The sequence below is a fragment of the Providencia alcalifaciens genome (assembly GCF_020271745.1).
GTDB lineage: Bacteria > Pseudomonadota > Gammaproteobacteria > Enterobacterales > Enterobacteriaceae > Providencia > Providencia alcalifaciens_B.
In genome coordinates, this window is record NZ_CP084296.1 from 2,709,020 (window position 1) to 2,766,690 (window position 57,671).

53 protein-coding genes, 1 pseudogene and 1 other annotated feature (1 of these 55 cut by a window edge) are annotated in these 57,671 nt (G+C 41.4%); of the genes and pseudogenes, 22 read left to right on the plus strand and 32 right to left on the minus strand.

The window, feature by feature from the left end; genetic code table 11:
* Window positions 1-113 precede the first annotated feature (113 nt).
* The gene (rhtA, locus tag LDO51_RS12470) at window positions 114-1,001 is read right to left on the minus strand and encodes a threonine/homoserine exporter RhtA (RefSeq protein WP_225574808.1); all 888 of its coding nucleotides are present in this window, start codon (window positions 999-1,001) and stop codon (window positions 114-116) included.
* 302 nt (window positions 1,002-1,303) lie between these two features.
* Here rhtA and LDO51_RS12475 point away from each other — a divergent pair, with 302 nt between their 5' ends.
* Both LDO51_RS12475 and LDO51_RS12480 read left to right on the plus strand, forming a co-directional pair.
* Window positions 1,304-1,882 (plus strand): TIGR00730 family Rossman fold protein, encoded by a 579-nt coding sequence (locus LDO51_RS12475; protein WP_225574809.1) that lies wholly within the window; start codon window positions 1,304-1,306, stop codon window positions 1,880-1,882.
* 204 nt (window positions 1,883-2,086) lie between these two features.
* Window positions 2,087-3,661 (plus strand): ABC-F family ATPase, encoded by a 1,575-nt coding sequence (locus LDO51_RS12480; protein WP_423810980.1) that lies wholly within the window; start codon window positions 2,087-2,089, stop codon window positions 3,659-3,661.
* Between the two features lie 90 nt (window positions 3,662-3,751).
* Here LDO51_RS12480 and LDO51_RS12485 read toward each other — a convergent pair whose 3' ends face one another.
* The 3 genes from LDO51_RS12485 to moeA form a co-directional block, all read right to left on the minus strand.
* Window positions 3,752-4,087 (minus strand): zinc ribbon domain-containing protein YjdM, encoded by a 336-nt coding sequence (locus tag LDO51_RS12485; RefSeq protein ID WP_006662278.1) that lies wholly within the window; start codon window positions 4,085-4,087, stop codon window positions 3,752-3,754.
* A gap of 186 nt (window positions 4,088-4,273) precedes the next feature.
* Entirely contained in the window at window positions 4,274-4,996 is a 723-nt protein-coding gene (gene moeB, locus LDO51_RS12490) for a molybdopterin-synthase adenylyltransferase MoeB (RefSeq protein WP_263869903.1), read from the minus strand.
* A gap of 28 nt (window positions 4,997-5,024) precedes the next feature.
* Entirely contained in the window at window positions 5,025-6,266 is a 1,242-nt protein-coding gene (gene moeA / locus LDO51_RS12495; RefSeq protein ID WP_225574812.1) for a molybdopterin molybdotransferase MoeA, read from the minus strand.
* A gap of 426 nt (window positions 6,267-6,692) precedes the next feature.
* Here moeA and folE point away from each other — a divergent pair, with 426 nt between their 5' ends.
* Window positions 6,693-7,352: a GTP cyclohydrolase I FolE gene (folE, locus tag LDO51_RS12500; RefSeq protein WP_036949713.1), complete on the plus strand. Its 660-nt coding sequence runs from the start codon at window positions 6,693-6,695 to the stop codon at window positions 7,350-7,352.
* Between the two features lie 3 nt (window positions 7,353-7,355).
* The gene (gene yeiB / locus LDO51_RS12505; protein ID WP_225574813.1) at window positions 7,356-8,537 is read left to right on the plus strand and encodes a DUF418 domain-containing protein YeiB; all 1,182 of its coding nucleotides are present in this window, start codon (window positions 7,356-7,358) and stop codon (window positions 8,535-8,537) included.
* On the opposite strand, the gene sanA is transcribed toward yeiB, so the two are convergent.
* The 4 genes and pseudogenes from sanA to LDO51_RS12520 form a co-directional block, all read right to left on the minus strand.
* Entirely contained in the window at window positions 8,534-9,238 is a 705-nt protein-coding gene (gene sanA / locus LDO51_RS12510) for an outer membrane permeability protein SanA (protein ID WP_225574814.1), read from the minus strand. The two genes, yeiB and sanA, sit on opposite strands and share 4 nt — an antisense overlap.
* 202 nt (window positions 9,239-9,440) lie before the next feature.
* Window positions 9,441-10,559 carry a hypothetical protein gene (locus LDO51_RS19915; RefSeq protein WP_423810981.1) on the minus strand — a complete coding sequence of 373 codons (1,119 nt, stop codon included), beginning with the start codon at window positions 10,557-10,559 and terminating at the stop codon, window positions 9,441-9,443.
* A gap of 18 nt (window positions 10,560-10,577) precedes the next feature.
* Window positions 10,578-11,459, minus strand: a pseudogene (locus LDO51_RS19740) (rhomboid family intramembrane serine protease); the annotation flags it as partial.
* Between the two features lie 183 nt (window positions 11,460-11,642).
* On the minus strand, window positions 11,643-13,340 hold the full coding sequence (locus LDO51_RS12520; RefSeq protein ID WP_224060517.1) for an NAD-dependent malic enzyme: 1,698 nt from the start codon (window positions 13,338-13,340) through the stop codon (window positions 11,643-11,645).
* Between the two features lie 430 nt (window positions 13,341-13,770).
* Here LDO51_RS12520 and LDO51_RS12525 point away from each other — a divergent pair, with 430 nt between their 5' ends.
* Genes LDO51_RS12525 through LDO51_RS12540 form a run of 4 tightly spaced genes read left to right on the plus strand, consistent with a single transcriptional unit; the run spans window position 13,771 to window position 17,000 of the window.
* Entirely contained in the window at window positions 13,771-14,409 is a 639-nt protein-coding gene (locus tag LDO51_RS12525; RefSeq protein WP_225574816.1) for a hypothetical protein, read from the plus strand.
* Window positions 14,409-15,020, plus strand: coding sequence for a hypothetical protein (locus LDO51_RS12530; protein WP_225574817.1), 612 nt, complete (start codon window positions 14,409-14,411; stop codon window positions 15,018-15,020). The genes LDO51_RS12525 and LDO51_RS12530 overlap by 1 nt, the downstream gene beginning before the upstream one ends.
* 26 nt (window positions 15,021-15,046) lie before the next feature.
* Window positions 15,047-15,739 carry a hypothetical protein gene (locus LDO51_RS12535; RefSeq protein WP_225574818.1) on the plus strand — a complete coding sequence of 231 codons (693 nt, stop codon included), beginning with the start codon at window positions 15,047-15,049 and terminating at the stop codon, window positions 15,737-15,739.
* 10 nt (window positions 15,740-15,749) lie between these two features.
* Window positions 15,750-17,000, plus strand: coding sequence for a serine protease (locus LDO51_RS12540; RefSeq protein ID WP_225574819.1), 1,251 nt, complete (start codon window positions 15,750-15,752; stop codon window positions 16,998-17,000).
* Window positions 17,001-17,136: 136 nt separating this feature from the next.
* Here LDO51_RS12540 and cdd read toward each other — a convergent pair whose 3' ends face one another.
* The 4 genes from cdd to metG form a co-directional block, all read right to left on the minus strand.
* Window positions 17,137-18,033, minus strand: a complete 897-nt coding sequence (gene cdd / locus LDO51_RS12545) for a cytidine deaminase (RefSeq protein ID WP_225574820.1) — start codon at window positions 18,031-18,033, stop codon at window positions 17,137-17,139.
* Between the two features lie 179 nt (window positions 18,034-18,212).
* Window positions 18,213-18,908, minus strand: a complete 696-nt coding sequence (locus tag LDO51_RS12550) for a CidB/LrgB family autolysis modulator (protein WP_225574821.1) — start codon at window positions 18,906-18,908, stop codon at window positions 18,213-18,215.
* A complete protein-coding gene (locus LDO51_RS12555) occupies window positions 18,908-19,375 on the minus strand; it encodes a CidA/LrgA family protein (RefSeq protein ID WP_225574822.1) in 468 nt (155 codons plus the stop codon). Before LDO51_RS12555 ends, LDO51_RS12550 begins: the two co-directional genes overlap by 1 nt.
* Window positions 19,376-19,543: 168 nt before the next feature.
* Complete coding sequence (gene metG, locus LDO51_RS12560) at window positions 19,544-21,571, minus strand: methionine--tRNA ligase (RefSeq protein WP_225574823.1); 2,028 nt, start codon at window positions 21,569-21,571, stop codon at window positions 19,544-19,546.
* Window positions 21,572-21,809: 238 nt separating this feature from the next.
* On the opposite strand from metG, the gene apbC reads away from it, so the two are divergent.
* The 6 genes from apbC (at window position 21,810) to asmA (ending at window position 28,122) form a co-directional block, all read left to right on the plus strand.
* Window positions 21,810-22,922, plus strand: coding sequence for an iron-sulfur cluster carrier protein ApbC (gene apbC / locus LDO51_RS12565; protein ID WP_006662269.1), 1,113 nt, complete (start codon window positions 21,810-21,812; stop codon window positions 22,920-22,922).
* A 218-nt stretch (window positions 22,923-23,140) separates the two neighbouring features.
* Entirely contained in the window at window positions 23,141-23,701 is a 561-nt protein-coding gene (locus tag LDO51_RS12570) for a LemA family protein (protein ID WP_225574824.1), read from the plus strand.
* Window positions 23,702-23,730: 29 nt separating this feature from the next.
* The gene (gene htpX / locus LDO51_RS12575) at window positions 23,731-24,687 is read left to right on the plus strand and encodes a zinc metalloprotease HtpX (RefSeq protein ID WP_225574825.1); all 957 of its coding nucleotides are present in this window, start codon (window positions 23,731-23,733) and stop codon (window positions 24,685-24,687) included.
* Between the two features lie 171 nt (window positions 24,688-24,858).
* Entirely contained in the window at window positions 24,859-25,503 is a 645-nt protein-coding gene (gene udk, locus LDO51_RS12580) for a uridine kinase (RefSeq protein ID WP_225574826.1), read from the plus strand.
* 65 nt (window positions 25,504-25,568) lie between these two features.
* Window positions 25,569-26,150, plus strand: a complete 582-nt coding sequence (gene dcd / locus LDO51_RS12585; protein ID WP_036949679.1) for a dCTP deaminase — start codon at window positions 25,569-25,571, stop codon at window positions 26,148-26,150.
* 112 nt (window positions 26,151-26,262) lie between these two features.
* Window positions 26,263-28,122 carry an outer membrane assembly protein AsmA gene (gene asmA, locus LDO51_RS12590; RefSeq protein WP_225574827.1) on the plus strand — a complete coding sequence of 620 codons (1,860 nt, stop codon included), beginning with the start codon at window positions 26,263-26,265 and terminating at the stop codon, window positions 28,120-28,122.
* A 70-nt stretch (window positions 28,123-28,192) separates the two neighbouring features.
* Here the strand turns inward: asmA and LDO51_RS12595 are convergent, their stop codons facing one another.
* Both LDO51_RS12595 and LDO51_RS12600 read right to left on the minus strand, forming a co-directional pair.
* Window positions 28,193-28,819, minus strand: a complete 627-nt coding sequence (locus LDO51_RS12595) for a hypothetical protein (RefSeq protein WP_225574828.1) — start codon at window positions 28,817-28,819, stop codon at window positions 28,193-28,195.
* Between the two features lie 231 nt (window positions 28,820-29,050).
* Window positions 29,051-30,634: a TerC family protein gene (locus tag LDO51_RS12600; RefSeq protein ID WP_225574829.1), complete on the minus strand. Its 1,584-nt coding sequence runs from the start codon at window positions 30,632-30,634 to the stop codon at window positions 29,051-29,053.
* 242 nt (window positions 30,635-30,876) lie between these two features.
* On the opposite strand from LDO51_RS12600, the gene gndA reads away from it, so the two are divergent.
* Window positions 30,877-32,283: an NADP-dependent phosphogluconate dehydrogenase gene (gene gndA / locus LDO51_RS12605; RefSeq protein ID WP_108478980.1), complete on the plus strand. Its 1,407-nt coding sequence runs from the start codon at window positions 30,877-30,879 to the stop codon at window positions 32,281-32,283.
* 458 nt (window positions 32,284-32,741) lie between these two features.
* On the plus strand, window positions 32,742-33,935 hold the full coding sequence (locus LDO51_RS12610) for a multidrug effflux MFS transporter (protein ID WP_225574830.1): 1,194 nt from the start codon (window positions 32,742-32,744) through the stop codon (window positions 33,933-33,935).
* Between the two features lie 89 nt (window positions 33,936-34,024).
* Here LDO51_RS12610 and LDO51_RS12615 read toward each other — a convergent pair whose 3' ends face one another.
* The 9 genes from LDO51_RS12615 to hisG all read right to left on the minus strand — a co-directional run bounded on the left by LDO51_RS12615 (window position 34,025) and on the right by hisG (window position 41,718).
* The gene (locus LDO51_RS12615; RefSeq protein WP_225577271.1) at window positions 34,025-34,453 is read right to left on the minus strand and encodes a YbaK/EbsC family protein; all 429 of its coding nucleotides are present in this window, start codon (window positions 34,451-34,453) and stop codon (window positions 34,025-34,027) included.
* A gap of 188 nt (window positions 34,454-34,641) precedes the next feature.
* Window positions 34,642-35,253 carry a bifunctional phosphoribosyl-AMP cyclohydrolase/phosphoribosyl-ATP diphosphatase HisIE gene (gene hisIE, locus LDO51_RS12620; RefSeq protein WP_225574831.1) on the minus strand — a complete coding sequence of 204 codons (612 nt, stop codon included), beginning with the start codon at window positions 35,251-35,253 and terminating at the stop codon, window positions 34,642-34,644.
* The gene (hisF, locus tag LDO51_RS12625) at window positions 35,247-36,023 is read right to left on the minus strand and encodes an imidazole glycerol phosphate synthase subunit HisF (protein WP_225574832.1); all 777 of its coding nucleotides are present in this window, start codon (window positions 36,021-36,023) and stop codon (window positions 35,247-35,249) included. Before hisF ends, hisIE begins: the two co-directional genes overlap by 7 nt.
* Window positions 36,005-36,742 carry a 1-(5-phosphoribosyl)-5-[(5-phosphoribosylamino)methylideneamino]imidazole-4-carboxamide isomerase gene (hisA, locus tag LDO51_RS12630; protein WP_225574833.1) on the minus strand — a complete coding sequence of 246 codons (738 nt, stop codon included), beginning with the start codon at window positions 36,740-36,742 and terminating at the stop codon, window positions 36,005-36,007. Before hisA ends, hisF begins: the two co-directional genes overlap by 19 nt.
* 5 nt (window positions 36,743-36,747) lie before the next feature.
* Window positions 36,748-37,341, minus strand: coding sequence for an imidazole glycerol phosphate synthase subunit HisH (gene hisH, locus LDO51_RS12635; protein ID WP_225574834.1), 594 nt, complete (start codon window positions 37,339-37,341; stop codon window positions 36,748-36,750).
* Window positions 37,341-38,408 (minus strand): bifunctional histidinol-phosphatase/imidazoleglycerol-phosphate dehydratase HisB, encoded by a 1,068-nt coding sequence (gene hisB, locus LDO51_RS12640; protein ID WP_225574835.1) that lies wholly within the window; start codon window positions 38,406-38,408, stop codon window positions 37,341-37,343. The genes hisH and hisB overlap by 1 nt, the downstream gene beginning before the upstream one ends.
* A 13-nt stretch (window positions 38,409-38,421) precedes the next feature.
* Window positions 38,422-39,492, minus strand: a complete 1,071-nt coding sequence (gene hisC, locus LDO51_RS12645; protein WP_225574836.1) for a histidinol-phosphate transaminase — start codon at window positions 39,490-39,492, stop codon at window positions 38,422-38,424.
* Window positions 39,493-39,495: 3 nt separating this feature from the next.
* Window positions 39,496-40,812 carry a histidinol dehydrogenase gene (gene hisD / locus LDO51_RS12650; protein WP_225574837.1) on the minus strand — a complete coding sequence of 439 codons (1,317 nt, stop codon included), beginning with the start codon at window positions 40,810-40,812 and terminating at the stop codon, window positions 39,496-39,498.
* 6 nt (window positions 40,813-40,818) lie between these two features.
* Complete coding sequence (gene hisG, locus LDO51_RS12655; protein ID WP_225574838.1) at window positions 40,819-41,718, minus strand: ATP phosphoribosyltransferase; 900 nt, start codon at window positions 41,716-41,718, stop codon at window positions 40,819-40,821.
* Between the two features lie 40 nt (window positions 41,719-41,758).
* Window positions 41,759-41,886 (minus strand) — a sequence feature (His leader region).
* 252 nt (window positions 41,887-42,138) lie between these two features.
* Between hisG and LDO51_RS12660 the strand changes: the two genes are divergently transcribed.
* The gene (locus LDO51_RS12660; RefSeq protein WP_225574839.1) at window positions 42,139-42,963 is read left to right on the plus strand and encodes an SDR family oxidoreductase; all 825 of its coding nucleotides are present in this window, start codon (window positions 42,139-42,141) and stop codon (window positions 42,961-42,963) included.
* Window positions 42,964-43,002: 39 nt separating this feature from the next.
* Here the strand turns inward: LDO51_RS12660 and LDO51_RS12665 are convergent, their stop codons facing one another.
* On the minus strand, window positions 43,003-43,626 hold the full coding sequence (locus tag LDO51_RS12665) for a glutathione S-transferase family protein (protein WP_225574840.1): 624 nt from the start codon (window positions 43,624-43,626) through the stop codon (window positions 43,003-43,005).
* A gap of 283 nt (window positions 43,627-43,909) precedes the next feature.
* Here LDO51_RS12665 and LDO51_RS12670 point away from each other — a divergent pair, with 283 nt between their 5' ends.
* Complete coding sequence (locus tag LDO51_RS12670; RefSeq protein WP_225574841.1) at window positions 43,910-45,115, plus strand: serine hydrolase; 1,206 nt, start codon at window positions 43,910-43,912, stop codon at window positions 45,113-45,115.
* A 258-nt stretch (window positions 45,116-45,373) separates the two neighbouring features.
* Window positions 45,374-46,948 (plus strand): hypothetical protein, encoded by a 1,575-nt coding sequence (locus LDO51_RS12675; RefSeq protein WP_225574842.1) that lies wholly within the window; start codon window positions 45,374-45,376, stop codon window positions 46,946-46,948.
* A 106-nt stretch (window positions 46,949-47,054) separates the two neighbouring features.
* Here the strand turns inward: LDO51_RS12675 and LDO51_RS12680 are convergent, their stop codons facing one another.
* The 4 genes from LDO51_RS12680 to LDO51_RS12695 form a co-directional block, all read right to left on the minus strand.
* Window positions 47,055-48,422: an L-serine ammonia-lyase gene (locus tag LDO51_RS12680; RefSeq protein WP_225574843.1), complete on the minus strand. Its 1,368-nt coding sequence runs from the start codon at window positions 48,420-48,422 to the stop codon at window positions 47,055-47,057.
* A gap of 154 nt (window positions 48,423-48,576) precedes the next feature.
* Window positions 48,577-49,893, minus strand: a complete 1,317-nt coding sequence (locus LDO51_RS12685; RefSeq protein ID WP_225574844.1) for a serine/threonine transporter — start codon at window positions 49,891-49,893, stop codon at window positions 48,577-48,579.
* A gap of 931 nt (window positions 49,894-50,824) precedes the next feature.
* Window positions 50,825-51,433, minus strand: a complete 609-nt coding sequence (gene ybjG, locus LDO51_RS12690; RefSeq protein WP_225574845.1) for an undecaprenyl-diphosphate phosphatase — start codon at window positions 51,431-51,433, stop codon at window positions 50,825-50,827.
* Window positions 51,434-51,850: 417 nt separating this feature from the next.
* Window positions 51,851-52,114, minus strand: coding sequence for a GrxA family glutaredoxin (locus LDO51_RS12695; protein ID WP_006812644.1), 264 nt, complete (start codon window positions 52,112-52,114; stop codon window positions 51,851-51,853).
* A 192-nt stretch (window positions 52,115-52,306) separates the two neighbouring features.
* On the opposite strand from LDO51_RS12695, the gene LDO51_RS12700 reads away from it, so the two are divergent.
* The 3 genes from LDO51_RS12700 to rlmC all read left to right on the plus strand — a co-directional run bounded on the left by LDO51_RS12700 (window position 52,307) and on the right by rlmC (window position 54,476).
* On the plus strand, window positions 52,307-52,663 hold the full coding sequence (locus LDO51_RS12700; RefSeq protein WP_225574846.1) for a YbjC family protein: 357 nt from the start codon (window positions 52,307-52,309) through the stop codon (window positions 52,661-52,663).
* A gap of 159 nt (window positions 52,664-52,822) precedes the next feature.
* Window positions 52,823-53,341, plus strand: a complete 519-nt coding sequence (locus LDO51_RS12705; RefSeq protein WP_225574847.1) for a YbjN domain-containing protein — start codon at window positions 52,823-52,825, stop codon at window positions 53,339-53,341.
* 7 nt (window positions 53,342-53,348) lie between these two features.
* The gene (rlmC, locus tag LDO51_RS12710; protein ID WP_225574848.1) at window positions 53,349-54,476 is read left to right on the plus strand and encodes a 23S rRNA (uracil(747)-C(5))-methyltransferase RlmC; all 1,128 of its coding nucleotides are present in this window, start codon (window positions 53,349-53,351) and stop codon (window positions 54,474-54,476) included.
* Window positions 54,477-54,548: 72 nt separating this feature from the next.
* Here the strand turns inward: rlmC and LDO51_RS12715 are convergent, their stop codons facing one another.
* The 4 genes from LDO51_RS12715 to artJ all read right to left on the minus strand — a co-directional run.
* A complete protein-coding gene (locus LDO51_RS12715) occupies window positions 54,549-55,952 on the minus strand; it encodes a hypothetical protein (RefSeq protein WP_225574849.1) in 1,404 nt (467 codons plus the stop codon).
* A gap of 195 nt (window positions 55,953-56,147) precedes the next feature.
* Window positions 56,148-56,816, minus strand: coding sequence for an arginine ABC transporter permease ArtM (gene artM, locus LDO51_RS12720; protein ID WP_225574850.1), 669 nt, complete (start codon window positions 56,814-56,816; stop codon window positions 56,148-56,150).
* Window positions 56,813-57,553, minus strand: coding sequence for an arginine ABC transporter permease ArtQ (artQ, locus tag LDO51_RS12725; RefSeq protein WP_132494433.1), 741 nt, complete (start codon window positions 57,551-57,553; stop codon window positions 56,813-56,815). Before artQ ends, artM begins: the two co-directional genes overlap by 4 nt.
* Window positions 57,554-57,565: 12 nt before the next feature.
* Window positions 57,566-57,671, minus strand: partial view of an arginine ABC transporter substrate-binding protein gene (gene artJ / locus LDO51_RS12730; RefSeq protein ID WP_036951873.1) — the 3' portion only. It continues 638 nt past the right edge of the window; the window shows 106 of its 744 coding nt (coding positions 639-744); its start codon lies off the right edge, out of view — the gene reads right to left on this strand; it ends in the stop codon at window positions 57,566-57,568.

The window sequence follows — 57,671 nt, forward strand, 5'->3', positions numbered from 1 at the left end:
AAATAAATGAAGGTTACCTTACAAGATAATGAAATAAATAAATGAAGAAAAAAATAAAAAGGCTAATAGCAATGTCTATTAGCCTTTGATAAAAGTGAATGTAGCGTAATTATTTACGATACTTTTTCAATCTTTGATTTGGGTATTGAAGTTGATGTTGAACCAATAGATGCGCATACAATGCACAGGAGTGCTAACCATTGTGTCATTGTTAAATGTTCTTGTAGGAATACAATACCTAAAAATGCACCCATACAAGGCTCTAGACTCATTAGGGTGCCGAAGGTTTTTGCGGGTAGCTTGGTTAACGCTATCATCTCCAATGTATACGGAAATGCGGTAGACAAAATAGCAACCCCTAAAGCCAAAGGTAGAATAGCTGGGTCAAACATCGCTTCAACTCCGGTCTGCATCAACCCAATGGGGAAGAAAATGAGTGCCGAAATCAATGAGCCCACTGCAACGGTTGCGGCACCGTAACCCGCGCCAGCGCGTTGTCCAAAGATAATATAAATCGCCCAGCAGACACCGGCACCTAAAGCATAAGCGGCACCAACCAGGTCAAGCGAGTCAATGTTATTGCCAATAGGCAGTAAGAACAGCAACCCCGCAATGACAAGCCCAATCCATAAAAAGTCGATAGGGCGGCGAGAAGAAAACATTGCAACCGCTAATGGACCCGTAAACTCAAGTGCGACCGCAATTCCTAAAGGGATACGCTCAAGAGCTAAATAAAACAGGTAGTTCATGGTTCCGAGAGATAAACCATAAGCAAGCAGTGGCCCTAGTGAGCTTTTTCTGAAATTTAAACGCCATGGTTTAAAGATCACGCACAAAATAATCGTGGCAAGCAACAAACGTAAACCGGTAACACCTGGTGCGCCGATAAGTGGGAATAATGTTTTAGCTAAAGAGGCGCCGCTTTGGATTGACATCATTGCCAGTAATAGCAAGCCTATCGGCAATAGCGGAAAAGCACTCTTTTTAGTATCGGCAGACATGAATAAAAAACCTCAAAAAAACGTTGGTAACGTCGATAAAACCCATACTGTATATACAGATGAAATGGGTAAATATAAATGATAATGGTGGTTTGTTAGGATATTTACCCTAAGCCAGCAAATTGATGTGAATTATCTCACAGAATTCATGCAGATTATATTGCTTTGTTTAGCGTGAAGAATTCATCATATTATTTAATATCGGATAACGACTAAATAATAAAATATTGTGAGTTGAGCTTCTTTGTAGGTACCGTATAATTTTGCGGTTACAAGAATGATAATAGGAATGAAAATAGAACATGAAAAAAATTAAAAGCGTCGCGGTTTATTGCGGTTCAAGCATGGGTACGAATGAAATTTATCAAAAACAAGCCATTGAGTTTGCAAAAGAGCTGGTAAAACGTGATATCGCTTTAGTCTATGGTGGTGCGAGTGTTGGGTTGATGGGAATTGTTGCAGATACGGTATTATCTTTAGGCGGCAAGGCTATTGGTGTGATCCCATCTCTTCTTGAAGAGCGTGAGATTTCGCATAAAAATCTGACCGAATTGTACAAAGTCGACACCATGCATCAGCGCAAAAGTAAAATGATTGAACTTGCGGATGGTTTTGTCGCGATGCCGGGCGGTTATGGCACCTTAGAAGAATACAGCGAAGTGTTCACTTGGAGCCAAATTGGTTTACATACAAAGCCTTGCGGGTTGTTTAATATTAATAATTATTGGCAGTCTCTGATTGATATGACTAATAAAATGGCGGATGAGGGCTTTTTACATGAAAAGTATCGCCATATGGCGATTGTGGAATCATCCCCAGCCAGTTTATTAGATCAGTTTGAAACCTATGTAGCACCGCCTGTAAAAACCTACGAAAAATAAATAATCATCCATTGACCTCTTTTTCCTAAATAGCTGCGTGCCAAAATCAGAGCAAGATCTAAACGCTGGATTATGGCATAATGCGCGGCTATTTATTCTTATCAGAATTCAAGTCGGCGAGATAAGGGCAATTACGCTAATCTCGGGGCGACTCTACAAAGATCAATTTAAGGCATCGCAGTGTTAACAACCAACAATATCACTATGCAGTTTGGCAGTAAGCCGCTGTTTGAAAACATCTCAGTTAAGTTCGGTACCGGTAACCGCTATGGTCTGATCGGTGCAAATGGTGCGGGTAAATCCACATTTATGAAAATTCTGGGGGGGGACTTAGCACCAACCGCAGGAAATGTGAGTACCACGGATCCTAACGAACGCTTAGGTAAATTACGCCAAGACCAATTTGCATTCGAAGAGTTTACCGTTCTCGATACCGTTATTATGGGACATGCTGAGCTTTGGGATGTCAAGCAAGAGCGTGACAGAATTTATGCGATGCCAGAAATGAGCGAAGAAGATGGTTATCGTGTTGCGGACCTCGAAGTAGCTTATGGTGAAATGGATGGCTATAGTGCGGAAGCGCGTGCGGGTGAGCTGCTATTAGGCGTCGGTATTCCAGTTGAGCAGCATTATGGACCAATGAGTGAAGTAGCCCCTGGTTGGAAACTTCGCGTGCTATTGGCTCAGGCATTATTTGCCGACCCAGATATTCTGTTACTTGATGAACCGACGAACAACTTGGATATCGATACCATCCGTTGGTTAGAGCAAGTGCTGAATGACCGTAACTGCACCATGGTCATCATTTCCCATGATAGACACTTCTTAAACACCGTTTGTACGCACATGGCGGACTTAGATTACGGTGAGCTGCGTTTATTCCCGGGTAATTATGATGAGTATATGATTGCAGCAACTCAAGCGAGAGAGCGTCTATTATCTGATAACGCAAAGAAAAAAGCGCAAATTGCAGAATTACAATCGTTCGTCAGCCGCTTCAGTGCTAACGCGTCAAAATCTAAACAAGCAACTTCTCGAGCTCGTCAAATTGATAAAATTCAATTGGATGAAGTTAAAGCTTCTAGTCGTCAAAACCCATTCATTCGTTTTGAACAAGAGAAAAAACTGTTCCGTAACGCTCTGGAATTAGAAGCGGTCACCAACGGTTATGACCAAGGCCCTCTGTTTAAGAATGTGAACCTATTACTGGAAGTGGGTGAGAAAATGGCGGTTATTGGTGCTAACGGTATCGGTAAAACCACATTCTTAAAAACCTTAGTGGGTGAGCAACCTGCGACAAATGGAACGGTCAAATGGTCTGAAAACCATAATATTGGTTATTATGCACAAGATCATGCAGAAGACTTCGATACTGACCTGAACGTGTTTGACTGGATGAGCCAGTGGAAAAGTGAAGGGGATGACGAGCAAGCGGTTCGTAGTATTTTAGGTCGTTTACTGTTCTCTCAAGACGATATTAAGAAGAAAGTGTCGGTCTTATCAGGTGGTGAGCAAGGTCGTATGTTATTTGGTAAGTTAATGATGCAACAGCCAAATATCTTGATTATGGATGAACCAACTAACCACTTAGATATGGAATCCATTGAATCGTTGAACTTAGCGTTAGAAATGTATCAAGGAACGCTGATTTTCGTTTCTCATGACCGTGAGTTTGTGAGTTCACTGGCAACCCGTATTCTTGAGATTAAAGAAGATAAAGTGATTGATTTTAAAGGTACTTATGACGAGTACCTGAAAAGCCAAGGCGTTGTTATCTAATCTTGTTTGAATCAAAAAATAGCCCCGCTGGTGTGATACCCGCGGGGCTATTTTTATTTAGCTGTTCAAAATGGCAGAACAGCCTCAAAATTAGTTTTTCTTCACAAACTCAGATTTCAGTTTCATTTGACCGAAACCATCGATTTTACAATCGATATTGTGGTCGCCTTCCACTAAACGAATACCTTTAACGCGGGTACCGATTTTCAGCATTGAAGAACTCCCTTTCACTTTAAGATCTTTGATTACGGTAACAGTATCGCCATCAGCTAATAAGTTGCCATTAGCATCTTTTACGATGAGTTCATCAATGTCAGCAACTGGCTCAGCATCATTCCATTCGTGCGCACACTCAGGGCAGATGTACATATCATTGTCAGTATAGGTATATTCAGACTGACATTTTGGGCAAGGAGGTAATGACATATTTATATTCTCAGTAATGACTGACACAGTCATAGTTCAAACTAGTAGGGATAACGAGGTTCCCCGAAAGGGGGATAGTATAAGACCAAAGACAAGATAAATGAATTTTTAGGATTATTCTTAATTTTATATCTTAAAGAATGGTGAAATAGAATAATGGCGAGATTTAGCTCGCCATGAATAATCTTAAGAGCAGACCTCACAATGAGGGTCTTTATTGAGCTTAAATTGACGAAAATCCAGCGTCATCGCATCAAATAACAGCACGTTCCCAACATTGACTTTGCCGTACTGCGCTAGCAATTTGATGGTTTCCATCGCTTCTAATGTGCCAATTGTACCTACCAGCGGCGCCATCACGCCAGCCTCTACACATGTCAGGCTATTTTCGCCAAACAGTCTGCTTAGGCAGTGATAGCAGGGCATTCCTTCTTCGTAGGTAAATACGGAAAGTTGCCCTTCCATACGAATTGCGGCACCCGAAACAAAAGGGATTTTGTGCTTAAAGCAAAGGCGGTTAAGCTGCTCGCGGATGGCAACATTATCCGTGCAATCTAAGATCACATGATGCTGTAGAACTAATTGCTCCAGCTCAGGATCCTCCAATTGCGCGTTAACCGTATCAATCTGGATATGAGGATTGATGGCCGTTAGCTGTGCTTTGGCTGAATCTACTTTAGGCTCACCGATGGTGGCGTCGCGGTGCAGGGTTTGGCGCTGTAAGTTTGATAGGGAAACTGTATCAAAATCTACGAGGGTTAAATGTCCAACACCCGCCGCAGCAAGGTATTGCGTCGCAGCGCAGCCAAGCCCACCAAGTCCAACGACCAAGACTTTACCTGCCTTTAGCTTTTCCTGCCCGTCAAAATCGAAGCCGCGTAAGATAATTTGGCGGTTATAACGCAGCATTTCCTGATCAGTCAGCTCTTGCACAGTCTTACTCACTTTTTAATAAGTAATTGAACATTTCCACATCAACCATTTCGCCTGCCGCCACTTTTCCACGCTCGCGTTCTAATACAATAAAGCAGTTTGCTTGGCTAAAAGAACTGAAAACGTGTGAACCTTGGTGTCCTGTGGTTGCTACTTGTAGCTGACCTTGTTCATCGACGCTTAAAATTCCCCGTTGGAAATCAAGGCGTCCCGGTGATTTTTTCAGCGGTGTGGTGACTGGCACTTTGAAACGTACAGGGGCTTTCCATTGGCTATGACCGGAAAGGCGGGCAATTAATGGCTGAACTAATTGATAGAAAGTCAGTGCGGCAGAGACGGGGTTGCCTGGTAAGCCGCAGAACCACGCTGAACTTAGCTTGCCGAATGCGAAAGGTTTACCTGGTTTGATGGCTAATTTCCAAAAACCAATCTCACCCAGTTCATCCAGAATCTGTTTGGTGTAATCCGCTTCGCCGACAGAGACACCACCGCTGCTGATGACTAAATCAGCACATTGGTTAGCGTCAATAAAGGTTTGTTTGAGTTTTTCGGGTGAATCGGGGATCACGCCTAAATCGAACACTTCGCAATTGAGTTTTTCTAACATTAAGCGAACGGCAAAACGGTTAGTGTCATAAATTTGTCCCTCAGCCAGAGGCTCGCCTACCGCTTGAAGTTCATCACCAGTTGAGAAGACTGCAACTTTTAAACGGCGCTGGACAGTGACATTCGCAATTCCTAGAGACGCTATTAATGGAAGCTGTGCGGTAGACAATAAGGTTCCTGCAGGGAATACAGCGCTACCTTGGGCAATATCTTCGCCAGCTTTACGGATATTGTTACCTTGCTTGACGCTTTCCGTAAAAATAATCCCTTGGTCAGTTTGTTCTGCTGCTTCTTGCATGACAACGGTATCAACGCCTTCAGGGATTGGTGCTCCCGTCATGATCCGCACACAGCTACCTGCGGGTAATTTTCCTTCCATTGGGTTGCCAGCAAAGGACTTTCCAGCGACAGGCATCGGTTTTTTTCCATCCCAATCGGCAAAGCGAAAACCATAACCATCCATCGCGGAGTTATCGAATGGCGGGACATTTATAGGAGAAATGAGGTCTTCGGCAATAATACGTTGGGCAGACTCAGTTAATGGAATGATTTCAGTGCTGGTGACCGTTGTGGTGTTTGAAAGTAATTTTTCTAATGCAAGCTCTAGTGAAATCAAACCGTTAGTATGACACTGGTCCATAAATCGTTACCCCTTTATCTTGTTATTGGCCTTCGAGGCTTAAAATAAAACTGTTGTCGGTATTATGTCAGATATAGTGCATTGGGTGAATGAATAGAAATTGATTACTGATAGCTTTTGAGTGGATAGTTTGTGGCATTTGAGTATGCATTGCGTTGTTGTCATAAACCCACTATTAAATAACACGATTTTTGCTAAAACAGACCCATCAAAAAAGCTAAAATAAAGCGTATTATTAATTTCATTTAAATAATGAAATAGTTATTTAAATTGCAAAGAGTATTCTGGATCTGAGCGCACGATAACCTGCAAATATTTCATGCTGTTGATGGATGTATTACTGGATTATCTGTACTTGCTGCTTTAGAGTACCGCGCACACCTGCATTTTTATAAAAATAGTGTTATACCATCTGTGGAGGATCCTATGTCATCTCTGAGTAAAGAGGCCGAATTAGTTCATGCTGCTTTGGAAGCTAGAGGGCTTGAAACCCCGTTACGTATCCAACCAAAATCCGGTGAAGATCGTAAGCAACTGATTGAAGGGCATATGACCGAAATTATGAAGTTGCTGAATTTAGATTTAACCGATGATAGCTTAGCGGATACTCCGCGCCGTATTGCAAAAATGTATGTGGATGAGATTTTTTCAGGTCTTGACTACGCGAACTTCCCAAAAATCACATTAATTGAAAATAAAATGAATGTGGATGAAATGGTTACTGTACGTGATATTACTCTGACCAGTACTTGTGAGCACCACTTTGTGACAATCGACGGTAAAGCGATTGTGGCATACATCCCTAAAGACAAAGTGATTGGATTATCGAAGATCAACCGTATTGTGCAGTTTTTCTCACAGCGCCCACAAGTTCAAGAACGTTTAACGCAGCAAATTTTAGTGGCTCTGCAAACTTTGCTAGGCACCATGAATGTCGCAGTTTCTATTGATGCCGTTCACTACTGTGTGAAAGCACGTGGTATACGTGATGCGACCAGCGCTACCACCACTACGTCATTAGGTGGGCTGTTCAAATCTAGCCAAAATACACGCCAAGAGTTCTTACGTGCGGTTCGCCACCTCTAATTTATGACCTCCACCGTTTCAGTTGCCCCTAAAAGCCGTATCGGGCAACTTGATACAGTACGTGGCATTGCTATCCTTGGTATTTTATTGCTGAATATCTTTGGATTTGCTTTGCCACAAGCGGCCTATCTTAATCCCTATTACACCCCTGAAGTATCATCCTCTGATGCGGCAGTTTGGGTGTTTTTTAATCTGTTGTTTCAAGGGAAGTTTCTGGGTATTTTTTCCTTACTTTTCGGTGCTACATTAGGCTTACTAAGCTATCGCTCAATATTATGGCAACGTAGCCGACTGATTGTTTTAGCGATTATTGGATTGATTCATGGGATTGGTTTTTGGGATGGGGATATTCTTCTCGCTTATTCCTTGACGGGGCTGATTGCGATAATGGTGCTTCCACACTATGCAGCTTCCACATTATTCAAAATTTCTATTTCTATCTATTTGATTGGTTTAGCTATTCTATTTACTATCGGCAGTAGTGTGGTGGATACCAGTTTTTGGCAGATCACCGCAGACCAAGCATTTCTTGATGCTTGGCAACATCGCATTGGCGGAATGACGGGGATTGCATATCGCGCGGGTGAAGTGGCGATGATGGTTGAGTTGCTGGTGATCCAGTATGGTTGGCAACTGGTTGCAATGATGCTCCTAGGTGCGCTGTTACTGAAAAATGGTTGGTTAAAAGGGCAGTTTACCGAGCAGCATTATCGTCGAATGGGCATTGTATTAATCCTCCCAACCGTGATGATTCAGTCAGTGGCTCTTTATGTTCAAAGCCTTTTGGGTTGGCGCTATTTTGATACCTCGATTGTTGGCTATATCATTAATGAGCTAGCGGTGCCGTTTCAGTCTTTGGGCTATATTGCGCTAATTTATGGCTTTTGGGGGATATTTAGTCGAAGTGTGCTCGCGAAAGCCTTGCAAAATGTTGGGCGGATGGCGCTGAGTAATTACTTACTTCAAACGCTGATTTGTACCACTATTTTTTACCATTTAGGCTATTTTTATCAGTTTACCCGAGTAGAGTTGTTAGCGTTCATTCCACCCATTTGGTGTGCCAATTTACTGTTTTCTTACTGCTGGTTGCGCTTCTTTAACCAAGGGCCAGTGGAATGGTGTTGGCGACAATTGACAGACAAGCTGTTTTATCTTTTAAATCGCTATTCATCATCAGAGTATTAATTGAGTTTATTTAGCTCATCGGGGGTCACTGCAGGGTAGCCCTTTGTGCCATCAGGCATTTTTATTGGAGCAGGAATGGATTCTTGTTCCCCTAAAAATTTTGGTTCGCGCTGGAGAATATAGAGATCAGCAAGTGCACCTAAACGAGCAAACACTTCACGTATCCGCACTTTAAACATGCCTTCCGGGGTAGGTACCGCTAAACATTGAGCATCAATCCCTTTGTGCTTAGCAATAAACAGCGCTCTTTCACAATGAAAACGCTGGGTGATAATGGTGAAGTTATCGGTATCGAACACTTTTTTCGTGCGAACTACGGAGTCTAAGGTTCTAAAACCTGCAAAATCGAGCACAATTTTTGAGGCGGGAACCCCCGCTTTGATGAGGTCTTTACGCATGGCGATAGGCTCATTGTAATTGTGTGCGCCGTTGTCACCGCTCAGGAGTAAATACTTTACTTTGCCACTATGATAGGCATCCGCAGCGCCTTTAATTCGATATGTGTAATAGAGGTTAGTGGCACCGGAGGCATAATATCTAGATGTGCCGAGAACCATCCCAACATCGCGGGCAGGCAGTTGCTCTACATCTTCATAGATATAGGGTGCGGTTTCCCAACTGATCCAGCGGTCGAGTAAAATAACAGTGGCGAAAGCTATCCCTGCCAGTATTAATAGACCATAAAGCAGACGTTTCCTCATGTCCTCGCCTTGAATAATTAATGCCTATAATAATTAGTGGTAACAATTAATAGGCTACTTGACTTAATTTCGTGACGCAAGTCGCGCAACGTAAAATCGTGTCAATATGGCTCATAATGTTTCGGTTGACGATATCCTCTAAGACAATATCGTGTAGGGTAATGGCATCGAATTGAAAAACAATAAGATGCCGTATGTTTGTTTATTCGTTCGGTGTTCCACCAAAACAGAGTAGTGGGCTGATAGTGTTTCTATCGACAGATTTTTGTTTATCAACTACATAAAATGATTTTGGATAAGTCACCACCCAAGCATTATCAGTTTCAGCGACCCCTTGGATATATTCACCGTTTGTTGGGATCGGTAGAACATTCTGAATATTCAATGTGTTGAGGCTGGTGGTGACGAGTGGAACTTGAGCTTCACTAGGGTATTGTGGCAAATAGTAAGCTTGGGTTAACGCCGTATTGATACCATATCGACCATACTGTATATCACTATTATTTCCACACCAATGATATTCCGTGATAGGTGAGGTTGGTGCATTGACATGAGCGAAAACAAAGCGAGTATCTGTCACCATCCAGATGGATTGGCTATCTGGTGTGAAATAAAACTCTCTAACAGAATCATAATAATTCTCTACCGTAAACCAAGGTTTTTCACTAAACGTAAGTGTTTGAGTATCCAACAGATAGGCAGCGTGGGTGACATTATCATACAGCGCTAGATGTTTTTCATCGGGGGAAAGTGCAGCGGGCATCTGAACACCAAAAGCACCTTGATATTCTTGGCTATCAGGGAAGGTAAGCTTTTTCTCGACGGTATTATTTGAAAGGTTAATCACCGCGATACTGTTTTCTACGCCGCTTGTGACAAATGCACGCGGGCTATTTTTCATTACATAAATTTGGCGAGGGAAAAAGCTGGTTTCAATATTGGCTTCTACTTTTTGCGTGTCGATATCAATTACACTCACGCTGTTTGGTTGAAGCGAAGCAACATACAGTTTCTTTCCATCGCTACTAAGCGCCGCACCATAGGCACCCATCCCACGGCAGCGATTAGAGCTACAGCCCGTTTCATTTTTAGGTAATGGAAGCTGAATAGTAAACAGCAGTTTCCAATCATCATTGGCAGAAGAGTAAGCACTAACGAGGTTGGCTTCTTCGTCTGTGATAAAGATTCGCTGGTGGGCATCATCACTGAGAATAAAGCTAGGTTCAATTAATTCAGGGGCTTGAACTCGAATACCAGCAACTTGTTTTTCAGATTGCGCGGCAGGGAGTGAAGCAAGCTCCTTTTCAGCAGCGTGTTCCATCACTCGCTTAGCTTGTTCTGCTTTGGCTGAATTAAGCTCTTTATCCAGTTCTAGGTAGATAAATTTCCGCTCAGCAACAAGATCTTCATCGGTAGAGAATGATTGTTGGTGGATAACGAACGCTAAAATACCCCCCATGATTAACACGACGAGTAAATCTAATACGTATTTTTTGGCAGGAATGAGAACGAAAGCAAAGCCGATTACGGCACCTGCAAGCGCGCCACCAATATGAGCAGCATTATCCACCCCCGATTGCATCCCATTAATTAAGGTCAATGCAATCATGGCAATAATATTATAGAGCGGGCGCTTAAGGGTATCGCGAGCGTCTTTAGTGAGATCAGGATTATTAAGCTGTTTTAAGAGTTCAATCACCGATGCAGCGGCGAGACCCATAATCGCCCCAGACGCGCCCAAACTGACGGTGATATAGACGGTATTATCATTTTGCAGCAGGCTACTCCATGACATCATGTCAAAGCGGCGCATTGCACTGTTTAAGGCTTCTTGATATTGCCAAGCTGCACTGACAAACGACCCGACAATCCCTGCAAATAGGTAGATTGCAAGGTAACGGAATTTACCAAAAGCGCGTTCACATTCAATACCAATAACCAGTAAGGCAAGGGTATTTAGCCCTAAATGTATCCATCCAGAATGTAGCACCATGCTAATCGGATAACGCCACCAATCACCAGTGAGAGAGAGTTGATAGACGCTTGCTCCGAAGAGCAACAAATTGTATTCCTGAGATTCAAGTGGGGCAGCAAAGTTAAGCTGATAAAAATAGACGCCAATGTTAAGAATCGCAATAAACAGCGTGAGTGCTATCGCCCATAGGGAAAACTGACGAGTGTTTTTTTTCGGCGCAGATTCAGGTGGCGTTGATTCAGATATGGTTGGCTCTGACATGAGCGAGTCCTATGTAAACAGGTTATGTTTGCATCTTAGATAACTCTGGCGGCTATCTCAATCGCAAGTTATAGAAACCCGAGACTTTCAGACAATGTTGAAATACAGAAAACAGAGGAAATAAAAAAAGAGCACCGAAGTGCTCTTTAATTAAATAAAAACAATCAATTAGAATGATGTGCGTTTATAGATACGATATTCTGGTTTCCAGAAATTGTGCTCAATCGCTTCATCTAATGCGCTATCTGACGTCATGGTCGCCACGCCTTGAACTTGCGCTTCTTTAGCCACTTGTTTGGCTATCACACGGGAAACATCTTGGATCTCGGATAGCAGTGGTAACAGTGGACCTTCACCCTTTTGTGCCAGTGGTGAGCAGCTTGCTAATGCACGGCTTGCCGCCATCAACATGCCATCGGTCACACGTTTTGCACCGGATGCAATCACGCCTAAACCAATACCAGGGAAGATATAGGAGTTGTTGCATTGTGCGATAGCAAAGACTTTGTCTTTATAAGCCACTGGTGGGAATGGGCTACCTGTGGCCACTAATGCCTGACCTTCTGTCCAGTTGATAATATCTTCTGGGCGCGCTTCAACACGGGATGTCGGGTTAGATAATGGCATCACGATTGGGCGAGGGCAGTGCTTGTGCATCTCTTTGATGATTTCTTCGGTGAATAGACCTGCTTGACCAGAAACACCAATAAGCACTGTTGGCTTCGCATTGCGCACAACATCTAACAGTGAAATAGCGTCACTGTTGACATCCCAATCTTGTAAGTTAGCGCTGTTTTGCGTCAATTTGCTTTGGAAATCCAGCAAGTTAGGTAATTTATCGGTTAGTAATCCGAAACGGTCAACCATGTAGATACGCGCACGCGCTTCTTCATCGCTCAAACCTTCTGATTTCATCTGGGCAATAATTTGCTCTGCAATACCACAGCCCGCTGAACCTGCGCCCAAGAATGTGACGCGTTGGTCGCTCAGTTTGCTACCAGCCGCATGGCTAGCGGCAATTAAGCTACCCAGAGTAACGGAAGCGGTGCCTTGGATATCATCGTTAAAGCAGCAAAGTTCATCGCGATAGCGGTTCAATAATGGCATCGCATTTTTCTGGGCAAAGTCTTCAAATTGCAGCAGCACATTTGGCCAGCGGCGTTTTACGGCTTGGATAAATTCTTCAAGGAACTCATCATATTCTTCGCCAGTAATGCGCGGGTGACGCCAGCCCATATACAGCGGATCATTCAGGCGTTGTGGGTTGTTGGTTCCCACATCAATAACGACTGGCAAGGTATACGCAGGGCTAATACCACCACAGGCTGTATACAGGGATAATTTACCGATTGGAATACCCATACCACCGATACCTTGGTCACCTAAACCAAGAATACGTTCGCCATCTGTCACAACGATAACTTTTACGTTTTGTTTAGTGGCGTTTTGCAGCATGTCATCGATGTATTCACGGTTCGGATAAGAGATAAACAAACCACGTGCACGGCGATAGATATCAGAGAAATGTTCGCAAGCTTCACCCACAGTCGGGGTATAAATGAGCGGCATCACTTCGGTTAAATGTGCATCAATTAGGCGATAAAATAGGGTTTCGTTGGTGTCTTGAATATTACGCAGGTAGATATGCTTATCAATATCTGTTTTAAAATCAATTAATTGGCGATAAGCACGTTCAACTTGTTCTTCAATAGTTTCAACTTGTTCAGGTAGTAAGCCATACAGGTTAAAATTAGCGCGTTCTTCTTCTGTAAAGGCGCTTCCTTTATTCAGTAAAGGAAATTCGAGTAAGATTGGACCAGCATAAGGAATGTATAGGGGACGTTTTGTTTCGTGTTCATGTTCCATGAAATATCACTCTTCGGACGATTAGTAAGCAACAGTCAGGTTAGATCCTAAGCTAAACAAAAAATATGTACAGTAAATAATGCTACAAAACAGTTAAATTTTTTACTGAATATTATGGTTTATATGATAAGGAAATTATCTATAGAAGGGAATTTTAGACGAGGTTTGTTTTACTATTACAACGAGTGGATCACGCTTATTTAAGTTCGCCGATGCTTTTATCACGATATCAATCTTTTCAAGGTAATACGCCTTTTGCTATAGATTAAATTAATTTAATTGTTTAGTGGGAAATCAGTGCTTATGGTGCGATAAGTCAGTAGATGCTGATCCTGCTAAATATATTTTTATATATCATATATTGCTACATGTTTTTAATTCATTTAGGTTTTAAGTTTCTTTTTATAACACTATAAAATTGGCGGTTTTTATGATAAGGAATTTCATATTAATTATTTCTATGCTCTTTCTATGTGCTTGTCATGGTTCAAATGATGCAAATAAAAACCATGTTATTGAACATGGTAATTCCTATGGCGAATATCAAAATAAAGAGCCCTCTAGGTTTCTTATTGCATTACAATTTATGTATCTTGCTGAATTTAAAAAAAGTTCAAGTTTAATGAAAAATTATGATTACAATAAACAGGCTTATGGAAAGATTGTTTATGATTTTCTTAGTTTAAATAAGAAGTGTTTTGATGAAGGCATTGGTTATAAAGAAGCAAGTAAACTTTACTATAATTTACTGGATAGGTCTAACATACCTCATAACGCATGGTTTTTTAGTCATATTTTTAATGCGTTGGATGAGAAAGATAGTGAGATAATATGGAAAGGATATCTATATGCAATAAATAAAGGCGGGAGAAATGAAGAAACAGCAGTATTAATGAAAATATGGTATTCAATGATTAGAGAAGCGACAAATTCATCATCAGAGAAACAAAAGGAAAGTATAGCGTGGTTATCGATAGTGAGAAAAATGTCAGTGATGAATAGTATAGAAAATACAATTAGTGAGATATGGACTAATGCTGTTATTGCTAACATTATGGAGGGAGAGTAATGGGAGTAATATGGTGTCAAAATAAAAAATTATTTTTATGTTTTATTTTGTTATTTTTCTCATTTCAATCTATAGGTGTAGAGCCTAAAAAAGTTAATGTATCTATTTTTAACATAATTATCCTTGAATATATAAGAGTGACGATGGATGAATATAAACAACCATTGTCAAAAGAAAAAATTGATGAAGTCCATTATGAATCAGCATTGGCATATGTGAATTATTTAAAATCTTGGTTTAAATTAAATAAAGGTGTAGAGGTTAGAACGGAAAGAATTAATTTTAACGAGGCTAAAATTATCAATGAAAATGGATTTAAAGCAGCGAAGTTACCCTACGATGCCTGGTTTTTTGCTGATATTTATGATGTTTTTGATGAAAACGAACGAAATAAATTTTGGAGGGAAATGAACTCTAATTCCGAAAGGGAATCCGAGGAGAAAATATTTGTTGATTTGTGGTTTAAAATGAGGACTGAGGCAGAAAGCACTTCAATTGAAAAACGTAAAAAAAGCCAGCGATGGTTAAAGAGAATGAGGAAAATCCCCCTAGTTATTGAAATTGAGAAAACCATGACGATGGTTGAAGATAGTTTTCGTTATAAAAAATAAGTTTTTGAAAAAGTTGGAGACGTAATATGCCAATGAAATTTATTTTTTCTATATTTATATTATTAGTTTCAACTCTATCAATAGCAGATAATCGCCCCAGTTTTGTTTGTGGAAAATTTAGCGATACAGTCATTGAAGTTCCTAGCAACTATGTCTATTCCTTCGCGGAATATGAAGGTTATAGTTATTTCGATCCAAGATTCTTAGAAAATAAAAAAGGTTGCGATGCAAATTTTCGAGTTTTGCCATTAGTAATGAGTTGGCCTGAAATGAAGCCTTTTAATAAAAATGAAAATGGAAAAAATAAAAAACTTAGATTTTCTATAGAACCAATCGATGGTGATCATAAAGGTTATTTTGAGTATAAACGATATATTTATATTGAAAGAGGAGAGGAAAAGATTAAAGGGGATGTTTCATATGATGAAAAGCTAAATCTATATTTCAATGAAGTAAAGCTAAAGAAGATGAATAAGTATATTGATCCTGAAAATGACAAGTATGGTTATTATTGGAGGGTAAGTAATGATGAGATAAGTGATTTTTTTGATTGTTTATGGATCCCTTTAGATGGCAGATATAGTCAATGTGATGGATCTTTCCTGATTCCAAAACTAGGAATTAAAGTTGAAGTCATTATAAAAATTGAAGATTTAGTTATTTGGAATGAAATAAAGAGCGATGTTGTTCACTTTATTTACAAGCATATAAAACGATAGGGGTTTGCATATGAATAATGAAGTCAATAGACAAGGAAGTGTAACATTAACGTGGACTGATACATCCAAAGCTTTAAAAATTTTAATTTTAACTAAAAGACCTGAATTAATGTATGAGTACTTTGCTAGTAAAGGTGACCGATATGCATTACTAGCAAATAGTGTTGTCAAAGGTGATTCTTTTTCAGGTAAATTTGCATTGAACTACTTAGAAGAAGTTATAATTGAAAATGGTCAAATATGCAATGAGACTAAACTTGAAAAATACGTTTTGATATGGCTTATGCTTATATATGAACAAAGGAGTAGACTTAAAAATGGTGTTACAGAGATAACAGGTGATATTAATTATAAAGAAGCAATGGCATTTCATGAGCGTGTTTTTAAAAAATACAAATTACCTGCGGAAGCATGGACTTTACAACCTGTTTTTAATGTCATCCCTGATGAAAAGGATAGAGAGGTATACTGGCAAAAAGCGCTGGATGCTGTAGGCGATACGGAAAAGGAGGCCGAATTAAGTTTAAGCACTATGAATATTATGTTTGAAAGTTTATATGATGCGCCTGCAAATAAACAATTGCAAACCCATCGCTGGATGAGAAGAGTGATAGACATAGACAATGCAGTAGATACCGTGACATTAACTTTTAAAAAAACGTATGATTTTTTTGAGCCGCCTTCACTAAGAATCGATCTTAATGAAGCTCTAGCATTAGCATATGAAACGGGAAATCCATTAATTGATAGAGGAACTAATCGACTATCATTTTGGGATTACCCATCTGAAAACATTAATAAATATTCAATACAGACTGATTGGGTTGGACAAACGGATTTTGAGCACAAAGATCGCCTTTCTGAATATTACCTTGAACGCCCTGCCTATATATTGCCTGAAACCGGATTATTTGATTCTCCATCGGTCAATTACAGCCCCAATGTTAATAAACACAATGCCATGATAGATGATGTTATTGGCAACATTCCTTTTGCTGGCTATTCCAATAATCATTCACCATTTGAAATAACGGCTTCAGAACACCGAGGATACCCAGTGAGTGTATATAGACCAAATGATTTTCAAATAGGTGAATGCCAGATGGATCGAACTGTTGATACCTTAAGAGACCACATGTCCTCCATAAATCACTCATCAAGCTCGTTTGATAGGGATTTTAGAATACCGCAAGTACCAAGTATTCCTGAATTTAACTACAGTGGTGGCTATAGCAGCTCATCATCCAGATTTTCATTTTAATTTTATTAACACTCAATAACGTTTTAATAAAAAACGGCAGTTATTGAAGTTGATAAACTCACAATAACCGCCGTTGTAATTGTAATTTTGAAATATTTAATCTGGTTTCAATTAAATATGATTCAAAAAATAACGTTTAAATGGACCCATCTAAATAAATGCGTTCCACTTTTTGGCAACCTAACGCGTGCAAGGTATTTTCTGTTGTACACCACTGCTGCACCGTTGCATCTTGCTTTTCCACTAACACTGCTTGCTCGATAGCATGAATATCTTTACCCGCTAAATTCACCATAATTAGTGCCGCTTGTAATGGTGGTAAGCTTGGGTTAAACGCAGCATTTTCCGCGTAACGGCCTGTAAATAATGAGCCATCTTTTAACTGCACGGCAATACCAGAATGAGATTCACTGTATGGTGCGTGAGATTGGTTTGCAGCTTCAACCGCAGCGGATAGCAGTCTATCGCGGCTTTGATTTTGATAACCATGATCCACACTGTCGAGCAGCAATGTGGTGATATTCAGATCTGATGGACCGAATGAATCAGGCAAATAGTCATGAAGTGTCGCGGCTTGGCGTTTTGGTAAATGCACCATAATCTTACCGCCTTCACGCAGCTCATTCATAAATTGTCGGCAGTGACCGCAAGGTGTGTAGTTGACGGTAATAGAGGTTAATTGCTTTTCGCCTTTTAACCACGCATGGGTAATGGCACATTGTTCTGCATGGATAGTTTGACCAATAGAAACATGGTTAAATTCCATATTTGCGCCGAAATAGAGATTACCGCTGATACCGCAAGCGATTGCGCCTACATTAAAGCGAGAAATTGGTGTGACAGCGTAAGCCGCTGCGAAAGGTAATAATGAAAAAGCGAGTTCACTGTCCGTGCATCCACTCTCAGCTTTAATCTGCTTTACTTGCTCAGCGGTTAACATGGCTGAGAAATCAGGTTTGTCCATAATAGGTTTTAGGACAGACTGTAACTTTTCTGGAAGTTCGGCCCAAGCGGCCTTGAATCTTGAATGCATAAGTAACCCTCCCTATTTAATTGTTTTCATTCTATTCAATTAATAGGGGGATTGGATGTGATCGAGATCACTTCACGGGTGCAATCAATGAAACAAATTCATTAAATGAGAGATGTATCTCAAGTTTTTAAACTAAAATTTGCATAAGAGAGGTAAATAACCTCTCTTATTGATTCAGTTTAGCTAAATAAGTGAAGAATGACAGGAAAAATAAAAGGTGCAATTAAAGATGTTATTACCCCGCAGGTCATTAATGCTAATGAACTGTAAGCCCCTTCAATGTAGTTAACTTCTGCACAACGTGCCGTTCCCAAGGCATGAGAAGCGGTACCCATCGCCAAACCTCGTGATGCGTGGGTGCGAATACGCAAAACATCGAATAGGCTGTGACCAAACATCGCCCCTAAAATCCCGACAAAAAGGACACAAGCGGCGCTGATCGCGGGTATGCCTCCGACTGAATCGGCAACGGCCATGGCTATCGGTGTTGTCACTGATTTAGGTAATATTGAGCCTGCAATATCCGGTGTTGCCCCTAGCCACAATGCAATAGCAGCGCCCGTAAACATCGCTACAATACTGCCAGCAAAACAGATACTAAATAGGGATTTCCATTGCGCTCTAATTTGGTGCATTTGCTCGTAGAGCGGAAAGGCGAGGGCGACGACAGCCGGTTGCAATAAATCATTGAGGATTTTACTGCCCGCAAAATAGTGTTCATAAGAGGTGTTCGTCAGGATCAGTAGCGGAATAATAATCGCGATAGTTAATAATAATGGATTCAGAATGGGTAATTTGCACTTGATCGATAGCGCTCTTGCCAAGTAGAAAATAACGATAGTTAATGGCAGTGACCACCAAATATGTTCTAACATCACTCTTTCCCCTTGGTTTTATCATTATTGATGGTTGAAGAAATGGGTTCTTCAGGAGGAAGAGGAACTTCATCAGGCTTCACACCTACAATTGGGCGTTCTTTATGGATATAGTTTGAGCTGACCGCAACAACAATCATGACAATGAGTGTGCTGGCAATGCAAGAGACGACAATTGGGATCATCTGTTGGCTGAGCAAATCATAATAGTTCATAATTCCCACACCGATGGGAACGAATAAAATCGTCATGTTTTTCAGCAGGATGCTACATCCAGGTTTTGCCCAGTGAGCAGGGATTACCTGCAATGCTAGCAAGACAAACAGCAGTAACATACCGACAATACTGCCGGGAATGGAAAAAGGAAGCAGTGTGGAAATCACATTTCCGATGATCAGGCAGAGGTAAAGTATTGCGAAGGCTCGCAAATATTGCCATACGGTGTTCAATACTTGTTTTAATGACATGGGACTTGTCCTATTACTCGACAGGCATTCATCATACAATTAACTTGAAAATTGTGCCATAGATCACAAATAAAAACCCATAAAAAAACGGAGCTCACTAAAGTGGCTCCGTTTGGTACTGATATAGGCTAAGTTTATTGCTCAATTACCCGAGCGACAATCAATGGCTTATTTAACTTGCATACCTGGTTGTGCACCATTATCTGGGCTCAGTAGGTAAATATCTTTACCACCAGGGCCTGCTGCCATCACCATACCTTCGGAGATACCAAAGCGCATTTTACGTGGTGCAAGGTTTGCCACCATTACGGTTAAACGACCTTCCAAGACTTTTGGATCTGGATAAGCGCTACGGATACCGGAGAATACTTGGCGAGTTTCACCGCCGATATCTAACTGTAATTTCAGTAGCTTATCTGAGCCTTCAACGAAGTCTGCTTGTTTGATCAGCGCAATGCGCAAGTCAATTTTAGCAAAATCATCGAATGTGATGGTCTCTTGAATAGGATCATCCGCTAGAGGGCCTGTCAGTTGTTTAACTGGCTGAGCACTTTGTTTGGACGCTTCTACCATTGCTTCCGCTTTTGCTAATTCGATGCGGTTAAATAACGCTTTAAATGGCGCTACGTCATGGTTCAGTAATGGCGTATTGATGGAATCCCACGTTAATTCAACTTTCAGGAACTCTTCCACGCGCTTGGTTAAGCTTGGCAGAATTGGTTTCAAGTAAGTCATTAGTACGCGGAATAAGTTGATACCCATTGAGCAGATATCTTGCAGTTCTTGGTCTTTACCTTCTTGTTTCGCAACGACCCAAGGTGCTTTCTCATCCACATAGCGGTTTGCAATATCCGCTAATGCCATAATTTCACGCACGGCTTTGCCATATTCACGGTTAGTGAAATCGTCACCGATCACTTTTGCCGCATCAACAAATTGTTGGTATAGCGCGGGTTCTGCTAAGTTTGCGGATAATTTTCCAGCAAAACGTTTTGCAATAAAGCCTGCGTTACGTGAGGCTAAGTTCACCACTTTGTTAACAATATCGCTGTTCACACGCTGTACAAAATCTTCTAAATTCAAGTCGATATCGTCGATGCGTGAAGAGAGTTTAGCTGCATAGTAATAACGTAGGCAGTCAGCATCGAAATGATCTAAATAAGCGCGAGCGGTAATAAATGTGCCGCGAGACTTAGACATTTTTGCACCATTAACGGTGACATAACCGTGAACAAACAGGTTGGTTGGTTTACGGTAGTTGCTGCCTTCTAACATGGCTGGCCAGAATAGGCTGTGGAAATAGACGATATCTTTACCGATAAAGTGGTAAAGATCCGCTTTGGAATCTTTATTCCAAAATTCATCAAAGTTTAAATCGCTGCGTTTGTCACACAGGTTTTTAAATGAGCCCATATAGCCGATTGGCGCATCCAGCCAAACGTAGAAATATTTACCCGGCGCATCTGGAATTTCAAAGCCGAAATACGGGGAATCACGGGTGATATCCCACTGTTGTAAGCCAGATTCAAACCATTCTTGCATTTTGTTAGCCACTTGCTCTTGCAGTGCGCCAGAGCGAGTCCATGCTTGTAGCATGTCGCTAAATGCAGGTAAATCAAAGAAAAAGTGTTCAGTTTCACGGATAACTGGCGTTGCACCTGAAACCACCGAACGTGGGTTAATCAGGTCTGTTGGGCTATAGGTTGCGCTACAAACTTCACAGTTATCGCCGTATTGATCTTCTGCTTTACATTTCGGACAAGTCCCTTTTACGAAACGGTCAGGCAGGAACATGCCTTTTTCTGGGTCGTAAAGCTGTGAAATGGTTTTGTTCTTAATAAAACCATTATTTTTTAACTTGCCGTAAATCAGTTCAGATAACTGTTTGTTCTCTTCGCTATGGGTTGAGTGGTAGTTATCGTAGCTAATCTGGAAGCCTGCAAAATCGTCCTGATGCTCTTGGTTCATTGCCGCGATCATTTCTTCAGGCGTAATACATAATTGCTGAGCTTTTAGCATGATCGGTGTTCCGTGCGCGTCGTCAGCACAGATGAAATGAACCTCTTTGCCGCGCATTCGCTGATAACGGACCCAAATATCAGCCTGAATGTGCTCCAGAATATGACCGAGATGGATTGAACCGTTAGCATATGGTAACGCACAGGTTACCAGTAATTTATTCGCGACTTGAGACATAGTAACTTTCTTACTTCCATTATTAATAAAGGGTCTTTGATGTTAACCGATCAATAAAAATGTCGCTAGGGCAATAAAATATTAATCGGCAATTATTAGGAAAAAACGCTAGGTGGAAACAAATTTTTACTGTTTGTGGTTTTTCATTCGCTAGGCGGTCACTATTTTTTTCGTTCTCTGCTATCATGCAACGTAGTCAAAAATGTGTAGTTACAAAAAAGAAAATTAAGGAGCCGGGATGAACGATAAATCCCCCGAGCAGAACAAACCAGAACTGCTGACTGAACAAGTCTCCACTGTTTTGGCTTCATTTACACACCCAACTCTCAAGCGCAATCTGATTTCAATCAAAGCATTGCATCGTTGTGCGTTGTTGGACAATGTGTTGCATGTCGAATTAGTTATGCCATTTGTCTGGAAAGGCCCATTCCAAACGCTGATCAGCGAAAAAACCGCTGAATTAAAGCAATTGACGGGTGCTCACGCCGTAGAATGGAAATTACGCCACGATATTACCACTTTGAAGCGTGCAAACGATTTACCGGGCATCAATGGTGTGCGTAATATTCTTGCGGTGAGTTCAGGTAAAGGGGGTGTAGGTAAATCCAGTACTTCCGTGAACTTAGCGTTAGCATTGGCGCAAGAAGGCGCAAAAGTCGGTATCCTCGATGCGGATATCTACGGTCCTTCAATTCCGAATATGCTGGGAACGACACTGGAGCGCCCAACATCTCCAGATGGTCAGCACATGGCACCGATTATGGCGTATGGCTTAGCTACTAACTCCATTGGTTACTTAGTCACTGATGACAACGCGATGGTATGGCGTGGTCCGATGGCGAGTAAAGCTTTGATGCAGATGCTGCAAGATACGCTATGGCCAGATCTGGATTATCTCGTTATCGATATGCCACCGGGAACGGGGGATATCCAACTGACTCTGTCACAAAATATTCCAGTGACAGGCGCAGTCGTTGTGACCACGCCGCAAGATATTGCTTTAGTGGATGCGATGAAAGGGATTGTTATGTTCAAAAAAGTGAACGTACCAGTGCTGGGTGTTGTTGAAAACATGAGTGCGCATATTTGTAGTAATTGTGGTCATGTGGAGCCTATTTTCGGTACCGGTGGTGCAGAAAAACTGGCTGAGAAATACAATACCAAACTGTTAGGTCAGGTTCCGCTGCATATTTCATTACGTGAAGACTTAGACCGTGGTCAGCCGACCGTAATGCGCGACCCTGAAGGCGAATTTGCTGATATCTATCGCGAAATTGCGTCTAACATCTCAGCATTGATGTATTGGGAAGGGGATAAAATCCCGACTGAGATCTCTTTTCGCGCCGTGTAATTAAATGGCATCGATAAAGGCTATTTGGTCAGTAATGACTAAGTAGCCTTTTTTATTGGCATAAAATCTGGTTCTTTGATTGTTCTGATTTCTTCTCAAACTGTTCCTTTATTGGTATAGGCTGCGTAGAATGTTGCATAAGTGAATTTCCTAGCCTGAAAATTAACGATATAGAAAATTCAGTCTTTATTCCGTTGGCGAATGCCTAAAAGGTGATTATGAAATTTTTAATTTTTATTGTCGTATTGGTGCTGATTGTTATTTATTTTTATAACCGCATCGTTGCACTACGCGAAGCTGTCGTTTCTAGCGAAACTGAGATCTCTGTTCAATTAGATCGCCGCGGTAAAGTGTTTGATAGCTTACTGGCAACGGTCAAAAAATATTTAAGCCATGAAACAGAAGTCTTCACTAAAATTACCGAGCTCAGAAGCCAAGCACAAAATGCGACGGGGGATAAAGCTCGTGAAGCGGAAGATGCACTTTCTAAAATGGTCAGTAGCGGTGCCATCAATGTGGCAGTTGAAGCATATCCAGAGTTAAAATCTGATGCGATCATGGCAAATTTACAAGAAGAGATCGTTTCTTCTGAAAACAAACTCTCTTTTGCTAAACGTGGTTATAACCGTTCATTAGAAACGTATAACGCGTATATCGCTTCTATGCCTGCGGCATTAATTGTTGGCATTATTCCTAGCTTGAAAATCAATAAAGAATATTGGCGTTTAGAGGAAGCGGATATTAAAGCGGAAGAGTCTCGCCGTATTAACTTCGATTAAATGGATGTTGCCACTGGCAGGGTTTTATTATGGATTTTAGAAACGTTATACGTAAAAACAATATCCGTACTCGGTTAGTTGTGTTGAGTTATATTGTGTTGATGCTAGTGATTGGTTTGTTGGCGGATACCGCAACCCATCCAGATGAGAGAATGGATTTTGCCTCGAACCTGATAGCATTTGCGACATTACAACAACTGCCTGTGGCAACTTTTATTATTCTAGGGCTGACATTTTTAGGTCTACTTTATATTCACTTCTTTGGGCATAAATTGATGCTTGCAGGAATGAATGCGAAAGAAATAACCCAAGAAGGGGCTTCAACCCCAGAAGAAAGACAGCTATTCAATATTCTAGAAGAGTTGAGTTTAAGCGCGACATTACGTTATGTGCCTCGCCTGTATATTTTGGATACTGACGAACCCAATGCATTTGCGGCTGGCTGGAATTCTCGTAATGCTTTAGTCGGCGTCACGCGCGGTTTATTACAAACGCTAAATCGCCAAGAAGTTCAAGCGGTAATGGCTCATGAAGTAGGGCATATTATCCACGGTGATTCTAAATTAACGCTGTATGTGGGTATTTTGGCAAATGTTATTTTGACGGTAACGAACGTTTTTGCTCAAGTGTTTATTCGTTCAGCAGGGCGCAGCCGCAATAATTCAGCGAATAAAGCACAAACCATTTTATTATTGATGAATATCGTGTTGCCAATCATTACCAAAGTACTCTATTTTTATTTATCGCGTACCCGTGAATATATGGCGGATGCGGCTGCGGTGGATTTAACCTCCGATAACCAAGCTATGATCAGCGCCTTGAAGAAAATTTCAGGTAATCATCAGCAGCATGATTATGATGATGAAAGCACTGGACAAGCATACAGACAGGCGGCATATATTTTTAATAAGGGGGATTCTGTGTTTTCAACGCATCCTTCTATAGAGAACCGAATTGCAGCTTTAGAGGGGCGTAAACAGTTTTAGGTTTAGCGCTAAGCTTGCGCTTTGAAGAATAAAAAATTGGGTGCGTTTTTTTATTAGTCTTTGACGAGATAGACTGGTACAGCGCACCATTACACCCTATAATTCCCGCCAACCATAACACTATGATGTTATGCACTTCATTTCTAAAATTTTTAACCAGGTTACCATTTTATGACTGACACATCGCATCACTGTACCATTGTAGGTATATCGGGCGCTTCTGCATCTGGCAAAAGCCTAATTGCAAGCACTTTATATCGGGAGTTAAGAGAAAAGGTTGGTGACCATAATATCGGTGTTATTCCAGAAGATTGTTACTATAAAGATCAAACAGATATTCCAATGGAAGAACGACTTAAAGTGAATTACGACCATCCAAATTCAATGGACCACAGTTTGCTTTATGAACATCTCAAAGCACTGAAAAGTGGTCAAACCGTCGAAATTCCTCAGTATGACTATGTCGCTCATACTCGCAAACAGCAAACCGTCAGTTTTAAACCAAAAAAGGTCATTATTATTGAAGGTATCCTATTATTAACAGACAAGCGTTTACGTGAAGAGATGGATTTCTCTATTTTTGTGGATACACCACTGGATATCTGCTTAATGCGCCGTATTAAACGCGATGTTAATGAAAGAGGAAGAACATTAGACTCCGTGATTGAACAGTACAATAAAACGGTTCGCCCAATGTTCTTACAATTTATTGAACCATCAAAACAATATGCCGATATTATCGTACCTCGTGGCGGTAAAAACCGTGTGGCGATTGATATTTTGAAAGCGAAAATTGGTGAGTTCTGTCAGGATTGATAGTGTCAAATATCACCAGCGATAAGCTGCCATGAATATATAAATAATGAAGGGGGAAAGTGATCATGCGTCTTTGTGACCGCGATATAATTCAGTGGATGGATGAAGGTCGACTTGTTATTAGCCCGCGTCCACCGATTGAACGGATCAACGGAGCGACCGCGGATGTTCGTCTTGGGAACCAATTTCGTGTTTTTCGTGGACATACTGCGGCATTTATTGATCTCAGTGGACCAAAAGATGAAGTCAATGCGGCATTAGACCGTGTGATGAGCGATGAAATTGTTCTTAAAGATGACGAGCCTTTCTTCCTTCACCCTGGTGAATTGGCTCTGGCGGTTACACTAGAATCTGTCACGCTACCCGATAATTTAGTCGGTTGGTTAGATGGGCGTTCTTCACTAGCGAGACTTGGACTAATGGTTCACGTCACAGCCCACCGGATTGATCCAGGCTGGCGTGGTCAAATTGTGTTAGAGTTTTATAACTCAGGTAAGTTACCTTTAGCATTACGTCCGGGCATGGTGATTGGTGCACTGAGCTTTGAACCGCTATCAGGCAGTGCAGACAGACCTTATAACAGCCGACAAGATGCAAAATATAAAAACCAACAAGGTGCTGTTGGTAGCCGTATTAGCCAAGACTAATACAGCAAGATAGCGAACGGCCTCTTCTATGGAGTTTGAAGAGGTCTGCAATCGCTAGCGTCAGGGGATGACAGGCGAAAGGTGTGACAAATAAAGTAAAAGAGAGGGATGCATGAAACGGTTTTTAACGACGCTGATTATTTTACTTGTGGTGGTAGTAGCGGGGCTAACAGCTTTAGTGATGTTAGTGAACCCGAATGATTTTAGAGGCTACCTCGTTCAACAAGTTGAGAAAAAAAGTGGTTACCAACTTGATTTCAAAGGTGATATGCGTTGGCATGTATGGCCAACACTGAGCATCATTACTGGCCCTGTCTCAGTCACTGCACCTAACGCCAGCCAGCCTGTTTTAAGTGCTGAAAACATGCGCTTAGATGTGGATTTATGGCCGTTAATTTCCCATCGACTGTCTGTGGAACAAATTGTCATTGATGGGGCGGTAATTCGCAAAATACCTGAAAGTGAACCGATTACGACGGTTAACACCCCCGTTGCCCCTGGCGGCCAAGTACCTACTGACACCACAGATAAAAGCAAATGGTTACTCGATATCAGTAAAATTGATATCACGAACAGCTTGGTCATTTGGCAAACATCTAAAGACGAATACAATCTGCGCAATATTAATCTGTCACTGAAAAAAAGTGATGATAAACAAGTTGCGATGAAATTCAGTGGTAATTTAAATAAAAACCAACAAGAATTTAATTTTGATATTAAATCAGATATCGATTTATCTAAATTATCTCAACAGGTAAGTGGAAAAATTACGCAGTTTGATTATCAACTTAGTGGCGTTGATTTACCTGAAAATGGTATTAATGGAAAAATGACCTCAGATTTCCTGTATACAAAAGCCAACTCAGGAGCGGTTAGTCTTGATAATCTCGCCATTCAGGCAAATGATAGTCAATTAGCAGGGACAATCAGTACCAATTTAACCGATATTCCTGATGTGACGGTTAATTTATCCTCGCCTTCTTTGAATCTCGATACGTTAATTGGGCAAGCCCCCGCACCAGGCAAGTCAAATACAGTTAGTGCAGCCTCTGAAAATACGGCCAGTAATAATGAGCGTGTTGGAGTAAAACCGGTGATTTCTGGTTCCAACATTCAGAAGTATGATTTAACGGGATTGAAAGGGTTTACCGCTCAATTTAATGTCTCAATGGATACGCTGATTTATCGTGGCATGTCGATGACCGGGGTAAAAATTAAGGGCGATAATCAAACGCCACGTTTAACGATTTCTCAGTTAGAGGGAAATGCGTTCGATGGGCAATTCTCATTACCCGTGACCATTAACTATAGCGCTATCCCTGCACAGGTTTCGGCTAAACCTGTATTGACGAATATTAATCTTACCCCTGTATTGAAAGCGTTTAATATGCCGGAGAAATTGAGCGGAATTATTTCATTAAATGCCACACTATCGGGTATTGGCTACGATGATTATGCGGTTAAAAATCAGTGGCAAGGACCGGTTAATTTTGAATTACGCAGTGCTAAATTGGCGGATTTAAACATTCCACAATTGATCCAGCAATCAGTGTCCCGTTTCACGAATAAAATCAATATGCCAACAGATACCAACAGCTTCACTGAAGTGGATTTATTCACCGTGTCGGGATATCTCAATAAAGGCAATATGAGTATTTCCTCTCTTAAAGCAACGTCTTCACTGCTGAATATTACTGGGCAAGGGCGTGTAAATATTCCAAAAGAAACTATCGATGTGAATTTAAGCGTGAATATTTTAGGTGGCTGGGCAGGAGATTCTCGTTTAGTACAACAGCTGCGCAGTATGAATATTCCGCTGAGAATTTACGGCGGGTGGAATAATCTACAATACCAATTGGACGTAGAAAAATTATTGCGTAATGAATTGCGCACCCAGGCTAAAGAAGCTCTCGGTAATTTTTTGAAAAAAGAAGAAAATAAAGGGCTAAATGATTTATTGAATGCGCTTTAGTCATCATTAAAGAGCCGCCCATAGATAGTTATAAATATGTGGGCGGTCTTTTAATCACTAATGGCGATAATTAATAACCGCTATCTATTCTGTCTTGCAGTGCTTGGTTTTTTTCTGTCATTTTCTCAAGATTACCTTTCACACCATTCGGAGAGTTGGCCTCGTTAATCATCTGATTGATGTATCCGGCTCTTCCTTTAGCTTCAGCAATACTCGGCTTAATCGCATCAATTTTGTCATTCAGTTTATTAATTGAAGCTTGTTTAGATTTATTATGCTCGTAACCGGAAGTAGTTAACTTATCTTGATATTCATCGACCTTTTCTTGTAACTTGCAGAATTGAGAGTTTATGTTACGGAGTATTTTAGGTGAGTCCCAGCGAATATTATTCGACATAATAGCCTTAATACTGTCACGGATCTCTTTGATGCCTGTATTGATTTCTTTCTTTAGCCCAGTGATATCTTTCATATGAACGGTTTTTTGCTCCGTTGTGATGATTCTCACATGTTTAGCCTTTTTAGGTGAAGATGTATCACTGGTAGAGCTCGCCGTCTTCAAGATAGATTTAGGCATAGGGGTAGAATTATTATTGACGCTCTTAGTCGAACGTGAAAATTCAGTGGTTTTACCCTGCTGATCAGTCACACTCATACGGCGGATCTGAACTGATGGGGTATTATTAATTGTATTCATAGGTAGAGTCTCATTAAAGATTGATTATTAAACGATTTGAATTATTCAATACGCAAATAGTTATTTCTTTAAAAAAACGCTACTACTTTTTATTAATGGTTATATGGCTGTCATTCTCTCGACAAAAAAATACCGGCTCAATATTAAGATAAAAGCCGGTATTTAGACTGTCATTATAGAGATTTGTATTAATCGTGACTTATCTTACGTCACAAATAGCATAAATCCAGATTAGTCATCCACATAATCGTAGCCATCACCCGCAGGTGCTGGAGGTGTAATCAAGACTTTATTAACCCGATGGCTATTCACCTCAAGAGGTTGGAAAATGCAGCCATTGATTTCGACTTGCTCACCCACTTCAGGAACGCGTTGTAAATGTTCCATTAAAAGACCTGCAACAGTTTCATACTCGCGCTTATCGTCCAGCTCCATTGGAATATACATAATTAAATCTTCCAGTGGCATAAAACCATTGGCAATCCAGGTACCATCGTCCAATTTTTGAATGTCATGGCGGGAGTCATTTTCTTCATCGCCTACCGGTAAATTACCTGCGATAGTTTCCATCACGTCCGTTAATGTCACGATACCTTCGACTGAACCAAATTCGTCCACAACAAACGCAAAGTGAGTATGGGCTTTTCGAAACTGTTCTAACGCTTTTAACAGTGATAAACCTTCAGGGAAAATAAGCGGCTGAGTCACTAACGCACGCAAATTCAGCTGTTCACCACTAAGTTGCTGTTTGACTAAATCCAGAACATAAACCACACCAATCGGGTCATCGCTGATACTTTCATCAACAACAACAAAGCGTGAGTGTGGATTTTTTTCCATTAATTCAATCAGTTCTGCAGAAGATTTATTAATATCCAAATAATCCACATCATGGCGAGATGTCATAATACTCTCGACGTTACGCTGCGCCATGCCCAGCACGCGCGCAATCATTAAGCGCTCTTGTGGGTCAAATACAGATTGATTATCTGAGATTAAATCAGAGGTTCTTGCGTCTAATTCGCCACGTTCAGTTTTACCACTTAAAATACGTAAGACAGCTTCTGCAGTACGCTCACGCAGAGGACGGCTACCTTTTAAGAATTTACGACGGTTAAATTGTGCAAATTGGTTGAGTATCTCTATCATGATAGAGAAACCAATCGCCGCATACAGGTAACCTTTTGGAATGGCGTAACCAAAACCTTCAGCCACAAGGCTGAAACCAATCATCAGTAAGAAGCTTAAACACAAAATAACGATGGTTGGATGCGCATTAACGAAGCTGGTTAGCGGTTTACTCGCCCAGATCATTAATATCATGGCGATAGTCACCGCAGCAATCATGACTCCGATATGATCAACCATACCGACTGCAGTGATCACGGAGTCTAATGAGAATACCGCGTCCAATACAATAATTTGTGCGACAACTGCCCAGAAATTGGAGGTTTTACGTTGGTTGTTGGTATGCTCGTCCTTTCCTTCTAACCGCTCATTTAGCTCCATGGTGGCTTTAAACAAGAGGAATATCCCCCCGACAAGCATAATCAGGTCTCTGGCGCTAAATGGATGATCAAATAGAGTTAGGATAGGTTGGGTCAGCGTGATCAACCATGAAAGGCTGAACAACAGAATGATACGCATTACGAGGGCACAGGTTAACCCTGTGATACGAGCTCTATCACGCAGTTTAGCTGGGAGTTTATCGGCCAGAATGGCGATAAAAACGAGGTTATCAATACCAAGAACGATTTCAAGAACGATTAGGGTAGCTAAACCCGCCCAAATCGAAGGATCTGCGATCCATTCCATACAGTTTGTTTTACCTTCTGATATGACGGCTTATACCGACAGGTGAATAATGAGGTTTGTTGGCTTAAATATCAATAAAAATTCATTCAAGTCGTGTAATATTTGGCAAAAAATGATTCGATTGGTTTATCGATTGCATCAATAACTACCATGGAGCAGCATCCTGAGTTAACATGTGATCCCGTTAACAGAATGTCAGCACAATCGAGGCTGACTTGGTCCTAATCAGACAGGAGTTTTTCATGTCAAAGCAGCAGATTGGTGTTGTCGGAATGGCGGTCATGGGTCGCAACTTAGCCCTGAACATCGAAAGTCGCGGTTATTCAGTGTCTATTTTTAACCGTTCAAAAGATAAAACTGATGAAGTCATTGCCGAAAATCCAGGGAAAAAATTAGTTCCCAACTACACAATTGAAGAGTTTGTCGACTCTCTGGAAAAACCACGCCGCATCCTGTTGATGGTTAAAGCGGGTGAAGCAACGGACAAAACCATTGCTGCATTAACGCCACATTTAGACAAGGGCGACATTTTAATCGATGGTGGTAACACGCTGTACAAAGACACAATCCGTCGTAATCGCGAACTGTCAGAACAAGGATTCAACTTCATCGGTACCGGTGTTTCCGGTGGTGAAGAAGGTGCACTGAAAGGCCCTTCAATCATGCCTGGTGGACAAAAAGAAGCTTACGAATTAGTTGCTCCAATCTTAAAAGAGATTGCAGCAAAAGCGGAAGGCGAGCCGTGTGTGACTTACATTGGTCCAGACGGAGCTGGTCATTATGTGAAAATGGTTCACAACGGTATCGAATACGGTGACATGCAATTAATCGCTGAAGCTTACTCTTTATTAAAAGGCTCGCTGAACCTGAGCAATGAAGAGTTGGCAGAAACATTCTCTGAGTGGAACCAAGGCGAGCTGAGCAGCTACTTAATTGAAATCACAGCAGATATCTTCAAGAAAAAAGATGAAGAAGGTAAATATCTGGTTGATGTGATTTTAGATGAAGCGGCTAACAAAGGTACGGGTAAATGGACTAGCCAAAGCGCTTTAGATCTTGGCATCCCACTGACGTTGATCACTGAATCTGTCTTTGCGCGTTATATCTCTTTCCTGAAAGACCAACGTGTTGCCGCATCTAAAGTTTTAACCGGTCCAGTACTGAAAACCGTTGAAGGCGATAAAAAAGTCTTTATCGAAAAAGTACGTCGTGCACTTTACTTAGGTAAAATCGTTTCTTACGCTCAAGGCTTCCAGCAATTGAAAGCAGCGTCAGATGAGTACAACTGGGATCTGAACTACGGCGAAATCGCAAAAATCTTCCGTGCTGGCTGTATCATCCGTGCGCAGTTCCTGCAAAAAATCACTGATGCTTACAATGACAACGCGCAGATCGCAAACTTACTGTTAGCGCCTTACTTCAAGCAAATCGCAGATGAGTACCAACAAGCTCTGCGTGATGTTGTCTGCTACGGTGTGCAAAACGGTATCCCAACACCAACATTCTCAGCGGCTATCTCTTACTACGATAGCTACCGCTCAGCGGTATTGCCTGCAAACTTAATCCAAGCGCAGCGTGACTACTTTGGTGCTCATACTTATAAACGTACTGATAAAGAAGGCGTTTTCCACACTGAGTGGATGGAATAAGGATAAACCGCTAGGTTATCTTCCATCAATGTTAAAAGGTGCTCAATTGAGCACCTTTTTTATTTCTAACCATTCATAATCACCAAACTTATTATCTACAGGATTCTGCGATTTGGGGAACCAATAAATATCCGAGGGTAATGTCACGGAGTACAAAAATTTATCGCTTCAATGAGACGAATAGCGCACCTAGGGAAAAGGTGGGTAATTTAAATCATCACAGATTTGATCCGGTATGGAAAAAGGAATGAATATTATTATTTTGATAATTTAGGCGCCACTCAATTAATTCGATATACCATTTATCGGGTCGATAATCCGCGTGCCGTGAACCGTTTGTTGAACGAACGGTTATTACCAAGTATCGATAAGATTCGATATCTATACAGAAATTCTGATACTATCGATAGCCATTTTCAAAATCGTTATCGATAACTCACCTGCTTAGAATCGGTTATATGCATAAATTTCTCGCTTTACTATTACTTTTAGTCCTATTAGGTCCTCTTGGGATAGATCTGTATTTACCCACTATTCCGGCTATCGCTAAAGATTTAGGGAGTAGCGAATCCATAATCCAATCGACCATCGGATTATTTATTTTAGTCTTAGGGATTGGACAGCTCATTTCGGGACCATTAGTTGATAGATTTGGTCGTAAGCCTATCGCTATCATTGGGTTAGCTATTTATTTGGCAGGCTCAATTGTGGCCGCATTCTCAACGACGGCTGGGTTATTTATTGCTTCCCGATTGTTGCAAGGGGTGGCTGTGTGCTGCACCTCTGTGGTGGCATTTAGCTGTGTCCGTGACCGTATGAATGGCACTGAAGCTGCGCGAGCATTTGGATTTTTAAACGGAACACTCAATATTGTGCCTGCTTTGGCCCCCTTATTAGGGGGATTACTGGCGCAAGCATGGGGCTGGCGAGCGCCATTTTGGTTCTTAGCGGTTTACGCTGTGGCAATTTTCTTGTTGATTCTATTTTTCCTACCAGAAACACGCCCAGCCAGTTTACAGCAGGTTAAAAAGCTTCAATTTAAGAGCTATTTTCGAATTTTAACTAGCGAGCATTTTTTGATTTTCGCGTTAGTCAATGCTGGCGCAATGGGCATGGCACTGACATATGTCTCTCTAGCTCCTAGCGTATTAATGGGGGATGCTAAGTTATCGCCTCTCGCATTTTCCATTGTCTTTGGTATCAATGGTTTCTGGATCATGCTGGCGAGTTATATCGCGAATTACTGCATTCGAAAAATGGGGCGCCCAGCGTGTTTATCAATCGGTAGCGTCATGATGGCACTCGGTTGTATCGGCTTATTGTTCGGTTTGATGGCGCTTTCACCTGAAATGCAAACTCATTGGTTAGTGTATATGCTGCCAGTAGCCTGTGCCTGTACTGGGCTTGCTTTTATGATGGGCACGGCGACAAGTTATGCATTAGAGCCATTTGGCAATGAAGCTGGGGCGGCATCAGCTCTCGTGGGGTTTGTACAAATGGCAGGTGGCGCAGTATTAGGGTTATGTGCAATTGCGTTACCGATAGCACCGAAATTGTCCCTTGCGCTAGTGATGCTAGCGGGATGTATTTTCGGATTAGTTGCAAGAAAAACCAGTATTAAACGTGCTGCTGTTATCGAAAAAGTCGTGTAAAAATAGTATTGCATTTTCAATTAAAAAGGCTATCCGGTGATAGCCTTTTTACTCACTGATTTTGTCTCATCAACACGTCGACTAGGCATTTAAGCGTCTTCTGTACGAATAAATTCCACCAGTGTAGGGGCAGCAATACGTTGGTAATCTTTGGCGTTGAGGATGATCGACCTTTCAAGGCTACCTGCATTGAAGGCCAGTTCTTCAAATCGATCAAATAAATAAGGGTCGGCGATAAGCTTCAGTAATGGATGAAAGCTAAATGGCGGGATGGCACCGAAAACACAGTGGGTGAGTTCATCGACTTCCTTCGGGCTAGCTAATGAGGCTCGAGTACCGCCAATGGCTTTGGCAATTTTACCTAAATCTGCTTGTTGATCAGCAGGTAAGATGGCCAAAACATGTTGGCGAATACCATTTCCTTTCACATGACAGACTAACCCTTTGGCGCCTTGACCTAGCTGCGTGCCACGGATTTTTGCCACTTCTTCAGATTTTCCCGCAGTCGGGTGCTCCATCACGCGATATTTTGCATTTTGGCTATTCAGTAATTGGGTTAATTGTGTAAAAACGCCATTGTCAGACACAATGAGCTCCTTCTAAAGTCCACATCAAATGAGGGGAATGATAGCAAGTTCAGAGAGAGAAACAATGACGAGAGAAGAAAGTAAGGGCAGCTACCATAAAGTAGTTACCCTTAAGTAAGTTACTGATGACGTTCTTTCAAACGCTTGATAATGGCGGTTAAATCAAGGTTTTGATCTTGCAGTAAAACCATTAAGTGATACATCAAATCAGCGGCTTCGTTAGTTAGCTCTTCACGGTCATTTACCGTGGCAGCGAGTGCGGTTTCAACGCCTTCTTCACCGACTTTCTGTGCAATACGCTTGGTGCCGCTAGCATACAGGCGGGCAGTATATGAACTTTCTGGTGAGGCACTTTTGCGCTCTTTCAGTAAGGTTTCTAATTCATATAAAAAGCCCCATTCGCTTTGAGCTGGCGCAAAGCAGCTGGTGGTGCCGTTATGGCAGGTTGGACCATCAGGCAGCGCCATGGCAAGCAGCGTATCGTTATCGCAATCAGCAACAATATCCACCAAATTCAGAAAATTGTTGGAGGTTTCCCCCTTGGTCCACAAACGTTGTTTGGTGCGAGAGAAAAAGGTGACTTTACGACATTCTAAGGTGACTTTCAGCGCTTCTTGGTTCATATAGCCCAACATCAGAACATCACCAGAAATAGCGTGCTGAACGATGACGGGCATCAGGTTATCGACTTTTTGCCATGCAAGCTGATTACATTGTTCTGTGGTTAACATACTCTAATTTGAACTCCATTTTCTGCTAAATACTGCTTTAAGTCACCGATGTTAATAATCTGCTTGTGGAACACCGAAGCGGCTAAAGCGCCATCGACGCCAGCGTTAATAAAGGCGTCTAGGAAGTGGATTTTTTCCCCTGCGCCGCCAGAGGCGATCAGTGGAACTTGGCACACTTCACGAACTTTATTCAGTTGTACCAGATCGTAACCTTGACGTACACCGTCTTGGTTCATCATATTGAGAACAATTTCTCCGGCGCCACGTTGTTGAACTTCTTTCACCCAATCAAGGGTTTTCCAACGGGTTTGGGTTGTGCGTTTTTCATCGCCAGTGAATTGATAAACTAAATATTCATTGGTCTGTGCATCAAACCATGTGTCGATACCGACGACAATACACTGAACGCCAAAGCGATCAGCCAGACGGCTAATCAGTGTAGGGTCGGACAGTGCAGGGGAGTTGATAGAAATTTTATCTGCACCAAAAGAGAGGATTTGCACAGCGTCTTCTACACTTTTGATCCCACCTGCTACACAAAAAGGAATGTCAATCACTTCAGCCACTTTGGCGACCCAGCTTTTATCGACAACACGACCGTCAGACGAGGCGGTAATATCATAGAAAACTAACTCATCAGCACCTTCTTGAGCATAGCGTTGAGCCAGTAGGACGATATCACCGATAATTTCATGGTTGCGAAATTGCACCCCTTTAACCACTTGCCCGTCACGGACATCCAAACAAGGAATTATGCGTTTTGCCAGCATTGGATTGCCTCCGCTACGGTAAATTTGCCTTCTAATAATGCACGACCCACAATCACCCCAGTTGCGCCAGAGGCTGGCAGTGCGGCGATATCATTTAAATTACCAATTCCCCCTGAGGCTTGCACCTCGATGTCAGGGAATTTTTGGCTGATCTCGCGGTATAAATCCACATTGGAACCCGCCAGCGTGCCATCTTTGGAAATATCAGTGCACAGCACATGTTTTAAGCCATAAGGGCGATACATTTCAATCGCTTGCTCAAGGGATAAGTTTGAGTTTTCTTGCCAACCACTAATGGCAATTTCTTTGATGCCTTGAGCATTAATGCGGACATCCAGCGCTAGCACGATGGCTTCGCCACCATAACGTTGGAACCATGTTTTGACTAACTCTGGTTGAGTCACAGCCGTCGAGCCAATCACCACGCGAGTCGCACCCGCATCTAACAGTGCTTTGACATCTTCTTCTGTACGGATTCCGCCCCCAACTTGCACGGGTACAGTAACGCCTGCCAACAGTTTTTTCAGCAGAGGGATTTGGCGTTTTTGTGGATCTTTAGCCCCGGTTAAATCCACTAAGTGCAGCAGTTTTGCGCCTTGCTTTTCATAATCTTGTAAGCGAGGAAGTGGGTCTGTGCCATAGTCCGTTTGTTTGGCGTAATCTCCTTGATGTAAACGCACCACGGTGCCATCAATTAAATCTAAAGCAGGAATAATCATGGTTTTTACATCTCCAAGAAGTTTTGGATCAAGCGAGCACCCGCAGCACCCGAACGCTCTGGGTGGAACTGCACGCCATAAAAATTATCTTTATTCACGGCACTACTAAACAGGTTGCCATATTGTGTTTGCGCGATGGTGTTGGCGGAAATAGGCATTGAATAGCTGTGTACGAAATAAAAATAGGCATTATCGCTAATCCCCTTAAATAGAGGATTGCCTGCGAGTGCTTTCACTTGATTCCAGCCACTGTGAGGGACAGGTAAGCCGTTTGCATCCATTTTGCGTACGGGGCTGTCGATTAATCCTAACAGTGGAATTTCTGTTTGACCTTCTTCACTGATACTGCCGAGTAATTGCATTCCCAAGCAGATACCTAAAACAGGTTGAGTTAGTGCTTTAATTAAAGGAATGAGTTCACGATCCGCCAGTTTTTCCATAGCGGCGCTGGCAGTGCCAACACCCGGTAGAAAGACTTTGTCGGCTTGTAAGATGGTGTTGGTGTCGCGGCTCACTGTTGGCTCATAACCTAGGCGTTTAACGGCATAGGCGACGGAGGCTAAGTTTGCGCAGCCAGTATCGAGGATCACTACCTTCATTACAGAACTCCTTTCGAACTTGGCAAGGTATCCCCTTCAACGCGAATAGCTTGGCGTAAGGTACGACCAAAGACTTTAAACAGGCTTTCCGCTTTGTGGTGATCGTTTTTCCCTTTCGTTTTCAGATGTAGCGTGCAGCCCATGGCATAGGATAACGAGCTGAAAAAGTGCTCGATCATCTCAGTACTTAGGTCACCTACGCGCTGATATTTAAACTCTGCTTTATATTCAAGGTGTGGACGACCGGAAATATCCAATGCACAGCGAGCTTGGCATTCATCCATCGGTAATACGAAACCGAAACGTGCAATGCCGCGTTTGTCACCGAGTGCGACGCGTAGTGCTTCGCCTAATGCCAAACCAGTATCTTCGACGGTGTGGTGATCGTCAATGAACAGGTCGCCATTAACTTCAATGCGTAAGCGGAAGCCGCCGTGAGTGGCGATTTGATCTAGCATGTGGTCAAAGAAGCCAACGCCAGTGTTGATTTTGCTACCGCCTTCTTGGTCAAGCCACACTTCCACTTGGATGTTGGTCTCTTTGGTCACGCGTTCGACTAAGGCGTAGCGGTTACGTTTAGTGAGTTGGTTGGTGATGGTATTCCAATCCAGCGCTTTGGCACTGTAACGTAGCCCTTTAATCCCCATATTTTGGGCGAGCTGAATATCTGTCTCACGGTCGCCGATGACATAACTGTTTTCGATATCGAGAACACCGTCGTTGAGGTAGCTTTCCACAAGCTTAGTTTTTGGCTTGCGACAATCGCAATTGTCTGCGGGCATATGTGGGCAAATCAGTACATCGTCAAAGCGGATACCTTGAGATTCAAACACCTGCATCATTAAATTGTGTGGTGGCTCGAAATCTTCCATTGGGAAGCTCTTGGTGCCTAACCCATCTTGGTTGGTTATCATCACTAAGCGATAATTGGCTTTTTGCAGAGCTAATAGGCTTGGAATGACATCATTTTCAAAGGCGAGCTTACTGAGGCTATCCACTTGAAAATCTGTCGGTGGTTCGGTAATTAATGTTCCATCACGGTCGATAAAAAGAATTTTCTGGCTCATGACTATTTCCTAATTAGCAAAGTGCTTTAATCGCTTCAATAACACGGACGTTTTCAATTTCGGTACCAATGGTGATACGTAGGCAGTTGACCAGCCCCGGTTGCTTACTTTGGTCACGTAGAATAATGCCTTGATCCCACAGAGCTTTAAACACTTTAGCGCCATCAGTAAAACGTACCAAAATATAGTTGGTTTCACTTGGGTAGACGGTTTCAACAATAGAAAATTCACATAATGCTTCTGAAAGGGCAATACGGTTTTCGCGGATTTCCTCGACACGTTTTTTCATTGTTGCAATACCATCAGCATTTAATGCTTGCTCGGCTATCAATGCCACAGGGGTTGATAGCGGGTAAGGCGCGATGACTTTCAGTAATACTTCAATCACTTCAGGGGATGCCAAGGTAAATCCACAGCGTAAGCCCGCCAGTGCAAAAGCTTTTGATAAGGTTCTTAAAATTACTAAGTTAGGGTATTTGGCAAGCCAGCTAGTGACGCTGAATTCAGGGCAAAATTCAATATAAGCTTCATCGACTACCACCAATGCACGGTCAGCTGCCATTTCTAAGACTTCTAACAACGCTTGGTTATCGATGATGTTGCCTGTTGGGTTATTTGGGCTACAGATGTAAATCAGTTTGGTATTAGACAGATTTTCACGGATAGCCGCGACATTCAGTGACCAATCTGGCAACGATAGAATTTTTTTCTGTTCAACACCAAAGGTTTCCGCGCTGACGCTGTACATACCATAGGTTGGCGGGCAAAACATCACCGCATCTTTACCCGGTTCGCAAAATGCACGGATCAATAATTCGATAGATTCATCAGCGCCGCGGCACACTAATACTTGCTCAGGAGATAACCCAGCATAGGCCGCATAATTGTTAATTACGCCAGCAGGTTGCGCCTCTGGGTAGCGGTTTAGATTGCGCTCAATAAATTGGTAATCCGGCGCCGTTGGGTATTCATTGGCGTTGAGCCATACATCCCCATTTCCCCCAAGACGACGAGCGGACATATAGGGGGTCATCACTTTTACATTTTCACGTGCGAGGCTGGCTGCGTTAAACGTCTGGCTCATGGTTCACTCCTGATTTTGTTTTTTTAGTTCGGTGACTCGTAAGGTAACGGCGTTTTTGTGAGCAGTCAGCTGCTCCGCTTGTGCCAAAGTTTCTATGGTGTTGGCTAATCCTAGGAGTCCTTGAGCTGACAGTTTTTGTACTGTCATTCGCTTCATAAAATCGGCTAAGCCAAGGCTTGAGTAGGTTGACGTGTAACCATAAGTTGGTAATACGTGGTTGGTACCGGAAGCGTAATCCCCTGCGGATTCCGGCGACCAATCTCCCACAAAAACCGATCCTGCACTGGTGATAGACTCGACTAAATCATCCGCATTGCGAGTTTGCAAAATCAAGTGTTCAGGTCCGTAACGGTTACTGATTTCAACACATTGGTTGATAGAGTCTGCGATGATTACACGACTTGCGTTGAGAGCTTCGCGCGCAATAGATGCGCGAGATAATACTGCAAGTTGCTTTTCGGTCTCTTCAATAACGCGCTGGGCAAAATCCGCGTCGTCGGTGAGTAAAATGACCTGAGAATCCGGTCCGTGTTCTGCTTGGGAGAGCAAATCCGATGCCGTAAATGCAGGGTTGGCTTGGCTATCTGCAATCACTAATACTTCGGATGGTCCTGCTGGCATATCAATGGCTGCGCCTTGGTAGCTTTGGCTAACTTGGCGTTTGGCTTCCGTGACATAGGCATTGCCCGGTCCAAAAATTTTATCAACGCTCGGAATGCTTTGGGTACCAAATGCCATCGCAGCAATGGCTTGGGCGCCACCGACTTGGAAAATGTCAGTAATACCGCACAGTTTAGCTGCATATAAAATTTCGTCTGCAATCGGGGGCGGCGAGCAGAGAATAATGTTGCGGCATCCGGCAATATTTGCAGGCGTTCCCAGCATCATGACAGTAGAGAGCAACGGTGCGGAGCCACCCGGAATATACAGCCCGACAGAATCAATCGGGCGAGTCACTTGTTGGCACACCACACCTGCTTGAGTTTCAACGGTGATCGGTGCAGGTTTTTGGGCTTCATGGAAGCGGCGAATATTGCCAATCGCCGTATTCATTGCCGTTTTAATGTCATCGCCAAGGCGAGCTTGGGCTTCATCAACGGCTTCTTGTGAAACACGAACAGAGGTAATGTCTGTTTTATCAAAACGTTGGCTCAGGGCGATGAGGGCAGCGTCTCCCTCTGTACGCACTTGGTCAATAATTTGACTGACTGCCGCGCTAATGTTGCCGGAGGCGGCAATAGCAGGGCGCATCAGTAAAGCTTCTTGCTGCTCTTCACGGCAGTCTGACCAGCGAATTGGTTGATTGAATCCCAGTTCCATGGCGAATTACTCCATCATTTTTTCAATTGGTAAAACAAGAATTGAACTTGCACCCAAGGATTTCAGCTTTTCCATGGTTTCCCAAAATAGGGTTTCTGAGCTGACCATGTGCATTGCAACACGGCTTTTGTCCCCTGCTAATGGCAAAATAGTTGGACGTTCGGCTCCCGGAAGCAGTGCGATGATCTCTTCGAGTTTTTCACCCGGAGCATGCAACATAATGTATTTTGATTCGCGCGCTTGGATAACCCCTTGAATACGCGTCATCATGCGGTCAATTAACTGTTGCTTATCGGTTGACATCTCACCGTCACGCTGGATTAAGCACGCTTTTGAGCGGTAGATGACTTCCACTTCTTTTAAGCCGTTTGCTTCAAGAGTAGCGCCTGTAGAAACGAGGTCACAAATGGCGTCAGCTAAGCCAGCGCGTGGCGCGACTTCTACTGAACCGTTCAGTAAGCAAGATTTAAATGTCACGCCTTTTTCATCAAAATAGCGTTTCAGTAGGTACGGGTAAGAAGTGGCGACACGGGAACCATTTAAACATTCTGCGCCCGTATAGTTGAAGTCTAATGGCGCAGCTAAAGAGAGGCGGCAACCACCAAAATCAAGACGACGTAATGTTGTAAATTGTGGGTTTTCACCGCGAGCTTGGCGGCTTAATACTTCTTCTTCCAGTACGTTTTCGCCAATAATACCGAGGTCAACAACACCATCCATTACTAGCCCCGGGATATCGTCATCACGTACACGAAGTAAATCAATAGGCATATTTTCTGCATAAGCAATCAGTCGTTGCTGTTGTAAATTGATTTTAATGCCGCAGCGAGCAAGTAGCTCTCTTGACTCTTCGCTTAGACGTCCTGATTTCTGTATTGCGATACGTAAACGTGATTTGTCCAACATAATTTTACTCCACATCCCAAAAATATCTTTTTGATTAATAATAAAAAAACCCTCGGAAGATTATCTTCCGAGGGTTTTCTCAATTCGCATTTCTGCCACCGGAAGAGTCGTTGATCGTCTTCCAGCACACATCGCCCGAAAGACTAATCAGGATGATGGTGATGATGATGGTTGCGTGAAATACGAGTCATAATAGCTTCCGTTTAGTTATTTGGATAATTGCTTAAACATTCAATACTAATCAAGCTATCCGATTTCATACTATGAATGCAACTCTTTTTTTCAAAATAACTCATAATAATTAGTTCCCGGTTTTTTATAGTGATTAATCCCTTGGAAAATAGCTTCGGAAGTTGAATGATTTTCAGCTAATCTATGAGGCAATGATGCAATCACTTTCTCAGTATGCGGGATAGCAATATGAAAAAAATCGCCATTATTGGTTTAGGTTGGTTAGGTGCTCCTTTGGCAAATTGCTTGATGGCGCATGGCATGGATGTTGCGGGAACAAAAACAAGTTTGGACGGTGTTGAAGCGGCTAAACGAGTTGGTATTGACTGTTATCAATTGAAATTGACGCCAGAATTACAATGCGATACCGATGATTTGAGTGAATTAATGGGGGGCGTGGATGTGATGGTAATTTTATTACCACCATCGAAAGTCAGTCTTTCTGAGTATGTAGTCGCTATTGAGCAGTTAGTTGATAGCGCAATTAGTTATAAAATTCCTCGTGTTATTTTTACATCATCGACTTCTGTCTATGGTGATGTGGATGGCGTTATTGATGAAGATGCACTATTACTTGGGGAAACAGCCTCGGCAAAAGCATTAATTGCGGTTGAACAATGGCTTCATGACTTACCCAATATTCGGGTGGACGTGCTGCGATTAGCGGGACTGGTGGGGGAAAAGCGCCATGCAGGGCGGTTCTTAGCAGGGAAACAGCAAGTCAAAGGGGCTAATCAGCCAGTTAATATGGTGCATCAAGATGATGTGATCGCCGCAATTTTGTTGTTGATCCAACAATCCAATGGTGGGCATACCTATAATTTATGTGCACCTGAGCACCCGACGCGTCGGCAGTTTTATACCCAATCTGCAACGACTTTAGGCTTAACTCCCCCTGAATTTGCGGTTGAAGAGAATGACGCGGTAGGAAAAACAATCGATGGAAATCGAATTTGCCAAGAGCTAGGTTATGAATACGAATTTACCCATCCATTGCGTATGCCGATGAGTTGAGGTGAAACAGTGGCGCCAAATTCGGCGCCACTAGAAGATTTATTTGATAGGTAACATGACGATTTCTTGGAACGCAGGGCGTTTGGTCAGTGCTTGATACCAGTGCTCTAAATGAGGAAATTCAGGGCGTTCGGTCACAATTTCATGCCATGGGTAGAACAGTGGCGCAATGGCGATATCCGCAATACCAAATTTATCTCCGCTAAAATAGGCTTGAGTCGCTAGGGCATCATCCGCAATTTTCAGCAGTTTTTCGATATTTTGATAAATGACTTTGGCTTGAGCCGGGTCTCTATCCGCCTCAGGAACGCGAACGATTTTGTTCATCATCTGCTTGATATGGTCAAATAAATTAGCACTGCTCCAATCCATCCATTTATCGGCAGCGGCTTTTTCTTGAAGATCAGTCGCTAACAATAGGTGAGAATGATCATACTTTTCCGTAAGGTAACGTAAAATCGCATTGGATTCCCACAGGGTAAAGCTTTCATCCTGTAAAGTTGGAATTGTGCTGTTTGGATTCATTTTCTTATATTCGGGTGTATCAATACCACCGAATGGGCCACCAACATCTTTTTGATTATAAGGAATATTCAGCTCTTTCAAGCACCACAGTACTTTTTTGACGTTTGAAGAGTTAGTACGTCCCCAGACAGTTAACATTGGAATCTCCCATGACTATGTTTTAACGTAAAGACGGTATTTTTGACCTAAATAAGATAGATGAAATTAATGAATTGAGAAACTTTATTATTTATTAATTGCGGGTGGTCATCATTACTTATTTTGTTTAGGGTATGGGGGTATTTTAATAAGCGTAATATTTTGCAGTATCTCGATGAATTTGACTGCATTTTTGGTTTCTAGTGAATATTTTATTAAAATGGTTTGATTGTGATGAACGCTTTAAATGGTAATAGCAATACTAATAGTAAAGGAGTAACCAATGAATAAAACAACATTGTCCTCAGCAATTCGAGGAACAGGTATCGGGTTCAGTCTATTCGTTGTGATGGGCACAAGTAGTTATGCGGCTCAGACACCAGTTGCTCCACAAGTTGACGCAAAAGCGTTTGTATTAATGGATTATAACAGCGGTAAAATTTTGGCTTCGGGTAACCCCGATGAACGTTTGGATCCTGCAAGCCTAACCAAGATTATGACCAGTTATGTGGTCGGGCAAGCGGTTAAAGCGGGAAAAATTACGCCGCAAGATATGGTGACAGTGAGTGAAGCTGCATGGGCGACAGGAAACCCAATTTTAAAAGGTTCCTCCTTGATGTTCTTGAAACCGAAAGACCGCGTTTCGGTGTTGGATTTAAATAAAGGTGTGGTGATTCAATCTGGGAATGACGCCAGTATTGCCTTGGCTGAACACGTTGCAGGAAGCCAAGAATCTTTTGTTGATTTGATGAATGGCTATGTTCAGAAGATTGGCTTGACTAATACTCACTTTAAAACTGTACACGGCCTCGATTCTGAGGGGCAGTACAGCACTGCCCGTGATATGGCGGTGTTAGCACAAGCGCTTATCCGTGATGTGCCTGATGAATATGTATTGCATAAAGAGAAAGAGTTTACGTTCAATAATATCCGTCAACCTAACCGTAATCGTTTATTGTGGAGCCAAAACCTTCAAGTGGATGGTGTAAAAACGGGGCACACCAGTGGGGCTGGTCATAACCTAGTCGCATCAGCAACCGATGGACCTATGCGTTTGATTTCCGTCGTTTTGGGAGCGCCGAGTGACCGCGTTCGTTTTTCTGAAAGTGAAAAATTACTCACTTGGGGCTTCCGTTTCTTCGAAACAGTGACACCGATTAAAGGGGATGCAGTTTTACAGAAACAACGTGTGTGGTTTGGTGACATTTCAGAAGTGCCTTTAGGCGTGGAAAAAGATGTGGCAGTCACTATTCCAAAAGGTCAGTTACAGAATCTGAAAGTGGATATTAAATTGGATAACGACACCCTTGAAGCACCTTTAGCATTGAACCAAAAGGTGGGTACGATTAACTTTATTCTTAATGGTGAGGTGATTGAGCAGCACCCACTGGTTGCCAAACAAGCTGTAGAGGAAGCTGGGTTTGTAGGGCGTATTTGGGATTACATAATGAAAACCATAACTGGCTGGTGGAATGCCATTTTTGGATGATTAAAACTTAATTATAAAATTAATATATGGAGGCCTCTTTATGAGGTCTCTTTTTTTTGCCATTAATAACATTAAATAAACTTCAATTGAAATATTTTCAATTCAATTTAATAATCATTTTAATTGTTTGAGAGCTAACTATTTTATTGTTATTTAAATATCAATAATTGAAATTGTCTCATGCAGTTTCATAATGTATTTGTTAATTTAATTAATTGAATTGGAGAATTATCAATGGGCATTTCCATGGACGAAAGAATGCAACAATTATCTCTGCAAAAAAATACCCAAGGAATTGGGGAAAACAGTGTTAATGGTGGGCGTGCAAATAACCGTGGTGAAAATAGTGGCGTGATGAAGTCTGGCGATGCGACGGATTCTGGCAAAGGTGGCGGCTCTGTAACTGGTGGTAATACGTTAAACCTGCATACCAATAATCATATTATGAATGGCGGTGCTGCGCGTAACGATGGCGATAATAATGGTGAAATTGAAGGGGGGCATAGCACCAACTTGGGTTTAAATAATAATGAGCTCAATGGTGGTTCCGCGACGAATGAATTGGGTTCAGTGAACCATAAAAATTCCTTTATTAAAGGGGGTAACGCAGTTCGTGAATTACAAAGTGGTATTGAAAAATATCAAGGAATGCAAAAACAATTGATGGAGGCAAATAAGGAGATTATTCGCAAAAATAATGAATTATTAAAGTTACAAAAGGAAATTGAATCTCAAAAAATAGAATTACAAAAACAGCAGCAAGTTTTAGCGGAACAAGCACTTGAATCTAAAGATGCTCAAGAAAAACTGCATGAAGCTCAACAACGTCTTGTACAGAATGAAAAAGAAAAACAGTCATTAAACGATGAGCTGGTGAAGGCGAAAGGGGATGTGAGCCAACTTCGCTCCGATATGAAAGCTCAACGCGGTGAAATAGACAAACTCAAAGCTCAGGTTGATGCTGGCAAGCAAGAAGTCCAAGAGCTGGAAGTTAAATTAGAGCAGACGAGCGGCGATAAAGAAAAGCTCGAAGAGCGCTTAAAAATCCAGCAAGATCGTAATAAAAAACAAGAGGTAAAAATTACTGAAATTCAATGCAAGATTGATGGCAAGCAAAAAGAAATTACCGCTTTGAATGACAAGCTTGCAGATGAAGGAAAAAATCAAGCGGGTTTAAATGCAAAAATTCAGCGTTTAGAAAATGATATCGACAACTTAAAGGGCATTTTAAATAAGAAAGTTGAAAAAGAGTCTAAGTGCAGCACTAAAGTCTCTCAACTGCAAGATAAAATTGACGTTTTAGAAATGGAGAAAAAAGAGCTAGGTTCTCTTTTACAGAGCGAGCTTGAGTCTTATACCAAGCTGGCTGAAGAATATCGTCTCTATCAGCTGTCTGTTAAAACCGACATGGCAACATTTAAACAGCTGAAACCGATGCTCACGAAAATAGGCGATTTAGCTAATCAAGGGGAAGAGATTTTAAAAGACCCATCTAAAGCGTCTAAAGTGACATTTGAAGCAACCGTAAGCTCAAGTAAAACCGAACGCTCAGTAGGAAGTACATTAGGCGGTTCTGCACAAAATTTAGGGACTAATTTAGGTACAATTAATGGTGGAAATAGTACGAGTAGCACTCATATCAATGGCGTGGCTGTTGACGGCAGTGCAGCTGAAATTGCTGTAGATAAACTAATTGAAAAGATGAGTAGTTTGGTGGAGACCACCGAAGCCGTTATTAAAGATACGGGAGAGTCAGTAAAAGGGGGGGCTGGAACGGCAGGTGTGTTTGTTCTAACCCAGACGGCTCAACACTTTAACAGCATTGGTTTCTAAGATTTTGTATTGATTGATTCTTTATTTTTTGAGCATAATAAAAGGCCAGCGTAATAAGCTGGCCTTTCTTGATAATACTCACCAACGTTGCAATATAAGCAATAAATTATTCGCAATGACCTAATTTAATTGCCAATCCACCTTGGGAGGTTTCACGATATTTTGCGTTGATATCTTTACCTGTTTCGTACATGGTTTCGATAACTTTATCCAGGCATACACTTGGCGCACTCACGCGGCGCAATGCCATACGAGCGGCGTTTACTGCCTTAACAGACGCAATTGCGTTACGTTCGATACAAGGTACTTGGACTTGTCCTCCAACAGGGTCACAGGTTAAGCCTAAGTTATGCTCCATGGCGATTTCCGCCGCAACGCACACTTGCTCTGGGCTACCGCCCATTAATTCTGCCAAACCAGCAGCAGCCATTGAACAGGCTACACCGACTTCACCTTGGCAACCGACTTCTGCGCCTGAGATAGACGCATTCATTTTGTACAGTGTACCAACCACGCCTGAGACTAAGAAATAGCGGGTATAAGAGTTTTCGTTGACTGGGCGAATAAACTTATCGTAGTAAGCCAATACCGCAGGAATAATTCCACAAGCACCGTTAGTTGGTGCCGTGACAACTCGACCCCCAGCGGCGTTCTCTTCATTAACGGCAAGGGCGTACATGTTGATCCAGTCAATCACTGCCATTGGGTCAATATTGTTATTGTCAGAAGTGACTAATTGGCGACGTAGTGCCGCTGCACGGCGAGGAACACGCAGTGGACCTGGTAATAAACCTTCGGTGCTCACACCACGTTCAATACCCGCTTTCATGACATCCCACACGGCAGCAAGGTATTCAGAAATTTCTTCTTTGCTGTGCAGAGCTAATTCGTTTTGCATCACTAATGCAGATAAAGATAATCCCGTTTCTTTACAGTGTTTTTGTAAATCAGCCGCATATTTGTAGGGATAAGGGACTTGAACCGCATTTTCAGTTTCTTGACCGAAATGTTCTTCATCGACGATAAAGCCACCGCCAATGGAGTAATAATTCTTGGTATACAGAATGTTATCGCCACCAAATGCAGTGATAGTCATTCCATTTTCGTGTAATGGTAGGTTGGTTGAATGGAAATTCATCCCCCCTTCAGTTGGGAAATCGACTTCATGTTGACCATTTGCCAGTAACAGTTTGCCAGTTTGCTCAACATTGCGCATAAATGCTGGGATAGCATCAATATCAATTGAATCAGGCAGATTCCCCGCCAAACCCATAATAATCGCCATATCTGTGGCGTGTCCTTTACCCGTTAGGGATAAAGAACCATAAACATCGACGGAAATACGAGTGGTTTTAGTGAGAAGATTTTGCTGGATGAGGTCATCGACAAACTGCTTACCGGCTTTCATTGGGCCGACAGTGTGTGAGCTGGATGGTCCGATACCGATTTTAAAAATGTCGAATACGCTAATCATATTCTGTCTTCCTATATTGAAGGATCCCCATCAAACTGCCAATTACAGGGTATTTGTTGTCAGTAAGATGATTATAGAACATCCCTCAATTAACCAGATTGATATAGGTTAATTGAGGGCTTAGATTTACTTAATTATTTGCTAATTTTTTTAATTAGAAGAATAACTTGTAAGTTGCAGCGGAGATAGCGACCAGACCCATGATGACGACGAAGATATTGCTGAGTTTACCGGAGTATTTACGCATCGCAGGAACTTTGCTGATTGCATACATTGGCATTAAGAACAGCAGAATTGCGATAACTGGGCCACCCAGGCTTTCAATGATATCCAGTACACCAGGGTTCAATGTTGCGACAATCCAAGTCGTCACTAACATGAACAGTGCAGTACCACGATTTAATTTTTTGATATCAACCGTTTTACCTTTTGCACGATATGCACGTTCAACTAAACCATTGAAACCTTCACGAGCACCTAAGTAGTGACCTAAGAATGATTTGATGATAGCGATAAAGGCGATGATAGCAGCAGCATACTTGATGAATGGCTGATCAAAGTAACCAGAAAGGTAGTCCAGGATACTGATATTTTGCGCTTTAGCAGCAGCAAGGTCTGCTGAAGACAGTGTGAATACACAGCTGATGACGAAGAACATTACAGTCAGAACCATCAGGATGTGTGCAGAAGCGAGAATGCGTGAGCATTTTTTCTCAGCAGCTTCATCATATTCTTCACGTTTTGCAACAGAGAATGCAGAGATGATTGGTGAGTGGTTAAAGGCGAAAACCATGACTGGGATTGTTAACCAGATAGTGACCCAAATGCTTTGTCCACCCGATGCTTTAGCTGCTTCAGTTACGCTGTCTAAAGATAATGTGCTCAGAACATCGGTACTCCAATGTGGAACCATGTACAGAGAGAAAGCGACCAGTACGGCGATGAATGGGAACACCAGCATACTCATGACTTTAACAATGTATTTTTCACCGAATGCAACGATAGCCATAACTCCACCGACTAAAATCAGTGCCAGTAACCAACGAGGTGGTGCACCAACGCCTAATAGTTCAGTCAGGAATTTGTTGACGTTGTTAGTAATAGAAACGCCATAAACTAATAGAATAGGATAAATTGCGAAGAAATAGAGCAGAGTGATCCAGTTACCTGCTGTACGACCAAAGTGTTCTTCTACAACTTCAGTGATATCGCCATCTTTCTTTGAACCTGAAAGGACAAAGCGAGTTAAACCACGGTGAGCGAAGAAGGTCATTGGGAACGCGAGAACTAACATTAATAATACTGGTAAAAGCCCACTCATACCTGCATTGATAGGTAAGAATAAAACACCAGCGCCGATGGCAGTACCATAAAGACCGAGCATCCATACGGTATCTGTTTTACGCCAAGCGGTAGCATTCCCTGTTTGCGAGGCTGTTTTGTTGATGGAACCAACTTTTGTTGTATCCATAATAGTCTCCAAAAATAAAAGTCAAAAATAGAAATTGGGGGACGATTTACTCGTCTAAACGTTTTAGTGCCTATTTAACTAGGCTCTTAATCTTTTTGTACGATTAATCGATCGCTTACTAAATAGTCATTCAATAAAAAATCGGTTAATACACTGTCTAGCCATTAATAATGGTTTTGTTCGTAACAATCTGATTGGAAATAAAACTAAGATGAATATGAAATTCATTTTCAATCAGTTTTGCAATTTTATCAGTAGTTTTTAAAAGTGGATTTTGAGTGTGTGAATCTACATTTTAGCAGAACAAAATGCCGTGATCATTATCTCAAAAGAGAAATATCTCCCGTGTTTACCTGCTTGTAGTAAACTTTATAAAATTGTTAATAAAATTTGGCTTAATTCTGGTTCTTATAGGTTTTCGACAATATTCATAAAATGATTATTCGACAAATTTATTAATATAAAAATACAAAATATTAAAACTGTTATCATGTTAATAAAAAATTTAACGTCAATCGCATGATCAATGACGTGAAAATCCAGATGGAAAAATCACTTTTTTATTTTGAAAAAACAATCCTAAACCTATCATTAACATATTGATCTGTTGGGTGTTTTTATCTTTACATTAATTGATTAATACCGTGATTAATTTTTTTGGTTAATTAATGTTCTTGAGGAATATGTTAATTGTTTTAGGAGATTTAAGATTAAAAATAGAATACTTATTTTTCATCGAAAAAAATAATAAGAAATCATTACAAAATATTTGTTAATTGATTGTTTTGATATTTATTTGATAAATTCAAATAAAGTTATTATCACTAAAAATAAATGAAAACAAACTTTGATTTAGCTCAATATTTCATGATGGGAAAAATGAAGGGGAAAGTACTGACACGAATAATAGGTCAGTACTTTAAATCACCAATTAAGGTTGCATCCATCCTTTACGAATGAGCGAACCAAATACAAGGTGGTAAAGATGGGTGATTGGCTGCTGAATAATGCTGCCGCCCATTGCCCAAATAAGCTGAGATAAACCGCAAGAAATAGCACCTAAGATAAATGCACCGACCATGTCTAATGGCCAGTGAACACCAAGATAAATACGAGACCATGCAATAACGATGGCAGGAACCATAAAGACGAAGCCAACCCATGTTCTTAGCCAGAATAAGAAAGCAAAAACAAAGGTGAAGACAATAGTTCCATGGTTACTCGGGAAAGATGGTGTTGCGTCGTGATCTAAGAAATTAGAGCCAATTTCCATCACAAAAGGGCGTTCATGTGGCGCAAAATAACCAATCAACCAAGAAATCATTAAGCCAATGACAATGGCGTAAGCTGTTTTACAGGCAAAGGCACGTTGGCGAGCCATATTTGACTGTGCACCCCAAAACCAACATGCAACAGTGAATAGAGGGAAAATAAGGATCAAACGTTTAGCGATCACTGTAGCTAATGCAATCGTACCACTTGCGGACTCAGGCGTAGCGTTGATCAGATTAAAAAGATCCAGATTTAGTTGTTCCAGCACGATCAGAGTACCTCGGACATTAGTTCTCAAGAAGACAGGACATAGCAATGGAAGGGGTGAATCAAGACACGCTCTAGACCTTGCTACTCAAGCTGACAAATTTACTTTTTGTAAAACATTAACTCAATCAATATTTGCTCAATAAAAGTGATTTATCAGGGTAATGCAAAAGTTCCAGGCATAAAAAACCCGATAGCATGAAAGAATCAAATGGCTATCGGGCTCCTCAATATGGGGACATCAAAGAAAAGCAGTGGCACTAATTCAGACTACAGCAAAGGAGGAAAGTTCTCTCGGTGATCAGAAAAAGTGCAATTTTTGATGAAAATATTTTTGCATAGCACAAAAAGAAAAAATAAAGCCCCAAATGAGAGGTTCATCTGGGGCCTTATAAAAGAAAATGTCTTGTAATGTATATTATTTATACAGGTTCAGATTTTCTTTAGCGTATGCTTCAAAATCCGTGCAACCACCGATATGTTTTTCATCAATAAAGATTTGAGGAACGGTTTCGACAGTTTTACCAACGGTTTTGGATAAGTCTTCTTTAGAGATACCTTCCGCTTGGATATCAACATAGCGATAATCGAAGTCGTCACGTTCATTCTTCAGTTTTTCTGCAAGTTCTTTAGCACGAACACAGTATGGGCAACCAGGGCGACCAAAAATAACAGTGTACATAATATCTCCTTAAATTTAGAACTCAGATTCTAATGACTATTCAGATACGAAATAATAATGCTCAATACTATGCCAACATCAGCTTCTAAAGAAAAGTTGAATTTTCCTTTCATAGCTATAGGCAGTATATATAATTTGCTAATAGTGGTGACGATACCGTCAGTGTAAGGCAATAAAACGAAGGAAAACATCATGGAACAACAGCAAAAAACCACAAAAGAGACTAAAGGGACGATGCGCTCATTAGCGGATATGCCAAAACCAGTTCTTTTTCTTGAGGGTATCGGAATATTATTATTAATTACCGTATTACTTGCCACTAATGACTATATTACTCTGCCGGAATGGTTAGCTAGCTCTAGCGCGATTGTTTCTATGGTGCTAGTCGGGATGGGGTGCTTAATTCCAGCAATGATAAATATTATCTGGCGAGCAGTGCATGGTCTTACGTTTTTGGGAATTGACAATAAATCGGGTGGCGCGAGTCGTGAACGCCGTAACCAGCCAAAAGAGATGACGCGAGATGATGATAAACCAGACGAAAAGTAGAGCAGGGCATGGTTTTACTGGTGTTTAGACTAGCTATGTGTGAAAATTATCCGCTTTCTATTTGTTAGAATGAATGATTTGTTAGTATGAGTGCTTGGTTAGCATGAATATAGTTATTTTTGGTATATCGCTATTTTGAGTTGAAGAAGGTTATTGATCATGGATTCTATTTGTTACCCAGATATCTCACAACTGCGTGAGTGGCTCGACCAACTCAAAACATCTTATTTCGAGTGTGATTCTTGTGCTGCTTTGCATCTCCCTCATATGCAAAATATTGATGGGATCTTTGATGCTAAATTAGACATTATTAATAATGTGTTAGTACTCTCCGCATTGGCAGAGCTTAAACCTACCGCGATTATTACGTTGGTGGCAAATATTAGCCAAATTAACGCCAGCTCATTAACGGCAAAAGTTTTTCTCGAAATTAATAATGAAAATCTACCTAAATTGGTGGTTAGCCAATCATTTTCGTTAGAAGCTGGGATTACCTATCGCCAATTTAGCCATTTCTTACAGCAAGCCGAAGAGCAAATTTCCGGTATTGTGTTTGAAATTTTCAGTAATAATCTGTTGTATGCTAACCAAGATGAGTATGAAGAGTTAGCGTCGGATGATAATGATGACGACACTGAATCCGGTCTTGATGATAAACCTTCTGTGATTATTCACTAAATACCTTATGCATTGTGAAAAATATTTGTCAGGAGAATGCCGCTCCTGTCAGTGGCTAGAATTATCGCCAGAACAGCAAATTTCCCGTAAACAAGATAATCTGCAATCTTTATTGCCTTCTTTGGCGTCATCTTTATTTTTCACACCAGTGACGGGGCCATTTGAAGGATTTCGCAATAAAGCCAAAATGGTTATCAGTGGTAGCGTTGAAAAACCGATTTTGGGTATTGTTAACCGTGATGGTGATGCTGTCAGTTTAACGGGGTGCCCGTTATATCCCACTGAATTTTTGCCAATCTTCGCGCAGCTTATTCCTTTTATCGCAAGAGCTGGGTTAACCCCATATAATATTGAACGCAAGCGCGGTGAGCTAAAATATATTTTGCTGACTCAAAGCTGGCATACCAAACAATTTATGTTGCGCTTTGTCTTGCGCTCCGATAAAAAAATCGCGCAATTACAGAAAGCATTACCTTGGTTACAAGAAAAATTGCCGCAATTAGCCGTGATCACCGCTAATATTCAACCCGTACATATGGCCATTTTAGAAGGTGCACAGGAAATTATGTTCACTGAGCAACATGTGCTGCGGGATGAATTTAACCAAGTTCCTCTGTTTATTCGCCCGCAAAGTTTTTTCCAAACTAACCCTATCGTGGCATCTCAGTTATATCAAACTGCTCGAGAGTGGGTGAAAGAATTGAATATTACTAGTTTATGGGATCTGTTTTGTGGTGTGGGTGGCTTTGGTTTGCATTGCGCGGATAAAACGACCAAGCTAACGGGGATTGAAATTAGTGCGCCAGCTATTGAATGTGCGCGTCAGTCTGCCCAAGAGCTGGGTTTGCAGCACGTTGAATTCCAAGCATTAGATTCTACAAATTTTGCAACCAGCCGCCAAGATATTCCCGATTTAGTGCTAGTGAATCCACCTCGCCGCGGTATCGGTAAGAATTTATGCAATTATTTATCTGATATGCATCCTGAGTATATCCTTTATTCTAGCTGCAATGCCCAAACGATGGCGCAAGACTTTGAATTATTATCAGGATACGAAGTTTGCAAAGTTCAACTATTTGATATGTTTCCACATACAGCACACTATGAAGTGTTGAGCTTATTGAAGCGAAAATAGTGGCTAAAATAGATAGGTTTATGCCTATCTATTTTAATGTCCCATTTTAAAAGATAAGGCTCAGACGAAAAGTTAATTTCGATTATAAATATTTCCATATTCATTGATAGAGAAACTACCTGTTTCGTTCTTTATTAATGGAAGCTTTTCAGTAATGGTTAAAATCATTTTTTTAACGTCAACCTCATTTGAGTCGAGATTCCATTTTTTTAGCCCCTTATAAACGGTGGCTTTGGTTATATGACTCATTGAGTCATAGCTTTTCAGTTTTATTTTGAAATTACCGGGTAATGCTATATTTACTTTATCTTTTATAAGTGCATTTTTTATATTCGTTTGAAGCTCTTCATCAGAAAATTCAGGTAAGCTAAGTTTGTTTTGACTATTGGCTCTCTTATCAATCATGCGGACATTAAGTAGTACATGGCCAGCATAAGAGCGTTCAGTTTGACCATTGGTATTAAATTCATCAAATATTTGGGATAACTGGCTGAAAAAACTGTAATTATCTTCATCAAATAGAATGCCATTGTTTGGATCAAAAAATGTGTATATCACGTTTTTATCACGAATTTTGGCCGAAATAGCCATGCAGTGGTCGATTGTTTCTACAAGACCATAATAATAACCTTTACTTTTTATTGATTCATCGATATCCATTTCTATATCAGCTAGGGTTTTTAACTCACCATAATGATTAGTATTTTGTCTATTTTCCAGTGATTGTGTATTATCGTTGATTAATCCTGTACGAATTCGTCTATCAACAGAAATGAGATTGATTTTATCTACCTCAAATTTTAAAAAAGCAGTCAAAATTAAACGTGCGTCATTCGTTGTTAACGGTATTTTATGGGATAATTTTTCTCTTATTATCTCTATTTCTTTTTGGGATAAATGCAAACAACTGGAATTGTTTTTATCCAGTATTTTTTCTATAAAAAAAGCTAAGTGTGTAGGGAAGTCATAGTTAATGAGGAATGTATAAGGCATATTTAATCTTTCATTAATTTCACCTGATTTTAGTAGCTTATTTAAATATCTAACATTATCTTCCAGCGAGTAAATATCTCTAACAGAGAAATTGTTAATATCCAGTGAGAGTTTATTTAATTCAAGAGAATTTATGTAGTCTACTTGTTCATTGATAGCTTGATAAATTAAAGTGCTAAACTCTGCCATTTTAAATTTTTTAGTGGAATTTAAAATATATTTATCCAGCGTGTCTTGAGGATACTCCTGATTCGATATGATATTAAATGCGTCACTGAGTTTTTTGATATATTGGGGGCCAAGATTATGGTTTTCATAAATCATAAAATGATTGGAAAGACCAGAGCAAATGCCGGCTTGAATTGGGCTAATATTTGATACTTTGACAAGTTTATTCTCAAATAGGCCGGGGATATTAGTTGCTATATAATCAATAATCGGTGCTTGCTGAAAAGGAATGGAGAATTTAACTTGTGTAATCATATAGATAACCTTATTTAATCAGTATTGTTTTGCAGTGATTCATGCTACCAATACAAAAAGGCTCTATCTTTCAAAAATCAATATATACAGAAATAATTGGCTATGTATATTTTACATATAAAGAAAGCTTGGCGTTGAACCAAGCTTTTTTATGTGTAAAAGCAATGAGCTTATGGCAAAAATGCTAAGCTAAATTTAGCTACGATGTTCAAATGCCAGTGCTTTACGCTCAATCAGACGCATAATTAACGTCAGAATAGCATTTACCACAAGATAGATAATACCTGCCGCGACAAACGCCATGACATCCCATGTCTGTCCAAATACTTGGCTACTGTAGCCCATAATATCCAGCATCGTAATGGTACTGGCGAGAGAGGTACTTTTGAAAATCAGCACCACTTCGTTGGAATAGGATGAAAGTGAACGTTTAAACGCATAAGGGAGAATAATTCGCATGGTTTGCAGCTTATTCATACCCAACGCCTGGCAAGATTGCCACTGACCCGACGGAATGGCTTTTACCGCGCCATGGAATAATAACGTGGAATATGCTGCACTGTTTAATGCCAATGCTACCATCGCACAAATCCATGGAGTCGAAATAAATTCCCACAGCATTGGGTAATCTTGAAGTGACTTAAATTGGCTAGGGCCATTATAAATCAAGAAAAATTGCACCAATAACGGCGTACCCGTGAATAGGGTGATATACACCTTAACGACTTGTGAAACGACGGGGGTTTTGAGGGATAAGATCAGCGTAAATAAGATGGATAAGATAAAAGCCACCAATAATGCACTGAAGGTCAGTGACAAGCTGGTCGGTAATCCCGGTAATATTTGCAGAATTAAATCGATCATTTCGCGTCACTCCGTTCAAAACGAGTGGTGCGCAGTTCAATACGTTTTAGCACCAATTGGCTTAATAGGGTGATAGCGAGGTAAATCAGTCCCACAATAGCGTACCAAGTAAATGGTTCATGGGTACGGTTCACAATGGTTTTGGTCTGTAGCATTAAGTCATTGACGCTAATTAAGGACACTAACGCGGTATCTTTGAGTAACACTAACCACTGGTTACCTAAGCCTGGCAGGGCATGGCGCCACATTTGCGGCATGATATAGCGAAAGAAAATGGTACGTTTGCTTAATCCAAGCGCCAATCCCGCTTCCCATTGACCATAAGGCACGGCTTTCAATGCACCACGCAAGGTCTGTGAGGCGTAAGAAGCATATAACAGCGCAAGCGCAATCACACCACAGAAGAATGGCGTGTAGTCAAATTCGCCGCTGTCAGCAAAGAAAATACTCGGGTCAATTTGGAATGTGCCTTGCCAGAAACCTAAGTTAATGGCGATACCATCCCCTAACAGGTTAATGAGCTGGAGCGTTCCAAAATAGACAAACAGCACCACCAATAGTTCAGGTAAACCGCGGATCAGCGTGACCCAGCAGGTACCTAAAAAGGCGAGAGGTTTGAACCGAACAGATTCCCATGCGGTAAATAACATCGCGAGAACCAATCCAAGGACTAGCGCTAAAACGGCAAGGCCGACGGTAATACCGGCGGCACTTGCTAAAAAGAATAAATCATTCATTAATTATATCGACTACTGTTGAAACCATTTTTTATGGATAGCATCGTAGGTGCCATCGGCTTTAACTTCAGATAAGGCTTTGTTCATTTTATCCAGCAACTCTTTGTTGCCTTTACGA

Bases quoted from the DNA above. Each gene is read 5' to 3' on its own strand.
- rhtA (WP_225574808.1), bottom strand. From the start codon at position 1,001: ATGTCTGCCGATACTAAAAAGAGTGCTTTTCCGCTATTGCCGATAGGC.
- LDO51_RS12475 (WP_225574809.1), top strand. From the start codon at position 1,304: ATGAAAAAAATTAAAAGCGTCGCGGTTTATTGCGGTTCAAGCATGGGT.
- LDO51_RS12480 (WP_423810980.1), top strand. From the start codon at position 2,087: ATGCAGTTTGGCAGTAAGCCGCTGTTTGAAAACATCTCAGTTAAGTTC.
- LDO51_RS12485 (WP_006662278.1), bottom strand. From the start codon at position 4,087: ATGTCATTACCTCCTTGCCCAAAATGTCAGTCTGAATATACCTATACT.
- moeB (WP_263869903.1), bottom strand. From the start codon at position 4,996: ATGCTGCGTTATAACCGCCAAATTATCTTACGCGGCTTCGATTTTGAC.
- moeA (WP_225574812.1), bottom strand. From the start codon at position 6,266: ATGGACCAGTGTCATACTAACGGTTTGATTTCACTAGAGCTTGCATTA.
- folE (WP_036949713.1), top strand. From the start codon at position 6,693: ATGTCATCTCTGAGTAAAGAGGCCGAATTAGTTCATGCTGCTTTGGAA.
- yeiB (WP_225574813.1), top strand. From the start codon at position 7,356: ATGACCTCCACCGTTTCAGTTGCCCCTAAAAGCCGTATCGGGCAACTT.
- sanA (WP_225574814.1), bottom strand. From the start codon at position 9,238: ATGAGGAAACGTCTGCTTTATGGTCTATTAATACTGGCAGGGATAGCT.
- LDO51_RS19915 (WP_423810981.1), bottom strand. From the start codon at position 10,559: ATGGAACACGCTGCTGAAAAGGAGCTTGCTTCACTCCCTGCCGCGCAA.
- LDO51_RS12520 (WP_224060517.1), bottom strand. From the start codon at position 13,340: ATGGAACATGAACACGAAACAAAACGTCCCCTATACATTCCTTATGCT.
- LDO51_RS12525 (WP_225574816.1), top strand. From the start codon at position 13,771: ATGATAAGGAATTTCATATTAATTATTTCTATGCTCTTTCTATGTGCT.
- LDO51_RS12530 (WP_225574817.1), top strand. From the start codon at position 14,409: ATGGGAGTAATATGGTGTCAAAATAAAAAATTATTTTTATGTTTTATT.
- LDO51_RS12535 (WP_225574818.1), top strand. From the start codon at position 15,047: ATGCCAATGAAATTTATTTTTTCTATATTTATATTATTAGTTTCAACT.
- LDO51_RS12540 (WP_225574819.1), top strand. From the start codon at position 15,750: ATGAATAATGAAGTCAATAGACAAGGAAGTGTAACATTAACGTGGACT.
- cdd (WP_225574820.1), bottom strand. From the start codon at position 18,033: ATGCATTCAAGATTCAAGGCCGCTTGGGCCGAACTTCCAGAAAAGTTA.
- LDO51_RS12550 (WP_225574821.1), bottom strand. From the start codon at position 18,908: ATGTTAGAACATATTTGGTGGTCACTGCCATTAACTATCGTTATTTTC.
- LDO51_RS12555 (WP_225574822.1), bottom strand. From the start codon at position 19,375: ATGTCATTAAAACAAGTATTGAACACCGTATGGCAATATTTGCGAGCC.
- metG (WP_225574823.1), bottom strand. From the start codon at position 21,571: ATGTCTCAAGTCGCGAATAAATTACTGGTAACCTGTGCGTTACCATAT.
- apbC (WP_006662269.1), top strand. From the start codon at position 21,810: ATGAACGATAAATCCCCCGAGCAGAACAAACCAGAACTGCTGACTGAA.
- LDO51_RS12570 (WP_225574824.1), top strand. From the start codon at position 23,141: ATGAAATTTTTAATTTTTATTGTCGTATTGGTGCTGATTGTTATTTAT.
- htpX (WP_225574825.1), top strand. From the start codon at position 23,731: ATGGATTTTAGAAACGTTATACGTAAAAACAATATCCGTACTCGGTTA.
- udk (WP_225574826.1), top strand. From the start codon at position 24,859: ATGACTGACACATCGCATCACTGTACCATTGTAGGTATATCGGGCGCT.
- dcd (WP_036949679.1), top strand. From the start codon at position 25,569: ATGCGTCTTTGTGACCGCGATATAATTCAGTGGATGGATGAAGGTCGA.
- asmA (WP_225574827.1), top strand. From the start codon at position 26,263: ATGAAACGGTTTTTAACGACGCTGATTATTTTACTTGTGGTGGTAGTA.
- LDO51_RS12595 (WP_225574828.1), bottom strand. From the start codon at position 28,819: ATGAATACAATTAATAATACCCCATCAGTTCAGATCCGCCGTATGAGT.
- LDO51_RS12600 (WP_225574829.1), bottom strand. From the start codon at position 30,634: ATGGAATGGATCGCAGATCCTTCGATTTGGGCGGGTTTAGCTACCCTA.
- gndA (WP_108478980.1), top strand. From the start codon at position 30,877: ATGTCAAAGCAGCAGATTGGTGTTGTCGGAATGGCGGTCATGGGTCGC.
- LDO51_RS12610 (WP_225574830.1), top strand. From the start codon at position 32,742: ATGCATAAATTTCTCGCTTTACTATTACTTTTAGTCCTATTAGGTCCT.
- LDO51_RS12615 (WP_225577271.1), bottom strand. From the start codon at position 34,453: ATGGAGCACCCGACTGCGGGAAAATCTGAAGAAGTGGCAAAAATCCGT.
- hisIE (WP_225574831.1), bottom strand. From the start codon at position 35,253: ATGTTAACCACAGAACAATGTAATCAGCTTGCATGGCAAAAAGTCGAT.
- hisF (WP_225574832.1), bottom strand. From the start codon at position 36,023: ATGCTGGCAAAACGCATAATTCCTTGTTTGGATGTCCGTGACGGGCAA.
- hisA (WP_225574833.1), bottom strand. From the start codon at position 36,742: ATGATTATTCCTGCTTTAGATTTAATTGATGGCACCGTGGTGCGTTTA.
- hisH (WP_225574834.1), bottom strand. From the start codon at position 37,341: ATGAAGGTAGTGATCCTCGATACTGGCTGCGCAAACTTAGCCTCCGTC.
- hisB (WP_225574835.1), bottom strand. From the start codon at position 38,408: ATGAGCCAGAAAATTCTTTTTATCGACCGTGATGGAACATTAATTACC.
- hisC (WP_225574836.1), bottom strand. From the start codon at position 39,492: ATGAGCCAGACGTTTAACGCAGCCAGCCTCGCACGTGAAAATGTAAAA.
- hisD (WP_225574837.1), bottom strand. From the start codon at position 40,812: ATGGAACTGGGATTCAATCAACCAATTCGCTGGTCAGACTGCCGTGAA.
- hisG (WP_225574838.1), bottom strand. From the start codon at position 41,718: ATGTTGGACAAATCACGTTTACGTATCGCAATACAGAAATCAGGACGT.
- LDO51_RS12660 (WP_225574839.1), top strand. From the start codon at position 42,139: ATGAAAAAAATCGCCATTATTGGTTTAGGTTGGTTAGGTGCTCCTTTG.
- LDO51_RS12665 (WP_225574840.1), bottom strand. From the start codon at position 43,626: ATGTTAACTGTCTGGGGACGTACTAACTCTTCAAACGTCAAAAAAGTA.
- LDO51_RS12670 (WP_225574841.1), top strand. From the start codon at position 43,910: ATGAATAAAACAACATTGTCCTCAGCAATTCGAGGAACAGGTATCGGG.
- LDO51_RS12675 (WP_225574842.1), top strand. From the start codon at position 45,374: ATGCAACAATTATCTCTGCAAAAAAATACCCAAGGAATTGGGGAAAAC.
- LDO51_RS12680 (WP_225574843.1), bottom strand. From the start codon at position 48,422: ATGATTAGCGTATTCGACATTTTTAAAATCGGTATCGGACCATCCAGC.
- LDO51_RS12685 (WP_225574844.1), bottom strand. From the start codon at position 49,893: ATGGATACAACAAAAGTTGGTTCCATCAACAAAACAGCCTCGCAAACA.
- LDO51_RS12695 (WP_006812644.1), bottom strand. From the start codon at position 52,114: ATGTACACTGTTATTTTTGGTCGCCCTGGTTGCCCATACTGTGTTCGT.
- LDO51_RS12700 (WP_225574846.1), top strand. From the start codon at position 52,307: ATGGAACAACAGCAAAAAACCACAAAAGAGACTAAAGGGACGATGCGC.
- LDO51_RS12705 (WP_225574847.1), top strand. From the start codon at position 52,823: ATGGATTCTATTTGTTACCCAGATATCTCACAACTGCGTGAGTGGCTC.
- rlmC (WP_225574848.1), top strand. From the start codon at position 53,349: ATGCATTGTGAAAAATATTTGTCAGGAGAATGCCGCTCCTGTCAGTGG.
- LDO51_RS12715 (WP_225574849.1), bottom strand. From the start codon at position 55,952: ATGATTACACAAGTTAAATTCTCCATTCCTTTTCAGCAAGCACCGATT.
- artM (WP_225574850.1), bottom strand. From the start codon at position 56,816: ATGATCGATTTAATTCTGCAAATATTACCGGGATTACCGACCAGCTTG.
- artQ (WP_132494433.1), bottom strand. From the start codon at position 57,553: ATGAATGATTTATTCTTTTTAGCAAGTGCCGCCGGTATTACCGTCGGC.